At 72.5% G+C, this 56376-nt stretch carries 55 protein-coding genes and 1 pseudogene; 41 read left to right on the forward strand and 15 right to left on the reverse strand.

The genetic code is table 11. The annotated features are described in order from the left end of the window. Positions 1-131: 131 nt before the first annotated feature. Both ABZ671_RS15660 and ABZ671_RS15665 read right to left on the reverse strand, forming a co-directional pair. On the reverse strand, positions 132-815 hold the full coding sequence (locus tag ABZ671_RS15660) for a DUF3515 family protein (RefSeq protein WP_357857479.1): 684 nt from the start codon (positions 813-815) through the stop codon (positions 132-134). Beyond that, complete coding sequence (locus tag ABZ671_RS15665) at positions 816-1049, reverse strand: Lrp/AsnC ligand binding domain-containing protein (RefSeq protein WP_357542571.1); 234 nt, start codon at positions 1047-1049, stop codon at positions 816-818. 160 nt (positions 1050-1209) lie between these two features. On the opposite strand from ABZ671_RS15665, the gene ABZ671_RS15670 reads away from it, so the two are divergent. Both ABZ671_RS15670 and ABZ671_RS15675 read left to right on the forward strand, forming a co-directional pair. Continuing rightward, entirely contained in the window at positions 1210-2157 is a 948-nt protein-coding gene (locus ABZ671_RS15670) for a thiamine-phosphate kinase (protein ID WP_357857771.1), read from the forward strand. A gap of 49 nt (positions 2158-2206) precedes the next feature. Then, positions 2207-2674 carry a GNAT family N-acetyltransferase gene (locus ABZ671_RS15675; RefSeq protein ID WP_357857483.1) on the forward strand — a complete coding sequence of 156 codons (468 nt, stop codon included), beginning with the start codon at positions 2207-2209 and terminating at the stop codon, positions 2672-2674. 63 nt (positions 2675-2737) lie between these two features. Here the strand turns inward: ABZ671_RS15675 and ABZ671_RS15680 are convergent, their stop codons facing one another. After that, positions 2738-3994: an ATP-grasp domain-containing protein gene (locus tag ABZ671_RS15680; protein ID WP_357857486.1), complete on the reverse strand. Its 1257-nt coding sequence runs from the start codon at positions 3992-3994 to the stop codon at positions 2738-2740. 190 nt (positions 3995-4184) lie between these two features. Next, positions 4185-4376 carry a 50S ribosomal protein L28 gene (gene rpmB, locus ABZ671_RS15685; protein ID WP_013284551.1) on the reverse strand — a complete coding sequence of 64 codons (192 nt, stop codon included), beginning with the start codon at positions 4374-4376 and terminating at the stop codon, positions 4185-4187. 254 nt (positions 4377-4630) lie between these two features. On the opposite strand from rpmB, the gene ABZ671_RS15690 reads away from it, so the two are divergent. Next, positions 4631-6244, forward strand: coding sequence for a DAK2 domain-containing protein (locus tag ABZ671_RS15690; protein WP_357857489.1), 1614 nt, complete (start codon positions 4631-4633; stop codon positions 6242-6244). Continuing rightward, a complete protein-coding gene (gene recG, locus ABZ671_RS15695) occupies positions 6241-8442 on the forward strand; it encodes an ATP-dependent DNA helicase RecG (protein ID WP_357857492.1) in 2202 nt (733 codons plus the stop codon). Before ABZ671_RS15690 ends, recG begins: the two co-directional genes overlap by 4 nt. Before the next feature lie 105 nt (positions 8443-8547). On the opposite strand, the gene ABZ671_RS15700 is transcribed toward recG, so the two are convergent. Further along, positions 8548-9801, reverse strand: coding sequence for a cell wall anchor protein (locus ABZ671_RS15700; protein WP_357857494.1), 1254 nt, complete (start codon positions 9799-9801; stop codon positions 8548-8550). A gap of 250 nt (positions 9802-10051) precedes the next feature. Between ABZ671_RS15700 and rsmD the strand changes: the two are divergent. The 11 genes and pseudogenes from rsmD to ABZ671_RS15755 all read left to right on the forward strand — a co-directional run. Next, positions 10052-10618 (forward strand): annotated as a pseudogene (gene rsmD / locus ABZ671_RS15705) (16S rRNA (guanine(966)-N(2))-methyltransferase RsmD); the annotation flags it as partial. Continuing rightward, on the forward strand, positions 10615-11097 hold the full coding sequence (gene coaD / locus ABZ671_RS15710) for a pantetheine-phosphate adenylyltransferase (protein ID WP_357857497.1): 483 nt from the start codon (positions 10615-10617) through the stop codon (positions 11095-11097). The pseudogene rsmD and the gene coaD, both read left to right, overlap by 4 nt. 235 nt (positions 11098-11332) lie before the next feature. Beyond that, positions 11333-11830, forward strand: coding sequence for a hypothetical protein (locus tag ABZ671_RS15715; protein WP_357857500.1), 498 nt, complete (start codon positions 11333-11335; stop codon positions 11828-11830). Positions 11831-11957: 127 nt separating this feature from the next. Beyond that, complete coding sequence (locus tag ABZ671_RS15720) at positions 11958-12521, forward strand: YceD family protein (RefSeq protein ID WP_357857504.1); 564 nt, start codon at positions 11958-11960, stop codon at positions 12519-12521. A gap of 5 nt (positions 12522-12526) precedes the next feature. Beyond that, a complete protein-coding gene (gene rpmF / locus ABZ671_RS15725; protein ID WP_357857507.1) occupies positions 12527-12700 on the forward strand; it encodes a 50S ribosomal protein L32 in 174 nt (57 codons plus the stop codon). A 132-nt stretch (positions 12701-12832) separates the two neighbouring features. Then, positions 12833-13795, forward strand: a complete 963-nt coding sequence (locus ABZ671_RS15730; protein ID WP_357857774.1) for a phosphate acyltransferase PlsX — start codon at positions 12833-12835, stop codon at positions 13793-13795. 290 nt (positions 13796-14085) lie between these two features. Next, complete coding sequence (locus ABZ671_RS15735) at positions 14086-15006, forward strand: RRXRR domain-containing protein (RefSeq protein ID WP_357857510.1); 921 nt, start codon at positions 14086-14088, stop codon at positions 15004-15006. Continuing rightward, complete coding sequence (gene rnc / locus ABZ671_RS15740; RefSeq protein WP_357857513.1) at positions 15003-15764, forward strand: ribonuclease III; 762 nt, start codon at positions 15003-15005, stop codon at positions 15762-15764. Before ABZ671_RS15735 ends, rnc begins: the two co-directional genes overlap by 4 nt. Then, complete coding sequence (gene mutM, locus ABZ671_RS15745; RefSeq protein WP_357857516.1) at positions 15757-16614, forward strand: bifunctional DNA-formamidopyrimidine glycosylase/DNA-(apurinic or apyrimidinic site) lyase; 858 nt, start codon at positions 15757-15759, stop codon at positions 16612-16614. Before rnc ends, mutM begins: the two co-directional genes overlap by 8 nt. 150 nt (positions 16615-16764) lie before the next feature. After that, positions 16765-18984, forward strand: a complete 2220-nt coding sequence (locus ABZ671_RS15750; protein WP_357857519.1) for an MMPL family transporter — start codon at positions 16765-16767, stop codon at positions 18982-18984. A gap of 183 nt (positions 18985-19167) precedes the next feature. Then, on the forward strand, positions 19168-20721 hold the full coding sequence (locus tag ABZ671_RS15755) for an MFS transporter (protein WP_357857522.1): 1554 nt from the start codon (positions 19168-19170) through the stop codon (positions 20719-20721). Here the strand turns inward: ABZ671_RS15755 and ABZ671_RS15760 are convergent. Together ABZ671_RS15760 and ABZ671_RS15765 are read right to left on the reverse strand one after the other, a co-directional pair. After that, positions 20652-21521, reverse strand: coding sequence for an endo alpha-1,4 polygalactosaminidase (locus tag ABZ671_RS15760; protein WP_357857525.1), 870 nt, complete (start codon positions 21519-21521; stop codon positions 20652-20654). The two genes, ABZ671_RS15755 and ABZ671_RS15760, sit on opposite strands and share 70 nt — an antisense overlap. Before the next feature lie 99 nt (positions 21522-21620). Further along, positions 21621-22607 carry a CAP domain-containing protein gene (locus ABZ671_RS15765; protein ID WP_357857528.1) on the reverse strand — a complete coding sequence of 329 codons (987 nt, stop codon included), beginning with the start codon at positions 22605-22607 and terminating at the stop codon, positions 21621-21623. Between the two features lie 373 nt (positions 22608-22980). On the opposite strand from ABZ671_RS15765, the gene ABZ671_RS15770 reads away from it, so the two are divergent. The 3 genes from ABZ671_RS15770 to ABZ671_RS15780 all read left to right on the forward strand — a co-directional run bounded on the left by ABZ671_RS15770 (position 22981) and on the right by ABZ671_RS15780 (position 27716). Then, positions 22981-23175 (forward strand): hypothetical protein, encoded by a 195-nt coding sequence (locus ABZ671_RS15770; protein WP_357857531.1) that lies wholly within the window; start codon positions 22981-22983, stop codon positions 23173-23175. A 324-nt stretch (positions 23176-23499) separates the two neighbouring features. After that, positions 23500-27099, forward strand: a complete 3600-nt coding sequence (gene smc, locus ABZ671_RS15775; protein WP_357857534.1) for a chromosome segregation protein SMC — start codon at positions 23500-23502, stop codon at positions 27097-27099. Beyond that, positions 27096-27716 carry an HAD-IA family hydrolase gene (locus tag ABZ671_RS15780; protein WP_357857537.1) on the forward strand — a complete coding sequence of 207 codons (621 nt, stop codon included), beginning with the start codon at positions 27096-27098 and terminating at the stop codon, positions 27714-27716. The genes smc and ABZ671_RS15780 overlap by 4 nt, the downstream gene beginning before the upstream one ends. A gap of 94 nt (positions 27717-27810) precedes the next feature. Here ABZ671_RS15780 and ABZ671_RS15785 read toward each other — a convergent pair whose 3' ends face one another. From ABZ671_RS15785 to ABZ671_RS15800, 4 genes are all read right to left on the reverse strand, one after another. Further along, on the reverse strand, positions 27811-28338 hold the full coding sequence (locus ABZ671_RS15785) for a DinB family protein (RefSeq protein WP_357857540.1): 528 nt from the start codon (positions 28336-28338) through the stop codon (positions 27811-27813). Positions 28339-28409: 71 nt separating this feature from the next. Then, positions 28410-29960, reverse strand: coding sequence for a N,N-dimethylformamidase beta subunit family domain-containing protein (locus ABZ671_RS15790; protein ID WP_357857543.1), 1551 nt, complete (start codon positions 29958-29960; stop codon positions 28410-28412). Positions 29961-30054: 94 nt separating this feature from the next. Then, positions 30055-30492: a MarR family transcriptional regulator gene (locus tag ABZ671_RS15795; protein WP_357857546.1), complete on the reverse strand. Its 438-nt coding sequence runs from the start codon at positions 30490-30492 to the stop codon at positions 30055-30057. A 14-nt stretch (positions 30493-30506) separates the two neighbouring features. Beyond that, a complete protein-coding gene (locus ABZ671_RS15800; protein WP_357857549.1) occupies positions 30507-32270 on the reverse strand; it encodes an alkaline phosphatase D family protein in 1764 nt (587 codons plus the stop codon). 147 nt (positions 32271-32417) lie between these two features. Here ABZ671_RS15800 and ftsY point away from each other — a divergent pair, with 147 nt between their 5' ends. The 22 genes from ftsY to ABZ671_RS15910 all read left to right on the forward strand — a co-directional run bounded on the left by ftsY (position 32418) and on the right by ABZ671_RS15910 (position 51511). Beyond that, positions 32418-33599 (forward strand): signal recognition particle-docking protein FtsY, encoded by a 1182-nt coding sequence (ftsY, locus tag ABZ671_RS15805; protein WP_357857553.1) that lies wholly within the window; start codon positions 32418-32420, stop codon positions 33597-33599. 9 nt (positions 33600-33608) lie between these two features. After that, positions 33609-34469 carry an aminoglycoside phosphotransferase family protein gene (locus tag ABZ671_RS15810; RefSeq protein ID WP_357857556.1) on the forward strand — a complete coding sequence of 287 codons (861 nt, stop codon included), beginning with the start codon at positions 33609-33611 and terminating at the stop codon, positions 34467-34469. An 85-nt stretch (positions 34470-34554) separates the two neighbouring features. Beyond that, positions 34555-35907 (forward strand): ammonium transporter, encoded by a 1353-nt coding sequence (locus ABZ671_RS15815; RefSeq protein ID WP_357857559.1) that lies wholly within the window; start codon positions 34555-34557, stop codon positions 35905-35907. Between the two features lie 25 nt (positions 35908-35932). Then, positions 35933-36271, forward strand: a complete 339-nt coding sequence (locus ABZ671_RS15820; protein ID WP_357857777.1) for a P-II family nitrogen regulator — start codon at positions 35933-35935, stop codon at positions 36269-36271. Between the two features lie 138 nt (positions 36272-36409). Then, a complete protein-coding gene (locus ABZ671_RS15825) occupies positions 36410-37312 on the forward strand; it encodes an ABC transporter ATP-binding protein (protein ID WP_357857562.1) in 903 nt (300 codons plus the stop codon). Further along, entirely contained in the window at positions 37302-38123 is an 822-nt protein-coding gene (locus ABZ671_RS15830) for an ABC transporter permease subunit (RefSeq protein WP_357857565.1), read from the forward strand. The genes ABZ671_RS15825 and ABZ671_RS15830 overlap by 11 nt, the downstream gene beginning before the upstream one ends. Positions 38124-38144: 21 nt before the next feature. Beyond that, positions 38145-39272: a histidine kinase gene (locus ABZ671_RS15835; protein WP_357857568.1), complete on the forward strand. Its 1128-nt coding sequence runs from the start codon at positions 38145-38147 to the stop codon at positions 39270-39272. Beyond that, positions 39269-39925 (forward strand): response regulator transcription factor, encoded by a 657-nt coding sequence (locus ABZ671_RS15840; RefSeq protein ID WP_357857571.1) that lies wholly within the window; start codon positions 39269-39271, stop codon positions 39923-39925. The genes ABZ671_RS15835 and ABZ671_RS15840 overlap by 4 nt, the downstream gene beginning before the upstream one ends. A gap of 321 nt (positions 39926-40246) precedes the next feature. After that, positions 40247-41803 carry a signal recognition particle protein gene (ffh, locus tag ABZ671_RS15845; protein ID WP_357857574.1) on the forward strand — a complete coding sequence of 519 codons (1557 nt, stop codon included), beginning with the start codon at positions 40247-40249 and terminating at the stop codon, positions 41801-41803. A gap of 66 nt (positions 41804-41869) precedes the next feature. Continuing rightward, positions 41870-42448: a Uma2 family endonuclease gene (locus ABZ671_RS15850; protein WP_357857577.1), complete on the forward strand. Its 579-nt coding sequence runs from the start codon at positions 41870-41872 to the stop codon at positions 42446-42448. Between the two features lie 18 nt (positions 42449-42466). Continuing rightward, a complete protein-coding gene (locus ABZ671_RS15855) occupies positions 42467-43546 on the forward strand; it encodes an amidohydrolase family protein (RefSeq protein WP_357857580.1) in 1080 nt (359 codons plus the stop codon). 65 nt (positions 43547-43611) lie between these two features. Next, on the forward strand, positions 43612-45018 hold the full coding sequence (gene proS / locus ABZ671_RS15860; RefSeq protein ID WP_357857583.1) for a proline--tRNA ligase: 1407 nt from the start codon (positions 43612-43614) through the stop codon (positions 45016-45018). Positions 45019-45090: 72 nt separating this feature from the next. Next, a complete protein-coding gene (locus ABZ671_RS15865; protein WP_357857586.1) occupies positions 45091-45735 on the forward strand; it encodes a DUF402 domain-containing protein in 645 nt (214 codons plus the stop codon). 240 nt (positions 45736-45975) lie between these two features. Beyond that, positions 45976-46422, forward strand: coding sequence for a 30S ribosomal protein S16 (rpsP, locus tag ABZ671_RS15870; RefSeq protein ID WP_357857589.1), 447 nt, complete (start codon positions 45976-45978; stop codon positions 46420-46422). Beyond that, a complete protein-coding gene (locus ABZ671_RS15875) occupies positions 46397-46657 on the forward strand; it encodes an RNA-binding protein (protein ID WP_357857592.1) in 261 nt (86 codons plus the stop codon). The genes rpsP and ABZ671_RS15875 overlap by 26 nt, the downstream gene beginning before the upstream one ends. Continuing rightward, positions 46657-47199: a ribosome maturation factor RimM gene (gene rimM / locus ABZ671_RS15880; protein WP_357857595.1), complete on the forward strand. Its 543-nt coding sequence runs from the start codon at positions 46657-46659 to the stop codon at positions 47197-47199. Before ABZ671_RS15875 ends, rimM begins: the two co-directional genes overlap by 1 nt. A gap of 15 nt (positions 47200-47214) precedes the next feature. Further along, positions 47215-47994: a tRNA (guanosine(37)-N1)-methyltransferase TrmD gene (gene trmD, locus ABZ671_RS15885; RefSeq protein WP_357857598.1), complete on the forward strand. Its 780-nt coding sequence runs from the start codon at positions 47215-47217 to the stop codon at positions 47992-47994. Positions 47995-48138: 144 nt separating this feature from the next. Then, positions 48139-48498 (forward strand): 50S ribosomal protein L19, encoded by a 360-nt coding sequence (gene rplS / locus ABZ671_RS15890; protein WP_357857601.1) that lies wholly within the window; start codon positions 48139-48141, stop codon positions 48496-48498. Between the two features lie 189 nt (positions 48499-48687). Then, positions 48688-49557 (forward strand): signal peptidase I, encoded by an 870-nt coding sequence (gene lepB / locus ABZ671_RS15895; RefSeq protein ID WP_357857604.1) that lies wholly within the window; start codon positions 48688-48690, stop codon positions 49555-49557. A gap of 9 nt (positions 49558-49566) precedes the next feature. Further along, positions 49567-50190 (forward strand): signal peptidase I, encoded by a 624-nt coding sequence (gene lepB, locus ABZ671_RS15900; RefSeq protein ID WP_357857607.1) that lies wholly within the window; start codon positions 49567-49569, stop codon positions 50188-50190. A gap of 116 nt (positions 50191-50306) precedes the next feature. Next, positions 50307-51191, forward strand: a complete 885-nt coding sequence (locus ABZ671_RS15905; RefSeq protein ID WP_357857610.1) for a ribonuclease HII — start codon at positions 50307-50309, stop codon at positions 51189-51191. Further along, entirely contained in the window at positions 51188-51511 is a 324-nt protein-coding gene (locus ABZ671_RS15910) for a DUF2469 domain-containing protein (RefSeq protein WP_007075222.1), read from the forward strand. The genes ABZ671_RS15905 and ABZ671_RS15910 overlap by 4 nt, the downstream gene beginning before the upstream one ends. A 51-nt stretch (positions 51512-51562) precedes the next feature. Here ABZ671_RS15910 and ABZ671_RS15915 read toward each other — a convergent pair whose 3' ends face one another. Beyond that, positions 51563-52669 carry a sulfite oxidase gene (locus ABZ671_RS15915; RefSeq protein WP_357857613.1) on the reverse strand — a complete coding sequence of 369 codons (1107 nt, stop codon included), beginning with the start codon at positions 52667-52669 and terminating at the stop codon, positions 51563-51565. Then, positions 52666-53334 carry an SAM-dependent methyltransferase gene (locus ABZ671_RS15920; protein WP_357857616.1) on the reverse strand — a complete coding sequence of 223 codons (669 nt, stop codon included), beginning with the start codon at positions 53332-53334 and terminating at the stop codon, positions 52666-52668. The genes ABZ671_RS15915 and ABZ671_RS15920 overlap by 4 nt, the downstream gene beginning before the upstream one ends. 132 nt (positions 53335-53466) lie before the next feature. On the opposite strand from ABZ671_RS15920, the gene ABZ671_RS15925 reads away from it, so the two are divergent. Continuing rightward, entirely contained in the window at positions 53467-54069 is a 603-nt protein-coding gene (locus ABZ671_RS15925; protein ID WP_357857619.1) for a M23 family metallopeptidase, read from the forward strand. Positions 54070-54090: 21 nt separating this feature from the next. Here the strand turns inward: ABZ671_RS15925 and ABZ671_RS15930 are convergent, their stop codons facing one another. Further along, on the reverse strand, positions 54091-55272 hold the full coding sequence (locus ABZ671_RS15930) for an aminotransferase class V-fold PLP-dependent enzyme (RefSeq protein WP_357857622.1): 1182 nt from the start codon (positions 55270-55272) through the stop codon (positions 54091-54093). A gap of 52 nt (positions 55273-55324) precedes the next feature. Continuing rightward, entirely contained in the window at positions 55325-56245 is a 921-nt protein-coding gene (locus tag ABZ671_RS15935; protein ID WP_357857780.1) for a tyrosine recombinase XerC, read from the reverse strand. Positions 56246-56376: the final 131 nt, after the last annotated feature.

Consider the following 56376-nt stretch of genomic DNA (forward strand, 5'->3'; position numbering starts at 1 on the left):
GGACCGCCAGCGCAGGTCGACCGCGGGACGGGAGTCGTGGTTGTCCCGGGAGCCACCTGGCGCGACCCGCGACCCGGCCGCCGCGGCCGCGCCGGGCCGGCCGGCCGCCCCCCCCCCCCCGCCGCGGCCGGTCAGCCGGAGCAGCCGGCGGGAGCGGTCTCGGCCGACGGGACCGTGGCGACGATCGTGTCGGAGATCTGGGCGACCCACTGGAGCGGCTGCTCGTACGCCTTCGGCAGCCGGACCCGGACCGGAACCTCCCGGTCGACGGCGGTCAGCGTGGCGCCGTCCGTGCCCTCCACCGGGTACCAGCAGACCCCGTTGACCCGCCACACGTCGCCGGTCGCCGGGATGCAGCCGTCGGCCGGCTGATCGGTCGACGCGCCCGAGGCGGGCGGGGGGCACATCTCAAGCTGCGGGGTGCCTCCGCAGGAGACGGTCAGCGCCGGATCGCCGTACGCGGCGTTCTGCTCGGCGCCGGCGGTGACCGGCCGCTGCCGCAGGTCGCGGACGCTCGCCGGAAGTTGGGACACCAGGGCGAGGCAGACCGTCGCCGGCCGCTCCGCCAGGGCCGGGGCGGGCATCTCGACCGGGGCGGTCGACTGCGGCAGCACGGCGGTCGCCGACGGGCTCGGCGTGGCGGCCGGTGCCGGTGGGGCGAGCTTGGCGAAGGTGAACCCGGCCACCACCAGGGTGATCGGCGCCGCGACCAGCGTCGCCCAGAGCGCCGCGCTGCGGGTGGAACGGTCGCGGCGCGGGGCCGACTCGGCCGGGCCGGGCTCGTCGGAGACGGGGGAGGAAGGGAGCTCGTCCACTTACAGACGCACCACCGAACACGTGAGGGTGCGAGTGATGCCGGGCACCATCTGCACCTTGCTGACGATGAGCTTGCCGAGCTCGTCCACGCTGTTCGCCTCGGTGAGCACGACCACGTCGTACGGCCCGGTGACGGCGTCGACCCGTACCACGCCGGCAAGGTCCGCGATCTGACCGGCCACGTCACGCGCCCGACCGACCTCGGTCTGGATGAGGATGTACGCCTGTACCACGATCGGCCTCCGTCCGTCGGTGCCTGGGGCGACCCGAGGGGTGAAACTACCCTACCGGGCAGGGGTGATCCCTATCGGTGGCCGACTGGACGCGGTGAGCGAGGACACGCCGGGCGTGGTGCGGGAACGCGAAGACGGAAGAGCGCGACGAGAGGACAAGATGACAGTCGCGGGTGTGGGGGAGTTCGGGCTGATCGACCGGGTGACCGCCCGGCTGACGTACGGGGAGAGTTGCTTGCTCGGCCCCGGTGACGACGCGGCGGTGGTGGCGGCGCCGGACCGGCGGGTGGTGGCCTCCACCGACGTGCTGGTCGAGGGGCGGCACTTCCGCCGGGACTGGTCCGGGGCGCGAGACGTCGGACACCGGGCGGCGGCGGCCAACCTCGCCGACATCGCAGCCATGGGGGCCACCCCGACCGCGCTGCTCGTCGCCCTCTGCATCCCGGCCGAGCTGGACCCGAGCTGGGCGGAGGAGCTGGCCGACGGGCTCGCGGCCGAGGCGGCCCTGGTCGGCGCGGGCGTGGTCGGCGGTGACATGTCGTCCAGCCCCATCATCACGATCGCGGTGACCGCCCTGGGTGACCTGGGCGGCCGGCCGCCGGTGGTCCGCTCCGGGGCTCGCCCCGGCGACGTGCTGGCGCTCGCCGGGCGCACCGGCTGGGCGGCGGCCGGCTACTCCGTCCTCTCCCGGGGCTTCCGGACACCCCGGCTGCTGGTCGAGGCGTACCGCCGCCCCGAGGTGCCCTACCCCGCCGGTGCGGAGGCGGCCCGGCACGGCGCCACCGCCATGATCGACGTCTCGGACGGGCTGCTGGCCGACCTGGGGCACGTGGCGAAGGCCAGCGGGGTGGCGATCGACGTGACCCGGGACGCGTTCGAGGTGCCCCGGCAGATGCGCGACGCGGCCCAGGCGCTGGGGGTCGACCCGTACTCGTGGCTGCTGGCCGGGGGCGAGGACCACGCGCTGGCGGCGACCTTCCCGGCGACGGCGACGCTGCCGCCCGGGTGGCGGCCGATCGGGCAGGTGGCCGAGGGCGCCGGGGTGACCGTGGACGGCGCGGCGTACGCGGGGCCGACCGGCTGGGACCACTTCCGTCGGACGGAGTGATCGGTGACCGAGTGCACCGGCCGGCCGCTTGGCCGTAGCCTTACCTGACGTGAGTGAGATCGAGATCCGGGTGCGGCACTTCGACGCCCCCGAGTCGCAGGCGTTGATCCGGGCCGCCCTGGCCGACCTCGGCGAGCGCTACGGCGGCAACGGCGACGACACGCCGGTCGACGCGGCGGAGTTCGAGCCCCCGGCCGGCACCTTCCTGGTCGCCTACGTCGACGGCCGGCCGGTGGGCTGCGGCGGCTGGCGCAGCCACGGCGACGACGGCGACACGGCCGAACTGAAACGGATGTACACCGCGCCGACGGCCCGGGGGCGGGGCGTCGCCCGGTCGGTGCTCAAGGCCGTGGAGCGGTCGGCGCGGGAGCAGGGTCGTAAGCGGATCATCCTGGAGTGCGGCGACAGGCAGCCCGAGGCGATCGCGATGTACACCTCGGCCGGCTACGAGCGGATCCCGAACTTCGGCTTCTACCAGGACGAGCCGGGCTGCCTCTCCTTCGGCCGTACGCTCTGACCGCGCCACCGGGGCCGGGCCGGACCTGTCGGCCCGGCCCGGGTGGGCCGGGTTGACGCCGGTTCAGGCGACGGTGATGCGGATCTGGTCGGCGGCCTTGCGGGCGGCGCTCTCCGCGCCGGCCGGGTCGGCGCCCCAGGCCATCACACGTCCGCTGCGCTGGGCCGAGGAGACCACCTCGTGCACGGTGTCCCCGACCGCGACATCGAGCTGCACGTCCAGCACGCCCGGCACCCGCAGCGCATCTCGGACCCCCTCCACCGCGGTGACCCGGCCGGGCGGGGCGGTCAGGAACTCCACCGCCGCGGCACCGGTCGGCCGGGCCGACACCTCGGGCCGCTCGCCGCACAACACCCGCAGGTACCAATCGATGAAGCCGCACTCGTAGGCAACCGAGATCATCGCGGTGATCATGTCGCCGGGCATCCGGGCGGCGCACTCCACCAGCGTCGGCACGCCGTTGGCGAGGATCCACTCGCTGTGCAGCATGCCGGTGCGGAAGCCGGCCGCCCGCGCGAGCCGCCCGGCCGCCTCCCGCAGCGCCTGGTGCGCCGCCTTGGGCAGCGTGGACGGGACGGTGTGCCCGCTCTCCACCGGGCGTCGGCCGCCGATGATCCGCTTGTCGGTGACGTTGCCGAAGACGACCTCGCCCTCGACGACCAGCAGCTCGACGCTGTGCTCCGAGCCGACCAGCAGCTCTTCGACCAGCACCTCGGTGGGCCGGCCGTCGATGGCGTCGGCCGGCGTCCGTGGCGCCGCGCTGGCCGCCCACGCCGCGGCGATCTCCGCCGGGTCGGCGATGAGCTGCACCCCGAGGCTGCCCGACTGGCGGGTGGGCTTGAGCACGCACCGGCCGCCGTGGCGTCGGGCGAACTCCGTCGCCTGCGCCGGGTCGTCGACCAGCTCGTACGCCGGGTTGGCCAGGCCGACCTCGTCGGCGAGCAGTCGCATCCGGTGTTTGTCGGTGAAGACATCGGCGGCGGCCACCCCGGCGCCGGGTAGGCCGAGCCGCTCGGCCAGCTGGGCGCTGGCGCCCACCGCGAACTCGTGGCAGGGCATGACCAGCCGGGCGGTGGCCAGACCGGGCTCCCGGGCGAGCAGCGCATCGACGTCGAGGCCGGTCTGGTATTCGGCCGGCACCACCCGGGAGACCATCGGCAGCCTGGTGTTGACGATCCGCTCGACGTCCCGGCGGCGAATCAACTCAGGCTCCTCGACGAGGACGACGCTGCCTGGCGGCAGATCCTCGTTGAACCAGCGCAGCGAGCCGAACGATGTACCGACTATCACCATCTCGTCGCGGCCCAGCTCGAGTCCCACCGGTGGTGCCTCCCCACATGCCCTGTCGACGCCGAACCGGACAGCCGGCGCAGCAGGACACTAACCGGGTGACGCGCTCTGGTCGCCACCCGGTCGGCCAGCTATGGGCTCCAGCTTTCGGACACGACAGAAGCCGGCGGACCCAAAAGGGGCCGCCGGCTGCCGACGATTTCCGGGTGACGCTGACGCGTCAGGCGCGGGTCACCTTGCCGGCCTTGATGCACGAGGTGCAGACCTGCAGCTTCTTGGTGGTGCCGCCACCGGCCGGGGTACGCACCGACTGGATGTTCGGGTTCCAGCGGCGGTTGGTCCGCCGGTGCGAGTGGGACACGTTGTGGCCGAAGCCCGGCCCCTTGCCACAGACGTCGCACACGCTAGCCACGGGATACTCCTGGGTTTGAAACGTTCATGAGGTCGCCGCCAGGCGCTGCCCGGGCAACCTGGTCAGGTTACCCGATGACCAGCGGCGAGCCCAACCGGCCCGTCCAGCGTACCGGTGGTCCGGCGGCTCCGGCGCGCGGCCCTCGCAGGGAGCGCCGAGCGTGCCCTCGCCGGAGGCCGGAACACCCGCCGGACACGCCGCCGTGGGCCGGGCGACCCCGGCGGGTGTCGGCGCACGCCAGTAGGCTTCCGGTCGTGTTGGACACCCTCGACGCTGCCGCGGTGCGCCGCTGGTGCGCGAGCGGGCTCGCCGTCCTTCAACAGCACCAGGGCGAGATCGACGACCTCAACGTCTTCCCCGTGCCGGACGGGGACACCGGCACCAACCTGGTGCTCACCCTCACCTCCGCGCAGCAGGCCCTCGCCCTCGACCCGGGCACCCTCCCCGACGACGGGCACACCCCGCACGGGCACGCGCTGCGCCTGATGGCCCGGGGTGCGCTGCTCGGCGCGCGGGGCAACTCCGGGGTGATCCTGTCGCAGATCCTGCGCGGCTTCGCCGACGCGCTCGCCGCGGTCCCGGCCGTCCGTGGCCGGCAGCTCGCCGGGGCGCTGACCGGCGCCGCCGGCGCCGCGTACGCCGCGGTCGCCCACCCGGTCGAGGGCACCCTGCTCACCGTGGTCGCCGCCGCGGCCCGCGCCGCCGAGCAGGCGGACAGCGACGACCTGAGCACGGTGGTCCGGGTCGCCTCGGGCGCGGCGGCACAGGCGCTCGCGCGTACCCCGGAACAGTTGCCCGCGCTGGCCCGCGCCGGCGTGGTGGACGCCGGCGGGCGCGGTCTCTGCCTGTTGCTGGACGCGCTGGTCGAGGTGGTCACCGGGCAGAGCCCGGAGCAGCCGCTGCCCGCGCCGCGCGCGGCGCGCCCGCCGGCCACCGCCATGAGGGAGACCGGCTCCCCGGCGTACGCCTACGAGGTGCAATACCTTCTCGACGCCACCGACGAGGCGGTGGCCCGGCTGCGCGCCGAATTGGACGCGCTCGGCGACTCGCTCCTCATCGTCGGTGACGGTGGCCCCGGCGTCGAGACCTGGAACGTGCACGTGCACGTCAACGACGTCGGCGCGGCGATCGAGGCGGGGGTCGTCGCCGGCCGTCCGCACCGGATCACGGTGACCCGGTTCGCCGACCGGGCGGCGCCGCCGCCGGCCCCGCTGCCCGACGGCCGGGCGGCCGTGGTGGTGGCCACCGGCAGCGGCATCGCCGAGCTGTTCGCCGCCGAGGGAGCCGTCGTGGTGCCGGCCAACCCGTCCACCGGTGAGCTGCTCGACGCGATCCGCGCCACCGGGGCGGCCCGGGTGGTGGTGCTGCCCAACGACCCCGACACGCAGTCGGTGGCGAGCGCCGCCGCGCAGGAGGCCCACCGGCTCGGGGTGAAGGTGAGCGTGGTGCCCACCCGCTCCCCGGTGCAGGCCCTCGCCGCTCTCGCCGTCCGCGACCCGTCCCGCCGCTTCGAAGACGACGTCATCGCCATGGCCGAGGCGGCCGGCGCCTGCCGGTACGCGGAGGTCTGCCACGCCGGCAAGGAGGCGCTCACCGTGGCCGGGCCGTGCCGGCCGGGCGACGTGCTGGCGCTGGTCGAGGGAGAGGTGCACCTGATCGGCGCCGACCTGCTCGACACCTGCACCGCCGTGGTCGACCGGATGCTCGGCGGCGGCGGTGAGCTGGTCACCCTGCTCTGCGGGGCGGGCGCCCCGGCCGGGCTGGCCGACCAGGTACGCGAGCACGTCGAGCGGTCCTGGCCGTTCGTGGAGGTCCAGTCGTACGAGGGCGGCCAGCCGCACTATCCGCTCCTGGTGGGGGTCGAATGACGAGCGAACCGGCCACGGTGGACACGCCGCTGAAGAAGCTGGTCGGGGAGAAGACGGCCAAGGCCCTGGCCAGCCACCTCGACCTGCACACCGCCGGTGACCTGGTCTATCACTTCCCCCGCCGCTACGACGAGCGCGGCGAGCACACCGACATCCGCTCGCTGGACGTGGGGGAGCAGGTCACCGTGCTGGCCCAGGTGCAGCGCACCGCCGTGCGGCCGATGCGCCAGCGCCGGGGCAACCTGCTGGAGGTCACCGTCGGCGACGGCTCCGGCGGGGTGCTCACCCTCACCTTCTTCGGCAACCAGGCGTGGCGGGAGCGGGAGCTGCGCCCCGGCCGGTGGGGGCTGTTCGCCGGCAAGGTCACCGAGTTCCGGGGCAAACGACAGCTCAACGGCCCGGAATACGTGCTGCTCGGTGAGGGCGGTGACGGCGAGGCGGCGGCCAGCGAGGAGGTCGAGGAGTTCGCCGGGGCGTTGATCCCGGTCTACCCGGCCGCCGCGGCGGTGCCGACCTGGGTGATCGCCCGCTGCGTCCGGGTGGTGCTGGACACGTTCACCCCGCCGGAGGACCCGCTGCCGGCCACCGTGCGGGCCAGCCGCAACCTGGTCGGCATCGGCCCCGCGCTGCGCGAGATCCACCGGCCGTCCACCAAGGAGGAGCTGTACCGGGCCCGGCGGCGGCTCAAGTGGGACGAGGCGTTCGCCGTGCAGCTGACCCTGGTGCAGCGCAAGCATCGGGCGGCGGCCCGGCCCGCGCAGGCCCGGCCGCCGCGCGCCGGTGGCCTGTTGGACGCGTTCGACGCCCGGCTGCCGTACGAGCTGACCCCCGGCCAGCAGACCGTCGGCCGGGAGGTCGCCGCCGACCTGGCCACCGCGCACCCGATGCACCGGCTGCTGCAGGGCGAGGTCGGCTCCGGCAAGACGGTGGTGGCGTTGCGGGCCATGCTTCAGGTGGTCGACGCCGGCGGGCAGGCGGCGCTGCTCGCCCCGACCGAGGTGCTCGCCGCCCAGCACTACCGGGGCATGCTCGACCTGCTCGGCCCGCTCGCGCGAGCCGGCGAGCTGGGCGCGGCCGAGCACGCGACCCGGGTGGAGCTGGTCACCGGCTCGCTCGGCGCGGCGGCCCGGCGGCGGGCGCTCACCGAGGTGGCCGAGGGGCGGGCCGGCATCGTGCTCGGCACGCACGCCTTGCTCTACGAGGGGGTCGATTTCCACGATCTGGGCCTGGTGGTGGTCGACGAGCAGCACCGGTTCGGTGTGGAGCAGCGGGACGCGTTGCGGGCCAAGGCCGATCAGCCGCCGCACGTGCTGGTGATGACCGCCACCCCGATTCCGCGCACGGTGGCCATGACCGTCTACGGCGACCTGGAGGTCTCCACCCTCTCCCAGCTGCCGCAGGGGCGCTCGCCGATCGCCTCGCACGTGGTGCCGGCCGCCGAGAAGCCGGCCTTCCTCGACCGGGCCTGGCGTCGGCTGCGCGAGGAGGTCGTCGCCGGCCATCAGGCGTACGTGGTCTGCCCCCGGATCGGGGACGGTCCCGCGTCCGAGGAGGAGGCCCCACGCGAGGACGACAACGGCCGCCGACCGCCCCTCGCCGTGACGGAGGTCGCGCCGCTGCTCGCCGAGGGGCCGCTGCACGGCCTGCGGATCGGGGTGCTGCACGGGCGGTTGCCGGCCGACGAGAAGGACGCGGTGATGCGCTCCTTCGCCGACGGTGACCTGGACGTGCTGGTGGCGACCACAGTGGTCGAGGTGGGCGTGAACGTGCCCAACGCCACCGTGATGATCGTGCTGGACGCCGACCGGTTCGGCGTCTCCCAGCTGCACCAGCTGCGCGGCCGGGTCGGTCGTGGCTCGGCCGCCGGCCTCTGCCTGCTGGTCACCGAGGCGGTGGAGGGCTCGTCCGCGCGGGAACGCCTCGACGCGGTCGCCTCCACCACGGACGGCTTCAAGCTCGCCGAGCTGGACCTGGAGCAGCGCCGCGAGGGCGACGTGCTGGGGGCCACCCAGTCCGGCCGCCGGTCTCACCTGCGGCTGCTGTCGCTGCTGCGGGACACCGACCTGATCCGGGACGCCCGGGCCGAGGCGATCGCCCTGGTCGAGGAGGACCCGGAGCTGGTACGGCACCCGGCCCTGGCCGCCTCGGTCGCCGCGCTCGTCGACGAGGAACGCGCGGAGTACCTGGAAAAGGGCTGACGCGGCCTGGTCCGATCCCGCCGTTCCGATCGGACAGCGGGCCCGGATGCGCCGAGGGCGCGCCGACCGGATGGTCGACGCGCCCTCGGGTCAGTTCAGCTCAGGTCAGGCGGTGAAGCGCACCCGACGACGACGAGCCATGACGAACAGGACCGCACCCGCGCCCAGCAGCACTGCGGCACCGCCGACGATGCCGCCGATCGCGGCACCGGTGACCGGCAGACCGCCACCCTGGCCGTCGCAGTCGGCCGGCTTCTCCCAGGCGATCGGGGAGGTGTCGTCCAGGCCTTCCGCCGACGGCGTGACGGTCAGACCCTCGAACGCCTCGAACTCGACGAACACGGTCTGGCCCGGCTCGACGGTCCGCGTCTGCGCCTCGCCCTTGTTCGGGGTCAGGGTAACCTCGAAGGCCTTGCCATCCTCGGGGTTGGCGAAGCCGAACACCAGCTTGTCGCAGGTGGACTCGTAGCCGGCCTGCGGCTCGCCCGGCAGGACGCAGTTCTCGGGGCTCTCCCAGGTGTACGGCTCGCCGAGCTGCTTGTCGCCCTCGGTGACCGTGATCTTGCCGGCGCCGGCCGGCACCACGATGTCGTTCCGGCTGTCATCCGGCTTGATGGTGTAGGTCTCGTTGAAGCCCTTGGCCTGCACGGTCAGCTTGACGTCCGCGGTCGCGTCGGCGCCGTTGGCGAGCGTCACCGTGACCTTGCCATCGCAGTCGGAGGAGAAGCTCGCCGTGGGAGCGGTGACCGGCGCGTTCGGCTCGGGGTTCCCCGGGGTCTCCGGCTCGGGCGAGGACGGGGTCTCCGGCTCCGGGGAGGACGGCGTCTCCGGCTCGGGGGACGACGGGGTCTCGGGCTCCGGGGAGGACGGCGTCTCCGGCTCGGGGGACGACGGGGTCTCCGGCTCGGGCGACGGGCTGCCCTTCGGGTTCTCCTTGCACTTCCCCTTGAAGGTCACCTTGCCCTGGTTCGGCTTCTCGGTGTAGGTGTCGTTCCACTTCATCTGCACCGTGAGGGTGGCCTCGGTGGCCGACCCGGGCACCACCTGCACGCCGGTGAGCGGGGTGTTGACGTCGTGGGGGTACTTGTTCTTTTCCTTCGTCGCGGCGATGCCGCTGATGAGGGTGCCCTTGGGGGTGAGCGCCACGCTTTCCAGCCGGAAGCTCTTGGCCGCCATGTGCATCACACTCTTGACGGTCCAGGTCACCTGCCACTGGCCCGTCGTGGTGTCGCAGACGGCGCTGCCGGTGACATTGCTGTAGTGGGCGCTGGCCGGGCTGGCGACGGTGGCGACGCCGGCGAGGCCGATCAGCGCGCCGGCGGCAACCGCCGCGACGCGCCGGAGGTTCAGACGGTTCACGTCTACTCCTGATTGGGAGAAAGCAGATGCTGTGAAAGGCGGGCGGAAGGTTTGCACACCACGCCTGACACCCGGCCGACCTTATCGATTGGGTCGAGCGCGTCACAGTCCTCAGCGGCCACTAAGGATGATGTTATAAATCTGTGATCTTGCATATGCGAAACGTTATTGCATGACTCCGGAGAGGTGGGGTGCCGCCCGTCGGGCGCTGGCTGGGCGTCACGTAGCGTGAAGGCATGCGCAGGAGCAGACGATGACCCGGATCGTGGCCGGGACGCTCGGCGGGCGGCGGATCGCCGCGCCGCCCGGCGCCGGCACCCGGCCGACCTCCGACCGCGTCCGGGAGGCGCTGTTCAGTGCGGTGCAGGCCGAGATCGACCTGGACGGCGCGCGCTTCGCCGACCTCTATGCCGGTTCCGGGGCGGTCGGGCTGGAGGCGCTGTCCCGAGGCGCGGCGCACGTGCTGCTGGTCGAGTCCGATCCCCGGGCGGCCCGGGTGATCCGGGAGAACATCGCCGCGTTGCGGGCCGCCCCGGCCGCCCGCCTGGTCGCCGGCAAGGTGTCCACCGTGCTCGCGGCCGGGCCCGACGGCGGGCCGTACGACGTGGTCTTCGCCGACCCGCCGTACGCCGTGTCCGACCAGGAGGTCACCGCGCTGCTGGCCGCGCTGGTCGACGGCGGCTGGCTGGCCCGCGACGCCCTGGTGGTCGTGGAGCGCTCCAGCCGGACCGGGCCGGTCACCTGGGTGGAGGGCGTCACTGGTGAGCGCAGTCGCCGCTACGGCGAGACCACCCTTTGGTACGGTCGCCGATCATGAGACGTGCGGTTTGCCCGGGGTCCTTCGACCCGGTCACCAACGGTCACCTCGACATCATCGGCCGGGCCAGCCGGCTCTTTGACGAGGTGATCGTCGGCGTGCTGGTCAACCAGTCCAAGCAGGGGCTGTTCAGCGTCGAGGAGCGCATCGACATGCTCCGCGAGGTGACCGCGTCGTACGACAACGTGCGGGTCGAGTCGTTCCGCGGGCTGCTGGTGGACTTCTGCCGGGATCAGCAGGCGAGCGTGCTGATCAAGGGCCTGCGCGCGGTCAGCGACTTCGACTACGAGCTTCAGATGGCCCAGATGAACATCGGCCTGGCCGGCGTGGAGACCCTTTTCATGCCGACCAACCCGCTCTATTCCTTCCTCTCCTCCAGCCTGATCAAGGACGTGGCCAAGTGGGGCGGCGACATCTCCGCCCACGTTCCCGACCCCGTCCGCGACCAGCTCCTCGCCCGCCTCGCACCCCGCCCCTGACCCCCGTTACGCGATCTTGCACGTGTGGTCGCCGATCGGTCCGAGAAAGGCGATTCGTCGGGGCGGAAAGTGCAAGATCGACGAGCGTCGGCGGCGGCGGCGTGGCGGCGCGGCGTGGCGGGTCGGGGTGTGGCGGTGTGGGGTGGTGGGGGCGCGACATGATGTGTGCAGCGCCGAATCAGGGCGCAGGCCGCATCATGTAGGTCGGCCGACGAACGACAGGAGTGAGGTACCGGTGGACCCGCTCGATCGCATCGACGAACTGATCGCCATGGTGGAGCAGGCCCGCTCCGTCCCGATGTCGCGCAACAACTGCATGGTCGACCGGGGTGAGATGATCGCGGCTCTCGACGAGGTGCGCGCGGAACTCCCCGCTGACCTGCGCCGCGCCGCCGCCCTGCTCGAGGAGCGGGACAAGATCATGGAGGCCGGCCGGCGCGAGGCGGACCGGATCATCAGTGAGGGTGAGGCGGAACACGCCCGCCTGGTCTCGGTGAACGAGATCACGGTCTCGGCCGAACACGAGGGGGCCCGGATCATCGCCGAGGCCCGTGCCGAGGCGCAGCGCCTCCGCGACGAGGTGGACGACTACGTCGACACCGCGCTGGCCAACTTCGAGCAGTTCCTCACCCGGGCGCTCGCCTCGATCGAGCGCGGTCGGGACAAGATGCACGCGCTGCGTGAGATTGGCACCTTCGCCGGTGACGAGGCCGATCGCCCGCTACCCTTCTGAGCGCCCCCTGGCCGGCCGCCGACAGCCGGCACCCGACGGACCGGGGCGGGCCATCCCCCCGGTTCGACGGTCGGGCGGTCGCCCAGGTAACCTTTTTTGTCGGCCTCTCACCGGCCGGAGTCTGACTATGCCCAAACACTCGCCATCTTCACTCAACCCCAGGTCGCCGCTGGTCCTCGACACGAGGGACCTGCCGCGTCGGCCTGGCGCGTTGCGTACGGTCAAGCGGGTCGCGCCGGCACCGGAGGACCTCGGCGTGGAGTTGATCGGCGTGCCGCAAGGTGCGGACCTCGACCTCGACCTGAGGTTGGAGTCGGTGTCCGAGGGCGTGCTCGTCTCCGGGACCGTCACCGGCCCCGTCAAGGGCGAGTGCGGCCGCTGCCTGCGCGAGATCGACGACTCGGTAGCCGTGAAGATCCAGGAGCTGTACGCGTACGAGAACAGCACCACGGACGACACGACCGACGAGGATGAGGTGGGCCGGATGCAGGACGATCTGATCGACCTGGAGCCGGTGTTGCGGGACGCGGTGGTGCTCACACTGCCGACCAACCCGCTCTGCCGGGAGGACTGCCCAGGCTTGTGCCCCGAATGCGGGGTGCACTGGGACGATCTGCCGGCCGACCACAGCCATCAGCAGATCGACCCGCGTTGGGCGGGCCTGTCGCAACTGACCCGTACAGAGGAGTAAGAACCGTGGCCGTCCCCAAGCGCAAGATGTCGCGCAGCAACACCCGGGCCCGCCGGGCGAACTGGAAGGCCGCGGCGGTCGCGACCGTGGCCTGCCCGCAGTGCAAGTCGCCCAAGCTGCCGCACGCCGCCTGCTCCGTCTGCGGCACCTACAACGGCCGTCAGGTCCTCGAAGTCTGACCTGGACGCCGAGTGACGTCCCCGACCACCGGTCGGGTGGCAACCGCACCCTGGCTCGCGCCCGGTGCCCCGGCTCCCTCCACCGTCGGCCGATCCCCGGCCAGTGTCCCGAAGGAGCCGGGCACCGCGCGGATCGCCGTCGACCTCCTCGGCGGGGACGATGCTCCCGCCGTCGTGGTTGACGGCGCTCTGCGAGCGGTGCGTACCGACCCTGACCTGCACCTGCTGCTCGTCGGACCGACCGAGGTCGCCGGCGAGCTGATCGGTGCCCTCGACCCGGAGCAACGAGCCCGGGTCACGGTCCGCCCGGCGCGGACCGCCATCGGCATGGCCGACCATCCCACCGCAGCCCGTGCCGACAGCAGTGTCCGCGCGGCGGTCGTCGCCGTTCGCGATGGGCTCGCCGACGCGATCGTCTCCGCCGGTTCAACCGGGGCCACCGTCACCGCCGCGGCGCTCGGCCTCGGCCGCTGGGCCGGCGTACGCCGCCCGGCCCTGGTGGCCACCCTGCCCGCCGTCGCCGGCCCGGTGGTGCTGCTGGACGTCGGCGGCACCTTGGAGTCCGGCCCCGCCACCCTCGCCCGGCACGCCGTCCTCGGCGCCGCGTACGCCGCCGTGGCGCACGCCGTCGCCGCGCCCCGGGTCGGGCTGCTCTCCGTGGGCGCCGAGGCCGGCAAGGGCGACCGACTGCGCCGCGCCACCGACCCCGCTCTCGCCGCCGTGCCATTGCCGTGCGGTGCCCGCTACGTGGGCCCCGTCGAGGGGTTCGACATCTCCCTCGGCGCGCGCGCCGACGTCGTGGTCACCGACGGGTTCACCGGCAACGTGCTGCTCAAGGCGATCGAGGGCGCGTACGCGATGGCCGGCGGGCCGCCGGCGAACGGCGGTGCCCCACGTGCCGCGGCCCTGCTCGGGGTGGCCGGCACGGTGGTCGTCTGCCATGGCGCGGCCCGGCCCGACGACGTCGCCTCCGGCATCGCCCTCGCCGCCCACCTGTGGCGGCGCGGCGCCACCGACACTGTTTCCACCCTGCTACACGATCTCGTACCTGACCAAACCGACACCGAGGTAGCACCGTCAACTTCTCGGCCTTGAATGACCGGGCTTGCTCGGTTCGTCAGGGTGGTTGACCAGCCTCAGGAACCTCTGAAAGGGAGGTGACTACGTTGTACACAGGTGTGAAGACCCACTCCGGGGTGCTTCCTCAGCCCTGGACCCTGGAATCCGTGTCAGCAGACACGGCCCCGAGATGCCACGAAACGGGACACGGACGCCGTAAGGCAGCCGGTGTGCGACATGGGCGAGGGGAGACCGGCGTGAGCCGGCGTCACCCAGTACCCGCCTCGGCGGGAACCGGCGATGGCCGTGAGGCCCACACTCATCCGGTGGTGTTCGTGGTGGACCGGCACCACCGTCCGCTCCAACCGTGCACCCCGGCCCGTGCCCGGAAGCTGCTCGCCTCCGGCCGTGCCGTGGTGCACCGGCACACCCCGTTCGTGATCCGGCTCAAAGACCGCGAGGTCGTCGACTCGGAGGTGGACGGGGTTGAGCTCGGCATCGACCCGGGTTCGAAGTTCACCGGCATCGCCGTCTTCCGCGCCGACAATGTGGGCGACAACACGGTGCGGACCGGCCTGTTCGCGGTCGAGGTCCGCCACAGGGGCGGGCAGATCCGCGACAAGCTGACCGTCCGCGCCGCCTTCCGCCGTGTCCGCCGGTCACGGAACCTGCGCTACCGGGCACCCCGGTTCAACAATCGGCGCCGGTGGGCACCTGTAACCGGCCTGCATGTGGAGCGGGTCGCGTTCGACACGCAACTGTTGCAGAACCCGAACATCGCCGGGGTCGAGTACCAGCACGGCACCCTGCACGGCTACGAGGTACGTGAGTACCTGCTGGCTAAGTGGGCGCGTAAGTGTGCCTACTGCGGCGTCAAGGGGGTGCCGCTGAACATGCTGGTCGCCGCCGCGACCGGCCGCGGCTGCTACGCCCGCACCCGCTGCAACCGGTACGGCTTTCCTCGACTGCGGTTGCCGAGGAGTAGATCGGTGTACGGGTTCCAAACCGGCGACCTGGTGCACGCTGTCGTGCGCGCCGGCAAGAACAAGGGCCGGCACGTGGGTCGGGTCGCTGTGCGAACCACCGGGAAGTTCAACATCCGCACCAGCCACGCCCTTGTGCAGGGCATCCATCACCGGCACGTCCGGCTGCTGCAACGCGCCGACGGATGGGCCTACACCCGAGAGGAGGAGCGGCGTTTCCCCCCGGCCCTGAGCTGCCGGGTTTCCACGCCGCAACGCCGATGACCAACGACAAGCGGCGGCGTGCTCCCGTCGGCCACCTGGAGGCGGCCTTCGGGGTGTCGCTCGACCCGGAACTGCTGGAACGAGCGCTGACCCACCGTTCCTACGCGTACGAGAACGGTGGCCTGCCCACCAATGAGCGGCTGGAGTTCCTGGGCGACTCGGTGCTCGGCGTGGTGATCACCACGGCGCTGTTCCACAACCACCCGGACCTGCCCGAGGGGCAGCTCGCCAAGCTACGGGCCAGCGTGGTGAACATGCGCGCGCTCGCCGACGTGGCGCGGGGCCTCGGCCCTGCCGGGCTCGGCGCGTACCTGCTGCTGGGCAAGGGGGAGGAGACCACCGGCGGCCGGAACAAGGCCAGCATCCTGGCCGACACCCTGGAGGCGCTGCTCGGCGCGATCTATCTGCAGTACGGCCTGGACACCGTGGCCGACGTGATCCACCGGCTGTTCGACCCGCTGATGGCCGAGTCGGCCGGCCGGGGCGCCGCCCTGGACTGGAAGACCAGCCTTCAGGAGCTGACCGCCGCGCTGGGGCTGGGCGTGCCGGAATACCGGATCGAAGGTACCGGCCCGGACCACCTGAAGACCTTCACCGCCTGGGTGGTGGTGGCCGGCAACCGGTACGGCGGCGCCGAGGGGCGCAGCAAGAAGGAGGCCGAGCAGCGGGCCGCCGAGTCGGCCTGGCGGATGCTGACCGAGCAGGCCGAACAGGAGCAGGGCACGTTGCCTGCGACGGAGGGTGTCGGCCTTGCCTGAGCTGCCGGAGGTCGAGACGGTCCGGCAGGGCCTGGCCCAGTGGGTCACCGGACGAACCATCGCCTCGGTCGAGGTGCGCCACCCCCGGGCGGTACGCCGGCACCAGCCGGGCGCGGCGCACTTCGCCGACGTGCTGGCCGGTCGGACGATCACCGACGTCCGACGCCGGGGCAAATACCTGTGGCTGCCGTTGGACAGCGTGGACGCCCTCATCGGGCACCTCGGCATGTCCGGCCAGCTGCTGCTCCAGCCGGCCGGGGCGGCCGACGAGCTGCACCTGCGGGTCCGGTTCCGGTTCGCCGACGACGGTCCGGAGCTGCGCTTCGTCGACCAGCGCACCTTCGGCGGGCTGTCGGTCTCCGCCGGCGGGGCGGAGCTGCCGGCCGAGATCGCGCACATCGCCCGGGACCCGATGGACGCGGAGTTCTCCGACGCCGACTTCGTGGCCGCGCTGCGCCGGCGGCGTACCGAGGTGAAGCGGGCGCTGCTCGACCAGACCCTGGTCTCCGGGGTCGGCAACATCTACGCCGACGAGGCGCTGTGGCGGGCGAAGCTGCACGGCGCGCGCCCGACCGACGCGCTCACCGGCCCGGCGGTCACCCGGCTGCTCGGGCACGTCCGCGACGTGCTCGGTGAGGCGATCAAGCAGGGCGGCACCAGCTTCGACGAGCTGTACGTCGACGTCAACGGCGAGAGCGGCTACTTCGACCGGTCGCTCAACGCGTACGGCCGGGAGGGGGAACCCTGCCCGCGGTGCGGTGCGCTGATCCGCCGCGAGGCGTTCATGAACCGCTCGTCGTACAGTTGCCCGCGCTGTCAGCCGCGCCCCCGGGCCGGCCTTCGGGGATGACCCCGAGCCGGTTCAGGGTTGCGCCGGTGTGCTGTGCCCGGCCGCGGGTGGGGGACGAGCCGGGGACGTTCCCGGATGTCCGGGCGTCGCCCGCTGCCTAGCGTCAAACACCGTCGGTACGGGACCGACGTGTGGAGGGGGAACCCAGGTATGGGCAGGCGACCGGTGACGGTGCGGTTGGCGCGGTGGAGTGCGGAGCACCCGTGGCGGGCCATCGCGTTGTGGGTGGTGTTCGTCGCGGTGTGCTTCGTCGGCGGCAACGCCGCAGGCATGACCGAGGCGACCAACGCCGACCAGGCGACCGGTGAGTTCGGACGGGCCGAGCTGATCGTCGACAGCGGCGGCTTCCACGAGCCGGCGACGGAGAACGTGCTGATCACGTCCCGCTCCGGGACGCTCGACCAGGCTGCGGCGAGAGCCGCCGCCGACGACGCGGCGGCCCGGCTGCGGCAGGTCGACGGGGTGGCCTCGGTGGGTTCGCCGCTGCCGTCCCAGGACGGCAGCGCGTTGCTGCTGCCGATCACCATGTCCGGCGACCCGCAGACCGCGTCCGAGCGGGTGCAGCCGCTGCGGGACGCCACCGCGAAGGTGCAGGAGGCGCACCCGGCGCTGCGGATCGAGGAGGTCGGTGGACCCTCGATCAACAAGGCGCTCGACGACACCCTGGGCCGGGACTTCCTGCGGGCCGAGCTGCTCAGCCTGCCGGTCACCCTGGCCATCCTGATCGTCGCGTTCGGCGCGCTGATCGCGGCCGGGGTGCCGGTGCTGCTCGCGCTCTCCTCGGTGGCCGCGGCGATGGGGCTGTCCACCCTGGCCTCGCATCTGGTGCCGGCCAACGACACCACGGGCAGCGTGATCCTGCTGATCGGCATGGCGGTCGGCGTCGACTACTCGCTCTTCTACGTTCGTCGGGAGCGGGAGGAACGGGCGAAGGGACGGTCCGGGCTCGACGCGGTGGAGATCGCGGCGGAGACCTCCGGGCACGCCGTGGTGGTCTCCGGCACCGCTGTGATCATCTCGATGGCCGGGCTGCTACTCGCCCAGGACGCCATCTTCTCGTCCCTCGCGGTCGGCTCGATCCTGGTGGTCGCGGTCGCGGTGATCGGCTCGCTGACCGTGCTGCCGGCGCTGCTGGCCAAGCTCGGCCGCTGGGTGGACCGGCCCCGGGTGCCGCTGCTGTGGCGGCTCACCGCGCCGCGTACCGGCCGGGACGGTCAGCCGGCCCGGCCCCGGTTCTGGCCGGCCGTGCTGAAGCCCGCGCTGCGGGCGCCGCGAACCACCCTGTTCGTCTCGGTCGGGCTGCTGCTCGCCCTGGCCGCCCCGGCGCTGGGCATGAAGATGAAGTTCCCCGGCATGGAGGACGTGCCGCGCACCACGCCGGCCATGCAGGCGTACGACCGGCTCACCGCCGCGTTCCCGAGCAACGGCACCAGCCACACGCTGGCGGTGCGGGCGCCGGCCCAGCAGGCCGACCGGGTGCGCGCGGCGTTGACCGACCTGGCCGGTCGGGCCGCCGCCGACCCGCTCTTCGCGCCGGCCGAGGGGGACGGCCCGAAGATCAAGGTGTCGGCCGACCATCGGGTGTCGGTGCTGGAGGTGGCCACGCCGTACGCCAGCCGCACGGAGGAGGCCACCCGGTCGCTGCACAAGCTGCGCGAGGACCTGGTGCCGGCGGCGCTGCGCGGCATCCCCGGAATCGAGTACGCGGTCGGCGGTGGCGTGGCCGCCAACGAGGACTACGCGCAGCACATCCGGGAGAAGCTGCCCATCGTGGCCGCCTTCGTGCTGGCGCTGACCTTCCTGGTGATGGCCTGGACGTTCCGGTCGGTGGTCGTCGCGCTCACCGCGATCCTGTTGAACCTGCTCTCCGCCGGCGCCGCGTACGGCCTGCTGGTGCTGGTCTTCCAGGGCGACTGGGCGGAGGGTTTGCTCGGTTTCACCTCGATGGACGCCATCGTCACCTGGCTGCCGCTGTTCCTGTTCGTGGTGCTCTTCGGGCTCTCCATGGACTACCACGTCTTCGTGGTCAGCCGGATCCGTGAGGGAGTTCGGGACGGCCTGCCCAACCGGGACGCGGTGGCGTACGGAATCACCTCGTCGGCGGGCGTGGTGACCAGCGCGGCGATCGTGATGGTCGGGGTCTTCTCGATCTTCGCGACGCTCAGCACCATCGACATGAAGCAACTCGGCGTCGGGCTGGCCGCGGCGATCCTGCTGGACGCCACGATCATCCGGGCTGTGGTGCTGCCGTCCCTGATGACCCTGCTGGGCGACGCGAACTGGTGGGCCCCGCGCTTCCTGCGCGCCCGGGCGGAGGCCCCGCCCGCCGACCCGCCCGCCTCCACCCCGGAACTGGTCGGCGCGCACTGATCCGGGGCACCCGCCCAGCCTGATAGGCCTGCAAAGGACACACAAGTCGGAAGCGATATGCCTCTGAGTCATGAAAATGACTCAAAGGCATATCGCTCGCGGGAGGTTTTCGCTCCGGCGGCCGTACCGCCAGGGTGGTCGCGAAAGGATTAGCGCGAGCGACGGCGGGGCATGTGGGCCGCCATGGACGAACAGCTCACCTCGGCGGCCGGGACGCTGCGACCGGCCGGCACCGTGCGGACCAACGTCCCGGCCCGCCTGGACCGGCTGCCCTGGTCACGCTGGCACTGGATGATCGTGATCGGTCTCGGCACGGTGTGGATCCTCGACGGCCTCGAGGTGACCATCGTCGGCAACCTCTCCGGCAAGCTCGCCGAGCCGGGCAGCGGCCTGAGCATCACGCAGAGCCAGGTCACCGGCCTGGCCGCCGCGCTCTACGTGGCCGGCGCCTGCACCGGGGCGCTCTTCTTCGGCTGGCTGACCGACCGGTTCGGGCGTAAGAAGCTGTTCCTGCTGACCCTCGGGCTCTATCTGCTCGCCACCGCGATGACCGCGCTCTCGTTCCACACCTGGTGGTTCTTCCTGTTCCGGTTCCTGACCGGCATGGGCATCGGTGGCGAGTACGCGGCGATCAACTCCGCGATCGACGAGCTGATCCCGGCGCGGCACCGCGGTCGGATCGACATCATCATCAACGGCACTTTCTGGCTCGGTGCCGCGCTCGGGGCGCTGCTGACCGTACCGCTGCTCAACGGCCTGCCGACCAACCTCGGCTGGCGGGTGGCCTTCGGCCTGGGCGCGGTGCTCGGCGTGGTGATCCTCCTGGTCCGCCGGCACGTCCCGGAGAGTCCGCGCTGGTTGTTCATTCACGGCCGGGCCGACGAGGCGAATCGGCTGATCGACTCGGTCGAGGCGGAGGTGCGTCGGGAGACCGGCGCGGACCTGACCGAGGCCGACAGCTTCATCGAGATCCGGCAGCGCCGGAGCACGAACTTCGTGGAGATCGCGAAGACCTTGTTCACCCGCTACCCGAAACGCGCCGCGCTGGGCTTCGCGCTCTTCATCGGGCAGGCGTTCCTCTACAACGCGATCACCTTCGGCTTCGCCCAGATCCTGCAGACCTTCTTCGCGGTCCCGCCGGGCAACAGCGGCTACTACTTCGCGGTGATCGCGGTCGGCAACCTGCTCGGCCCGCTGCTGCTGGGGCGGCTCTTCGACTCCGTCGGCCGGGTGCCGATGATCGCCGGCTCGTACCTCGGTTCCGGGGTGCTGCTGCTCGGCACCGCCTGGCTGTTCCACTCGGGTGTGCTCGACGCGGTGACCATGACCGCCTGCTGGTGCGTGGTGCTCTTCTTCGCGTCGGCCGGCGCCAGCGCGGCGTACCTGACGGTCAGCGAGATCTTCCCGATGGAGACCCGTGCCATGGCGATCGCGTTCTTCTACGCGCTCGGCACCGCCGCCGGCGGCATCACCGGCCCGCTGCTCTTCGCCAAGCTGGTCGGCACCGGCCGGGTCGGCGACACCGTACTCGCCTTCGTCGTCGGCGCGTCCGTGATGATCATCGGTGGCCTGGTCGAATTGGTCCTCGGCATCAAGGCGGAGGGGAGGTCACTGGAGGACCTGGCCACTCCCCTCAGTGCCGAAGCGGCCGGTGCCGCCGGGGCGGATCAGGAAACGGGGCACGGCTCGCGCCAGGCGTCCAGCTTCCGATCCTTGAGCATGGAGGCGAAGCCGTAGCCGACGGTGGTGACGCAGAAGGCCTCCGGGTCGCCGGAGTATTCGACGTGGAAGACCGGCTTGTGCGCGTCGGCGAAGGGCAGCAGCTTGGCGCACTCCCGCCGGCGTACGCACTCCTGGTTGACGGCGAAGTCGAAGTCGGGCGCGAGCGCGGCCACCTGCGGCACGTCGTCGACCAGCCCGGGCGAGAGGGCGAGCCGACGGGCCAGGGCGGCCACCCGACGGTTGAACAGCAGTTGGTCGTCGAAGTCGAACGGAAAGCCGGGGCGGTGTCGGTAGCCGTCGGCGTCGTCGATCGCGACCGCGCCGAAGCCCTTGCCTCGGCACAGTCGGAACCGGTCGGCGAGGACCGGCTCTAGCGTGTTCCACCGGCGTACATCCAGCCACCGGCTGGCGGGCCGGCCAGAAACCGCGTCACCGCGTACGTCCGCCGGGAAGCGGCTGGCGTCCGGGTCGGTCGGCGTCCACGTGCCGACGCGTACCTGACAGACCAACCGGCGGCCCCGGGCCCGCAGCGCGGCGGTCTCGGCGGTCGTGGTGTGGACCGGGTCGAGGAGGAAGACGTCGACGTCGACCGTGGCATCCACCGGGCCGGTGAGCTGCCACTGCCACTGCCATCGGCTGGCCAGCGCTGACGGCCACCGGGTGGGCGCACCGGGCGGGGCGACCGGATGGCGGCAGCCGGGCACCGGGGCGAGCAGCAGCGCCGCCACCAGCGCCGCCACGCCCCGGCGCAGCCCGCGTGGCAGGACGCGGACCGGCCGGACGCGCGGCACGGGCCACGCCGGCCGCATCCGCATCGACAGCTCCCGGGTCGCGGGCGACGCACCGCCGCCCCCCGGTCAAACGAGCACGGACCCGGTGACGACGCGGCGGCAGTCCGCCGCGGGAGTGTCCGCTCAGCGTGGGGTGCCGAAGTCCTGCGTCCAGTACGGCCCGTTGCTGCGCGCCACACCCACGCCGATCTGGGTGAACGAGCAGTTCAGGATGTTGGCCCGGTGGCCCGAGCTGTTCATCCAGGCGGCCATGACCGCGGCCGGGCTCTGCTGGTTCCAGGCCACGTTCTCGCCGTACGCCCGCCAGGCGTAGCCGACCCGGTCGAGCCGCTCGCCGACGTCGCTGCCGTCGCTGCCGTCGTGCGTCATGTTCTTGTGATCGGCCTGGTCCTGGCTGTGCCGCTGGGCGGCCAGCGTCAGCTTGTCGCTGACGGTCAGCGCCTGGCAGCCGGCCTTGGCCCGTTCCTGGTTGACCAGATCGACGACCTGCTGAAGTTCCGCGCTGAGCCCGGTTGCCGAGGTGACCTGGGTGTTTTTGCTGCTGCTCGGCGCGGCGGTGCGCTGGAGCTGACGGGAGGGGGCGGTGGTCCGGCTGGGCAGTGACGTGACCGTCCGGGTCGGGCTCGGCAGGGCGACGCTGGGCAGGGCGCTCGGCGTGCTGGTGGGCGAGGCCGGGGCGAGGGCGCCGCCGGGGGCGGCATCGGTGGTGTCCGGCGCGGCCGGGGCGGCGGCCACCGCGTCGTCGGCCGCGATCGGCTCGGTCGGCCGGTCCTCCGGCGGCAGCAGCAGGGCGGCCACGCCCAGGCTCACCGCCAGGGTCGCCGCGGCGGCGGCGCCGCCGACCACGAGGGGGTGCGCGGAACGGCCTCGCCGTCGGTGTCGCCCTGGCTTCTCGGGCGCGGCGTCGGTGGCCGGCTGCCAGGTGCCGGTCGGCAGAACCTCGGTCGGGGCGTCGGCCCGGTCCGTGGCCGACTGCTCCAGCTCGTCCCCGAAGAGGTACGCCGACCGTGGCTCGGGCCGGTCGGTGAGCCAGGCCGGCCCGTTGCCGGCCGGTGGCTCCCGGCGCCGGGCAACGCCATCCGGTTCGATCGGGTCGGTCGAGCGGTACACGCCTGCCCCCTCCACGGGATCGGTTGCGGGCCGGGCCGAGGTTACGGTCGCGCCGCGAGCTGCGGCAACGCCACTAAGAAAGAGTTAAGGGGAACCCGACACCGAGGGTGAGTCGTTCACGCATTTCCGGGCGTACAGTTATGTGGTCCGGACAGAGCGTGTCCATGCCTTCCGGCAGCCCCCGACAAGTGGACCGGCCGACCTAAAGATGATCTACGGCCTGCGAGAACTTGACGAAGGAGGGGGTTGCGGCTCAATATGTAGGTGTCGCCAGTCGCGCCCAGTCATGCCCGGATTTAGCTGGGATGGCAGCCGCGAACATGATGGGCGCGCGTTGGCCGGCCTTTCCGGCAGCGCATATCAAGGAGTCAGCATGGCGAAGGCCCTCTACGGCCACGTTGGTGCAGCGCCCGACCGGCGTCTGCTCGACGAGGTCACCCGACTGCGTGCCATGGTTCAGGCACTCGAGTTCGAGATCACACGTCTGCGTGCCGACAATGATCGGCTGGCGGCGGCAGCGGCGGAGGCTGATGACCTCCTGCGGCTGGCCGAGCCGGCGCTGACCTGATCTCCAGTTGTCGAAAAACTGAATCGCAGCACCCGGAAAACGCGCGCCGACACCACAGTGCCGGCGCGCAGCTTTGTCCGTACATCTTTCCTTTACGTGCCGCATCCCTCTCCGGCCAGGTGAGCCCGGAATTACGTGGCCGCGACCGTGCCGTGAATAAGATCTTGTGGTTTTCCGCACTGCGTCGGTGCACGCCGGAACCGGACACGACGGACCCGCGGTGGGTCGCTTACGGCGGCCTCCCCGGCCCCGGGTTAGTCTGCGGGTTGACCAGGTCCGCGCAGCCGGCGACGGTACGGCGGCCACCGGACGAGGATCGAGAAGGTGCATCTCAAGAGCCTGACGGTGAAGGGCTTCAAGTCCTTCGCCTCCGCGACGACGCTGAAGCTGGAGCCCGGGATCACCTGCGTGGTCGGCCCGAACGGCTCCGGCAAGTCCAACGTCGTCGACGCCATCGCCTGGGTGCTCGGCGAGCAGGGCGCCAAGGCGCTGCGCGGCGGCAAGATGGAGGATGTGATCTTCGCCGGCACCGCCGGGCGGGCGCCGTTGGGCCGGGCCGAGGTCACCCTCACCATCGACAACACCGACGGCGCGCTGCCGATCGAGTACACCGAGGTCTCCATCACCCGACGGATGTTCCGCTCCGGTGAGAGCGAGTACGAGATCAACGGCGACTCCTGCCGGCTGCTCGACATCCAGGAGCTGCTGTCAGACTCCGGCATCGGCCGGGAGATGCACATCATCGTCGGGCAGGGCCGGCTCGACGGCATGCTGCACGCCAAGCCGGAGGACCGGCGGGCGTTCATCGAGGAGGCGGCCGGCGTCCTCAAGCATCGCAAGCGCAAGGAGAAGGCGCTGCGGAAGCTCGACGCGATGCAGGTAAATCTCAACCGCGTGACCGACCTCACCGTCGAGCTGCGCCGTCAGCTCAAGCCGCTGGGCCGGCAGGCCGAGGTGGCCCGACGCGCCGCCGCCATCCAGGCCAACCTGCGCGACGCCCGGCTGCGGCTGCTCGCCGACGACCTGCACACCCTGCGCACCACCCTGGACAGGGAGATCGCCGACGAGACCGCGCTGCGTGAGCGGCGGGAGCAGATCGAGGCGGAACACACCGAGGTGCAGGCCCGCCTCGGTGAGCTGGAGGCCGACCTCGCCGAGGACGCCCCGCTGCTCGCCGCCGCCCAGGACACCTGGTACAAGCTTTCCGCGCTCCAGGAGCGGTTCCGCTCCATCGAGCAGCTCGCCCAGGAACGGCTGCGCCACCTCAGCGCCGCACCCGACGACGAGCGCCCCGGCCGCGACCCCGACCAGCTGGAGGCCGAGTCCCAGCGGGTCCGCGAGCAGGAGGAGGAACTGCGCGCGGCGCTCACCGACGACCAGATCCGGCTGGCCGAGGCGGTCGAGCACCGGCAGGAGCTGGAACGGCAGCTCGCCGCCGCCGAGCGGGAACTGGTCGCTGCCGCCAAGGCCATCGCCGACCGGCGGGAAGGGCTGGCCCGGCTGACCGGCCAGGTCAACTCGGCCCGGGCGCGGACCACCAGCGCCGGCGAGGAGATCGAACGGCTCGCCGCGGCGCACGCCGACGCGATGGCCCGCGCCGAGAAGGCCCAGGCGGAGCTCGACGCGGTCGCCGAGCAGTCCACCGAGGCCGACCGGGACAACGCCGACCTGGACGCGCGGCACGCCGAGGCGGTGGCCGTCCACGAGCGGGCGCAGTCGGCCGTCCGCGGCCTCGCCGACGCCGAGCGCGCCGCCGAGAAGGACGCGGCCACCTGGAAGGCCCGCGAGGAGGCGCTCGCCCTCGGCCTGCGCCGCAAGGACGGCACCGGGGCCCTGCTGGCCCGCGCCGGCCAGGTGCCGGGCCTGCTCGGCAGCCTCTCCGGGCTGCTCACCGTCGCGCCCGGCCACGAGGCGGCGCTCGCCGCCGCGCTCGGCGGGCTCGCCGACGCGGTCGCGGTCACCGGCGTGGACGAGGCCGTCGAGGCGATGCGGCTGCTCAAGATCTCTGATGCCGGGCGGGCCGGGCTGCTAGTCGGCAGCCCGGCCGGGCCGGGCATGGACGGCCCCGCCGACGCGCTGCGCCCGAAGCTGCCCGACGGCGCCCGCTGGGCCCCCGACCTGGTGGAGTGCGCGCCCGAGATCCGGCCCGCGGTATACCGGGCGCTGCGCGACGTGGCGCTGGTCGACGACCTCGCCGCCGCGGCCGAACTGGCCGCCGGCAACCCGGAGCTGCGGGCGGTCACGGCCGACGGCGACGTCGTCGGGGCGTACGCGGCGGCCGGTGGGTCGGCCAAGGCGCCCAGCTTCATCGAGGTGCAGGCAGCCGTCGAGGAGGCCCGGACCAACCGGCTCGCCGCCGAGCGGGCCAGCGCCGAGCTGCGCGAGCAACTGGTCGACGCGCGCGCCGAGGTGGCCGCCGCGAAGGAGGCCGTGCAGCACGCCGCCGCCGCCAAGCGCGAGGCGGAGAGCCACCGCAACGCCGCCGCCCGCCGCCTCGCCGAGCTGGGCGCGGCAGCCAGGTCGGCCAGGGCGGAGACCGACCGGCTCGGCGAGTCCCGGGCGCGCGCCGAGGCGGCCCGGGAACGCGACCTGCAGGCGCTCGCCGAGCTGGCGGAACGGCTGCGGCTGGCCGAGGTCACCCCGGTCGACGCGGAACCGTCCACCGAGGAGCGCGACCAGCTCGCCGCGATGGTGCCGCAGGCCCGGCAGAACGAGATGGAGGTCCGGCTCGCCGTGCGTACCGCCGAGGAGCGGGTTTCCTCGATCGCCGGCCGGGCCGACTCCCTCGCCCGCCAGGCGAACGCCGAACGGGCCGCGCGGGAGCGCGCGGCGGCCCGCCGGGCGGCCCGTACCCGCGGCGCGGCGATCGCCCGGGCCGTGGTCGGTGGGGCCCGCGAGGCGCTGACCCGGCTCACCGTCTCCATCGCCCGCGCCGAGGAGCATCGCGATGCCGTGGCGCGCGAGCGCGCCGCCCGCGAGGCCGAGCTGTCCGAGGTACGCGGCGCGGCCAAGCGGCTCGGCGCCGAGCTGGAGCGGCTGACCAGCCAGGTGCACCGGGACGAGGTGGCCCGCGCCGAGCAGCGGCTGCGTATCGAGCAGTTGGAGGCCAAGGCTGCCGAGGACTTCGGCCTCGACGTACCGACGCTGATCGCCGAGTACGGCCCGGAGCAGCTCGTTCCGCCCACCCAGGCGGACGTCGCGACCGCCGAGAAGGAGGGGCAGCCGGTGCCCGAGCCGGTCCGCTACGAGCGGCCGGTGCAGGAGAAGCGGGCCGCCAAGGCGGAACGGGAGCTGGCCCTGCTCGGCAAGGTCAATCCTCTCGCGCTGGAGGAGTTCGCCGCGCTGGAGGAGCGCTACAAGTTCCTCTCCGAGCAGCTGGAAGACCTCAAAGCCACCCGCCGGGACCTGCTCACCGTGGTCAAGGACGTCGACGACCGGATCCTGGAGGTCTTCGCCAGCGCGTTCGAGGACACCGCGCGCGAGTTCGAGCAGGTTTTCACCGTGCTCTTTCCCGGTGGCGAGGGTCGCCTGGTGCTCACCGACCCGGAGGACCTGCTCACCACCGGAGTCGAGGTGGAGGCCCGGCCGCCGGGCAAGAAGATCAAGCGGTTGTCGCTGCTCTCCGGCGGTGAACGGTCGCTGACCGCGGTGGCCATGCTGGTGGCGATCTTCCGCGCCCGGCCCAGCCCGTTCTACATCATGGACGAGGTGGAGGCGGCCCTCGACGACGTGAACCTGGGCCGCCTGATCACGCTGCTGGCGCAGCTGCGGGAGAAGAGCCAGCTCATCGTGATCACGCACCAGAAGCGGACCATGGAAATCGCCGACGCGTTGTACGGCGTGACCATGCGCAGCGGGGTCACCCAGGTGATCAGCCAACGGCTCAACCGGGCCGACGACAACGGGCAGGAGAAGGACGAGTGAGTCGGGAACGGGCGACGGCGCTGCTGGTGGACTTCGACGGCGTGCTGCGCCGCTGGGATCCGGCGGTGGCCGCCGCCGTCGAGCGGGAATACGGGCTCACCGAGGGCGTACTGGGCGAGATCGCCATGTCGTGGGGCCTGCTCCAGCCGGTGCTCACCGGCCAGGTCAGCCACGCCCAGTGGATGAGCAGCGTGGCCGACGCGCTAGCCCCCTCGGTGGGCGACCCGGCCCGGGCCCGCGCCGCTGTCGACGAGTGGCAGCGCTACCGGGGCGAGGTCGACCCCGATGTGCTCGCCTTCATCCGCGAGGCGCGGGCGGCTGGCGTACGGGTCGGGCTGGGCACCAACGCCACCGACCTGCTCGACGCCGACCTGGCCGCGCTGGGCCTGACCGACGAGCTGGACGTGGTGGTCAACTCCGCGGTCGTCGGGGTGCACAAGCCGGCGAAGGAGTACTTCCAGGCGGCCTGTGCCGCGCTGGAGACGTCGCCGGCGCGGGTGCTCTTCGTCGACGACGAGGACCGGGCCGTCGCGGGCGCCCGGGTGGCCGGGTTGTCGGCGTACCGCTGGAGCGGCCCGGGCGACCTGCGCTACCTGCGCGCCGCGCTGGCGTTCTGACGCCACGCCCACCGCCTCCGGCACGGGAGCCCGCCCGATTTCGCCGATACGGCGAGTCCCAGCTCGCCGGGACCCGCTGTATCGGGTGCCGCCGTCAGGCGCCGGTCACGCCGTCGATCCGCTCCCGGATCAGGTCGGCGTGGCCGTTGTGCCGGGCGTACTCCTCGATCATGTGGACGTACACCCAGCGGACGTTGATCTCGTCGGTGCCGCCGTCGCGGCGGCGGGCGAAGGTCTGGTCCAGCGAGAGGCCGGCGGCGGCCTGTCGGGCCGCTTCGACCTCGGCGGCGTAGGTGGCGAAGTCGGTCGCCGCGTCGGCGTCGGCCACGTCGTCGAGATCGCCGTCGGGGCTGGCCTCGGTGCAATAGAGGTCGTCGAGCTGCTGGCCGGCGGCCCGGATGCGGAACCACCAGCGTTCCACCTCGGCCATGTGCCGGACGAGGCCGAGCAGGGTCAGGTTGGACGGCTCGACGCTCGGGGTCTTGAGTTGCTCGGCGGTCAGGCCGGCGCATTTGAGCAGCAGGGTGTCGCGGTGGTAGTCGAGCCAGCCTTCGAGCATGGTGCGCTCGTCGCCGACGTAGGGCTCGTGCTTCCGGCTGATCTCCGGTGCTTTCCAGGTCATCCGGCGATGTTAGGAGGGCGCCCCTGTACAACGCGAGGCGTTAACAGGGGCCCCTCCTTGCGCTCCGGGCACTACGACGACGGGTCAGCGGCCGGTGCGGTGGTCGGGCCGGCTCCGACGAACAGCCGGTCCAGCAGATTGCGGGTGGCCTGCTGGATCCGCGGGTCTCCGGGCGACGTGCCCGGGCCCGCCGGGTCGCGGAGCGCCCTGGTCCAGCCGAAGGTGCCGGCGGCGAAGACCCAGGCCCCGGAGTGCGCCTGGTAGAGGTGGGTGTGCTGCCGGTACGCCCTACCGGCGTGCGTGAACGGGGAGTCGGCCAGCAGACTCCGCTCGACGGCGGCGGGTTCCGGCACGCCGGGCATGAGCTGATCGGCCTCGCCCCAGACCAGCCCGCGGATCTCGTCGCCGTCGGCCACCCCGGCGTCCGCCCAGAACCAGTGCCCGCTGGTTCGCACCACCAGCGGCGCGACGCCGTCCACCACGCTGACGTACTGGACGCCGATCAGCTTTTGCTCGGGGCTGTCGGCGATGCGCCACCGGCAGGTCGGCGGCGCGGGGTGACCCTTGCGGCGGTGGCTCTTGGCGCACTCGACGGTCCGGTCGCCGGCCTCGTACCGGATCCGCCAGTAGCAGTTGTTGGGGGCGAGGAAGACCAGGCTGGTGCCGCGGTCCCGGGCGGTGGTGACGGCGGCCCGCATCTCGGCCGACCAGTACTCGTCGTGGCCGGCGAAGACGACCACCCGGTGCTGGTGCGGAACCACCCGGCCGGTGTGCAGGTCTTCGCTGGTGGCGTAGGTGAGGTCGTAGCCCTGCTCCTCGGCCCACCGGACGAAGGCGACATCTCCGACGGCCTGGCCCGGCAGGCCGCCGCCGCCGTACGGCCGGTCGTGGCTCACCGCCCGAGCCCGCGCCGCGTTCACCCAGCGGCCGGTGGCGTCGTACCCGTAGTACAGGCTCGCTCCGGTGCGGCCGTCCGCGGGCCAACGGTTGTACGCCTGGTACGTGCTGGTCGGTATCACCACCAATCCGGCCGAGCAGGGGGCCGGATTCCGGACCACGAACGGGATCCACCAGTGCACCCCGGCGGCGGAGCGGAGCAGGGCCAGGTGGTAGCCACTGACCTGGTCGCGGGGGATCCGTAGCCGCCAGCCGGGCGACCAGGCGCAGCGGACCAGCCGGGTGGTGGGATCCACCGCGGGCGGGGCCTGGGTCTGCCCGGCGAGCCACGGGCTGGACGCCACCAGCCGGGCACCCGCCCCGCCGTAATGCCCCAGCCGATAGACCGAGATCTGATAGTCCTGTGCCGGGGCGACCGACACATGGAAGGTGATCTCCTCGCCGACCGCGACGCTGGTACGGTCGGCGTACCCGGCGAGTTGGCCGGTCGCCTCGTTGGCCCGCCGTGGGCCGCGGAGCCTGAAGGCGGCGGCACCCGCCCGAGCGTTCTCCCGGACTACGGGCGACACGGCGCTGCGGCTCACCGGCTCAGAAGGGGAGAGGTCGTCGCCGACTGGCGGGCTGGTTTCGAGCCCTCCGGCGACGGCCGTCAGCGCGCCGGCTGCCCCCAGCCCGCCGATGATCCTCAGCGCCCGGCGCCGGGAAGCGCCCGCCAACTCCCGCATGCCCGGTTCCTCCCCGTCGCCCGATGGCCATCCATAGCAGACTGTTCACGATGGTTGCGCCACCGCGGTCACCGGGGCGACTGTTCGGGAAGAATCAGAAGGTCTCGTTGAAGCGGTGCAGCAGTCGAGCGAAGTCCTCGACGTCCCGCTTCGGCCAGTTCCTCATCGTCCGGCGGATCTGTTCGAGTCGGGCCGTCCGCGCCGCGTCGAACCGGCGGCTGCCCTCCTCGGTGAGGCTGAGCTGGGCCGCCCGCCGGTCGGTCGGGTCCGGGTCGCGGCGGACCAGGCCCAGCCCTTCCAGGCCGGCGATCTGCCGGCTGAGCGTGCCCTTGCCGACACCCAGCCGGGCGGCCAGGTCGGTCAGCCGGATCGAGCCGGACCGGCGCAGCCAGAGCAGCAGACCGTAGGTGTTCGGCTCCAGGTTGGGGTGGACCTCCCGAGCTACCTCCCAGGACAGCGCGCGACCGCGGCGCAGCAGCGCGGTCAGCTCGTCCTCCACCGCGCGCAGGGCTTCCGGCAGGTGATCGTCCACGGGGCAGAGCGTACTCAAACCGGGTGACTGAGGAGCTGCCGTGCCACCACGCGCAGATCGCCGTCGCCGGTGGTGCCCTCGATCGTCACCTCGGCCGAGCGGCCCCGGTGGGTCAGGGTGGCCACCGCGTTTCCGAAGTAGGGTCCGGCCAGCTTCCACCACCGTACGCTCGGCCGACGCACCCCGGCGGAGCGCGCGAGAGCCCGGGCGGCGGCGACCGGCGCCCGACCCCAGCCCAGCCGCATCAGCGGGCGCATCGCCGCCGGCACCTGGTTGTGGATCGGGGAGCAGGTGAGTTGGTGCACCGCGGTGCGGACGGCCCGGTCGGCGAAGCGTACCCGGGCCACGTACGAATGGTGCACGTCGCCGGAGAGCACGCTGATCGAGGCCGGTGGCGGGTACGCCGCCCCGGCGCCGACCCGCGCCCCGGCCTCGGCAGGGGTGCCGCTGCCCAGCCGGGCGAAGAGTTCGCCGAGGGCGTCGAACGAACGCCCGAACGCCGCCCAGTGCTCCAGATCCAGGGCGCGGCGCAGCTGCTCGGAGAGCTTCGCCACCCAGGGCCGGCGGGAGTCGGCCAGCCGCTCGTTCCACGCCTCCACGTGGTGGATGCCGGGCGGCAGCAGCCAGGGCAGTGAGGCGCCGACCACCAGGTGCTCGTAGTCGCCGTGCGCGCGGTCGAGGAACCAGGACCACTCGTCCGGCGGCAGCATCGCCCGGTTGCCGGGCCGTAGCACCCGGCTGGCCCGGTTGTCCAGCATGACGAGGCGGGTACGCCCCAGGTCAAGCGCGTAGCTCCACTGGTACTGCACCGCTCGCCGGCGCTCCGCGTCGTGCGACGGCTCCAGGTCGCGGCGCGGCGTCAGACGCGCCGAGCTGGAGTCGTCGTAGAGGTCGGCCGCCCTGTCGACGCGCTCGCCGAACTCGTGCAGCACACCGGTGGCGTCCTCGGCGGCGGTGACCTTCGCGTACAACGCGTCGGCGGCGATCTCGTCCGGGGCGAGGTTGCCCAGGTGCTGATAGACCCAGTAGGAGGCGAGCCCGCTGCGGATCCGTTCCGCCCACCACGGCTGTTCGCGCATGTCCGCCCGCCACGAGGCCGAGGTGTTCCAGTCGTCGATCACCTCGTGGTCGTCGAAGATCATCACGCTGGGCACGGTGGAGAGCAGCCACCGGATCTCCGGGTCCCGCCAGGACTCCAGGTAGAGCTTGGTGTATTCGTCGAAGCTGACCACCTGGGTGGCCGGGGCGCCCGCCGGCCGGCGCCGGCGTCGCTTGAGCAGCTTGCGCACCGTCCGCGAGGTGACGTCCGCGTAGACCTGGTCGCCGAGGAGCACCAGCAGGTCGGGCAGGGCGGCCGGGTCCGGGCCGGCGAGCAGCCGCCGGGCGTACGCGTCCAGCGCGTCCGGGGGCAGCCGGCGCCCGGTGGCGTGCTGGGTGGCCTCCCGGCACGAGCCGAAGAGCAGCGTCACCGGCTGGTCCCGGTCGTCGACCGCCCGGGTACGGATCACGCTGGGCGGGAAGCCGCTCTCCGGCACAGGCCAGGCGACCTCGTCGTCGATCAGCACCTGGTAGGTCGTGACGCTGTCGGGGGTGAGCCCCGTCACCACCACGATCGCGTAATGGTGGTCGTACGCCGAGAAGGTCTTCGCGGTGCCGGTGGCGCCGTCGGCCGTGCGGACGGTGACCACGGCGGGCGCACTGGTCTCCACCCAGACGGTCGCCCGCGTGCCGACGACCCGGCGCAGCAGCGGGCCGATGAGCAGACGGGGGCTGGGCACGGGGCACCTCCGGGGGAAGAAGCCTCCCTCTTTCCTACCCGAACGACGCGCTCGGCACGCCTGGCAGCGGCGAGCCCACCCGCAGCTTGCTCGCCGACGGAGGCGGTGAGTGGGACGCCGCCGTCGCCATCTGACAGGATTTCGGGCATGAAGGAATACCTCCTCATCATCATCGCCCTGCTTGGCGTGCTGATCCTCGGTGGCCTCAGCCTCGTGGTGCCCCGGCTGCGCCGGCGTCCCGCGCCGCCGCCGGAGACGGAGGTCGAGACCCGGGCCGAGGAGGAGCTGGCCGCTCCACCGGTCGAAGCGCCGGAGGTCTCCACCGGGGTGCTGGTCGAGCCGCCGCCGGTGGTCGAGGTCCCGGCGATCACCATCGAGGTTCCCGAGCCCACCGCCGGCCGGCTGGTCCGGCTGCGCTCCCGGCTGTCCCGTTCGCAGAACGTCTTCGGCAAGGGCCTGCTCGGCCTGCTCAGCCGCGACCACCTGGACGAGGACGCCTGGGAGGAGATCGAGGACAGCCTGATCACCGCCGACGTCGGCATCGACGCCACCCGGGAGATCGTCGACCGGCTCCGCGAGCGGACCCGGGTCCTTGGCACCCGCTCCGCCACCGAGCTGCGCGCCCTGCTCGCCGCCGAGCTGGTCAACGCTCTCGACCCGGCCCTGGACCGGTCGCTGAAGACCGCGCCCAAGGTCGACGTGCCGGCCGTGGTGCTGGTCGTCGGGGTCAACGGCGCCGGCAAGACGACCACCTGCGGCAAGATCGCCCGGGTGCTGATCGCCGACGGGCGCACCGTGCTGCTCGGCGCGGCCGACACCTTCCGGGCCGCTGCCGCCGACCAGCTGGAGACCTGGGGCAGCCGGGTCGGCGCGGAGACGGTCCGCGGGCCGGAGGCCGCCGACCCGGCCAGCGTCGCCTTCGACGCGGTCAAACGGGGCATCGACACCCGGGTCGACACGGTCCTGGTGGACACCGCCGGCCGCCTGCAGAACAAGGTCGGCCTGATGGACGAGCTGGGCAAGGTCAAGCGGGTGGTGGAGAAGCACGGCCCGATCGACGAGACCCTGCTGGTGCTCGACGCCACCACCGGCCAGAACGGCCTGGAGCAGGCCCGGGTCTTCACCGAGGTGGTCAACGTGACCGGCGTGGTGCTGACCAAGCTCGACGGGACCGCCAAGGGCGGCATCGTGATCGCCGTGCAGCGTAAGCTCGGCATCCCGGTCAAACTGGTCGGCCTCGGCGAGGGCCCGGACGACCTGGCCCCGTTCGACCCGACGCAGTTCGTCGACGCGTTGCTCGGCACCGAGCCGCTCACCCGGGACGCGTAGCGCCGAGTGATGACTGACGATCGCGCCTACTCCGGGTGGCGCGACCCCAGCCACCCGGAGCCCCGCCTCGGGAGACCGTACGTGACCTCCCAGGAGATCCCGCTGCACGGCGGCAACGTGAGCACCGTGGTCCGGGTGGGCGACACGGTACGGCGCAACGCCGGCCCGTGGACCCCCGCGGTGCACGCGCTGCTGCGGCACCTGGAGTACGTCGGGTTCACCGGCTCTCCCCGCGCGCTCGGCATGGACGAGCGCAACCGGGAGGTCCTGTCGTACCTGGAGGGGGAGTGCGGGGAATATCCGCTGGCCCCGCACTGGGCCACCGACGAGGCGCTGGTGACCGTGGCCACCATGCTGCGGATGTTCCACGACGCCCAGTACGGCTTCCACCCGCCGCCGGGGGCGGTCTGGCGCTCCTTCGGCCCGCCCCCGCCGGACACCGAGGTGATCTGCCACCACGACGCCGCCCCGCACAACGTGATCTGGCGGCCGGACGGCACGCTCGGCCTGATCGACTTCGACCTGGCCTCACCGGGCGCGCGGATCTACGACGTGGCGTACGCGGCCTGGACCTGGGTGCCGATCTTCTCCGACCGGGACTCGATCACCCTCGGCTGGAAGCGCCCGGACCGGCCACGCCGGCTGCGGCTGTTCGCCGATGCGTACGGGCTGATCCCGCGCGACCGGCATCGGCTGATCCGGACCATCCGCAAGCGGATCGTGGACCACGTCGAGGGCATCCGCCGGATGGCCGCCGCCGGGGAGCCGGCCTTCGTCCGAATCGTGCACAAGGGCCACCTTCGCCGCCCGATGCGCGACCTCCGCCTGCTCGACTACGAGCGCCACGCCCTGGAGTACGCCCTGCGCTGATTTCACCAGCCGGAAACAAGCCGTCACGCCCCGGAAATTGACCGGTGTCGGTGAACGAAACAGTCGGCGAGCAGGCTTCCGGAGCATGGAGATCGATTCTGGTAACACCGCCTGGTTGCTCCTGTCGTCTGCGCTCGTGCTGCTCATGACGCCGGGCCTCGCCCTGTTCTACGGCGGGCTGAACCGGTCCAAGGGCGTACTCAACATGATGATGATGAGCTTCTCGTCCATCGGGCTCATCAGCATCCTGTGGCTTTTCTACGGGTTCACCGTCGCCTTCGGCGAGGGCGGCAGGTTCGTCGGCGACCTGGGGCAGTACCCGGGCACCAGGACGTTCGCCGGGGAGAGCGACCGGTGGGGCGAGACCGGAATCCCGCTCTACGTCTTCGTCGCCTTCCAGATGATGTTCGCCGTCATCACCGTCGCCCTGATCAGTGGTGCCCTCTCCGACCGGACCAGGTTCGCCGGCTGGCTGGTGTTCGCCTTCGGCTGGGCCACCCTGGTCTACTTCCCGGTCGCGCACATGGTCTGGGGCGGTGGCCTGATCGGCGGCGACATCGGTGCCCTGGACTTCGCCGGCGGCACGGCGGTGCACATCAACGCCGGCGCCGCGGCGCTCGCCCTGGTGCTGGTCCTCGGCCGGCGGGCCGGCTGGCCGGGAGAGAGCACCAAGCCGCACAACGTCCCACTGGTCGCGCTCGGCGCCGGGCTGCTCTGGTTCGGCTGGTTCGGTTTCAACGCCGGCTCCGAGCTGACCGCCGACCGGGTCACCGCGCTGGCCTTCATCAACACCCAGGTGGCCACCGCCGCCGCGCTGCTCGGCTGGATCGCCGTGGAGTGGGTACGCGACGGCCGGCCGACCCTGGTCGGCGCCTCCTCCGGCGCGGTGGCCGGACTGGTCGCGATCACCCCGGCCTGCGCGTTCATCACCCCGGCCGCGGCGGTGCTGCTGGGCCTCGTCGCCGGTGCGGTCTGCGCCCTCGCGGTGGCCCTGAAGTACCGGCTCGGCTACGACGACTCGCTGGACGTGGTCGGCGTGCATTTCGTGGGCGGGTGGATCGGCTGCCTGTGGATCGGCCTGTTCGGCACGGGCTCGGTCAGCCTCCTGGTGACCGGCGACGGTCTGCTGGTCGGCGGCGACGCCACCCTGCTGGGCCGGCAGGCGCTGGGCGCGGCGATCGTGACCGGCTACTCCTTCGCGGTCGCCTACGCCCTCGGCTTCGTGATCGACAAGACGATCGGGTTCCGGGTCTCCGGCGCGGCGGAGGTCGAGGGCATCGACGTGGCCGAGCACGCGGAGAGCGCGTACGACCTGTCGCCGACCACGGGCGGTGGCACCTTCGCGATGGCGGGGATCGGCGCCGCGAAGCTGGCCCCGACGGTCACCGACGAGGTGGACGAGCCCGCTGAGCCGGTCAGCGAGAAGGTCGCCGGTTAACGTTCCTGGGATGGAGAGGATGGACATGAAGCTGGTGACCGCGGTCATCAAGCCGTACCAGCTGGACGCGGTGAAGGAGGCGCTGCACGCCCTCGGCGTGGCCGGCCTGACCATCAGCGAGGTTCAGGGCTACGGCCGGCAGAAGGGGCACACCGAGGTCTACCGGGGCGCCGAGTACACCGTCGAGTTCCTGCCCAAGATCCGCGTCGAGGTGCTCACCGACGAGCTGGAGGTCGACAAGATCGTCGACGCCGTCGTGGGTGCCGCCCGGACCGGCAACATCGGCGACGGCAAGGTCTGGGTGACCACCGTCGAGCAGGTCGTCCGGGTCCGCACCGGCGAACGCGGCCTGGACGCCCTGTAAGCAGGGGCCCCTTGTTAACGCCTCCGGTAGAGGAGGGGCCCCTTATTAACATCGGCCCCGGGATACGTCCCGGAGCGTAGGCGAGGTGCCGCTCTCGGGGCGACGACGCGCGCCCCGGCGAGCGGCATGTTCGACACCATGAACCTGCCAGTACAGACCGAAGGGCTCACCAAACGGTACGGCGGCCTGACCGCCGTGCGGAACCTCGACCTGACCGTCCAAGCCGGCGAGGTGTACGGCTTTCTCGGCCCGAACGGCGCCGGCAAGACCACGACCCTGCGCATGCTGCTCGGGCTGGTCCGACCCACCGCCGGCACGGTACGGCTGCTCGGCCGGCCGCCCGGCGCCGGCCGGCTTGCCGGGGTCGGGGCGCTGATCGAGGGGCCGGCCTTCTACCCGTACTTGTCCGGACGGGACAACCTGCGGGTACTCGCCCGCTACGCCGGGGTCGGCACCGACCGGGTGGGCTCGGTGCTCGACCTGGTCGGCCTCACCGACCGGGCCGGCGACCGGTACGCCGGTTACTCGTTGGGCATGAAGCAACGGCTCGGCGTGGCCGCCGCCCTGCTCAAGGACCCGCGCCTGCTGATTCTCGACGAGCCGACCAACGGCCTCGACCCGGCGGGCATGGCGGACATGCGCGCGCTGATCCGCCGGCTCGGCGCGATCGGGTGCACCGTGCTGGTCTCCAGCCACCTGCTCGGCGAGGTCGAGCAGGTCTGCGACCGGGTCGGGGTGATCTCCGGGGGCCGGTTGATCGCCGAGGGGCGCGTCGCCGACCTGCGCGGCGCGGCCGTGCTGCGGGTGCTCGCCGACCCGCTCGAGCAGGCGGCGGCGCGGGCCCGGGAGCTGGTCGGCGCCGAGCGGGTGCGGGTGGTGAACGGCGGGCTGGAGCTTTCGGTCGGGCCGGATCGGGCCGCCTGGGTCAACGCCGAGCTGGTCGGCGTCGGGGTGGCGGTGCGGGAGCTGCGCCCCAGGGAGCGGGATCTGGAACAGGTCTTCTTCGACCTCATCGAGAAGGGAACGGCCGATGTCGCGTAGCTTCCGCGCAGAGATGATCAAGATGGTCCGCCGACCGGCGTCCTGGCTGCTGCTCGTCATCACGCTGGTGCTCGCGATGATCTTCACCTACGTCTTCCCGTACGCGAGCATCGCCGGCGGGACGACCGGCCCGAACAGCGACCGGACCCTGCCGATGCTGCTGCCCGACCGGCTGGTCGGGAACTCGCTCGGTGGGCTGCCGGTCTTCCTGGGCGCGATCGTGCTGATCCTCGGCGTGCTCACCGTCGGCGGCGAGTACGCCTGGGGCACCTGGAAGACCGTGCTCACCCAGGGCCCCACCCGACTGGAGGTGTACGCGGGCAAGCTGCTCGTCCTGGCGGCCGCCGCCTTCGTCGTGGTGCTCTCGATCTTCGCCGTCGGCGCGGTGGCGAGCGCCCTGATCGCGGTCGCCGAGTCGCAGCCGGTCCACTGGCCGTCGGTCGGCGACCTGCTGACCGGGATCGGCGCGGGGTGGCTCGTCGCCACGATGTGGGCCATGCTCGGTGCCGTGCTCGCCGTCGCGCTGCGGGCGGTGGCGCTGCCCGTCGGGCTGGGGCTGGTGTGGATGCTCGCGGTGCAGAACCTGCTCGCCGCGCTCGCCGCGCCCCTGCTCGACTGGGTGGCCCAGCTGCAGAAGGGTCTGCCCGGCCCGAACGCCGGGTCGCTGGCGGCGGCGCTGGGTGCCGCCGGGGACACGCCCGGGGTCGCGTCGACCGTCGGCGGCGGGCAGGCTGCAGTGGTGGTGGCGGCCTATCTCGTCGCGTTCGCGGCGATCGGCGGGGCGCTGCTGCGCCGACGGGACATCGGCTGAGCCGGGCGGGAAAGGGACGGCATGCATCGGATTCGGACCGGGTGGGGCGACAGCGTCTTCGACGCCCTGATCGCCCTGGCCATGGTCGTCTTCGGGCTGCTCGGCACCGAGCCGGCCGGCCTCAACCAGGGGGTGGGCATCGGCTCGGCCACGTATCCGCTGGTCGTGGTGGCGGCGCTCGCCCTCGCCGGTCGACGGCGGTGGCCGCTGCCCACCCTGGCCGTGGTCACCGCCGCGACCACGGTGTACCTGGTGCTCGGCTACCCGTACGGGCCGATCCTGATCTCGTTCTTCGTCGCGGTCTACACGGTGGCCGCGTACCGGCCGATGCGGATCGCGGCGCTGGCCGGCGCGGCCGCGCTGGTGGCGCTGCTCGCCCACGTCTTCGTCGGGGCGCGCCCGACCGGCCTGAGCGGGCTGATGGGGGTCGCCACCTGGGTGGTGGTGCCGTTCGCGGTGGGGACCACGGTCCGCCTGAGCCGGGAGAGCATCGCCCGGAACCGGGTCGACGAGGCCCGCCGGTTGGCCGACGCCGAGCGGCTGCGGGTCGCCCGGGAGGTGCACGACGTGGTCGGGCACGGCCTGGCCGCCATCCACATGCAGGCGGAGATCGCCCTGCATCTGCTGGCGAAGCGGCCGGAGCACGCCGAGGCGGCGCTGACCGCGATCAGCCGGACCAGCAAGGAGGCCCTGGACGAGCTGCGGGTGACGCTCACCGTGGTCCGGCGGGACGAGGCGGCCGACGAGCGGGCTCCCGTCCCCGGGCTGGGCCAGCTGCCGCAGCTGCGCGAGCGGCTGGCCGGTGCCGGGGTGCCGGTCAACGTCGAGGTCACCGGGGAGCCCCGCCCGCTCCCGGTCGCCGTGGACCTGGCCGCCTACCGGGTGGTGCAGGAGTCGCTGACCAACGTACTGCGGCACGCCGGTCCGGCCACCGCCGCCGTCCGGCTGCGCTACGCCCCCACCGAGGTCAGCGTCGAGGTCATCGACACCGGCCGCGGCGCGGCCGCCGCGCCGGCCGGGTCCGCCGGGTACGGCCTCGCCGGCATGCGGGAGCGGGTCACCGCGCTGGGCGGGTCGTTCGCCGCCGGCCCCGCCGCCACCGGCGGTTACCGGGTGTACGCGACGCTTCCGTGGGAGGAGATCGGATGATCAAGGTGCTGCTCGCGGACGACCAGGACCTGGTCCGGATCGGGCTGCGCGCCCTGGTGGAGAGCGAGGACGACCTCGCGGTGGTGGGCGAGGCGGCCGACGGGCTCGGCGCGGTCGAGCTGGCCCGCCGGGAACGCCCCGACGTGGTGCTGATGGACGTCCGGATGCCCGGCGTCGACGGCATCGAGGCGACCCGGCGGATCGTCGCCGACCCCGCGCTCGCCGGTACCCGGGTGATCGTGTTGACCACCTTCGAGCTGGACGAGTACGTCTTCGACGCGCTCCGCCACGGAGCCAGCGGCTTCCTGACCAAGGACACCCGTCCGGCCGACCTGCTGCGGGCGATCCGCCTGGTCGCCGAGGGGGAGGCGCTGCTGTCGCCGTCGGTGACCCGGCGGGTGGTCCGGGAGTTCGCCACCCGTCCGGCCCGGGTGCCCCGACCGCACCCGCAGCTCGGCACCCTCACCGACCGGGAGCGGGAGGTGATGGGGCTGGTCGGCGAGGGCCTGAGCAACGCCGAGATCGCCGAGCGGCTGGTGGTCAGCCCGGCCACCGCGCGTACCCACGTCAGCCGGGCCATGGGCAAGCTGGGTGCCCGGGACCGGGCGCAGCTGGTGGTTTTCGCGTACCAGTCGGGGCTGGTCGTGTCGTGATCGTCTGGCTCAACGGCGCGTTCGGTGCCGGCAAGACCACCGTTGCTTCAGATGGCGGCGGACGGCGGCGGTAGCGGTGTGGCACGCGTTCCTGCGATCGCCGTGCCCATTCCGGACGTGAGTCACATACGTCATCAGGTTCACAGGCGGCCACCGAGCTACCCAGCCGCGAGCCGGACTGCGGCCTTGCCCGCCGTGATCTCGGGCCGGGGTCGGCCGGCGGGAAGCAGCGGTCGGGCGGGACCGTTACCCTTGCGGGTAGCCGGCCGTGTGCGCGCCGGCCGACTTGTGCCCGCCGAAAACGACAAACGGGATGTTCGCGTGTTTGACACCTTGAGTGACCGCCTGTCCGGGATCTTCACCAAGCTCCGCGGCAAGGGCCGGCTCACCGACGCCGACATCGACGCCACCGCGCGCGAGATCCGGATGGCGCTGCTGGAGGCCGACGTCGCCCTGCCGGTGGTCAAGGGCTTCATCGCGAACGTCAAGGAGCGGGCCCGCAGTGCCGAGGTCTCCCAGGCGCTCAACCCGGCCCAGCAGATCGTCAAGATCGTTAACGAGGAGCTGGTAGCCGTCCTCGGCGGCGAGGGGCGGCGGCTCCAGTTCGCCAAGCACCCGCCGACCGTGATCATGCTGGCCGGTCTCCAGGGTTCCGGTAAGACCACCCTCGCCGGCAAGCTGGCCCGCTGGCTCAAGTCTCAGGGACACCAGCCGTTGCTGGTCGCCGCCGACCTGCAGCGCCCCAACGCCGTCGGGCAGCTCCAGGTGCTCGGTGGTCGGGCCGGTGTCGAGGTGTACGCCCCGGAGCCCGGCAACGGTGTCGGTGACCCCGTCCAGGTGGCGCGCGCCTCGATCGAGCACGCCAAGCGGGCCGCCCGGGACATCGTGATCGTCGACACCGCCGGTCGGCTCGGTATCGACGCCGAGATGATGCAGCAGGCCGCCGACATCCGCGACGCGGTCCAGCCCGACGAGGTCATCTTCGTCATCGACGCGATGGTCGGTCAGGACGCGGTGCGCACCGCCGAGGCGTTCCGCGACGGCGTCGGCATCACCGGTGTGGTCCTCTCCAAGCTTGACGGCGACGCCCGCGGTGGCGCCGCGCTGTCGGTCCGGGAGGTCACCGGGCAGCCGATCCTCTTCGCCTCCACGGGCGAGAAGCTGGAGGACTTCGACGTCTTCCACCCCGACCGGATGGCCAGCCGGATCCTCGGCATGGGCGACGTCCTCACTCTGATCGAGCAGGCCGAGGCGGCCTTCGACACAGATCAGAAGGAGAAGATGACCGCCAAGCTGATGGGCGGCGAGCAGTTCACCCTGGAGGATTTCCTCGATCAGCTCATCGCGGTGCGGCGGATGGGCCCGATCGCCAACGTGCTGGCCATGATGCCCGGCATGGGGCAGATGAAGGACCAGCTCGCCGAGCTGGACGACAAGCACTTCGACCGGGTCACCGCGATCATCCGGTCGATGACCCCGGGCGAGCGCACCAACCCGAAGATCATCAACGGCTCCCGGCGGGCCCGGATCGCCAACGGCTCCGGCGTCACCGTGATGGACGTCAACCAGCTGCTCAACCGCTTCGCCGACGCGCAGAAGATGATGAAGCAGATGGGCGGCATGATGGGCCTGCCCGGTGCTGGCCGGCGCAAGGCGACCAAGAGCCCCAAGAACAAGCGCAAGGGCACCAAGGGTGGCCGGCCCCGCACCGGCGCGGGCGCGGGGCTGCCGGGTGGCTTTCCCGGCGGCATGCCGCAGCTCCCGCCGGGCCTGGACCCGGGCGACCTGGCCGGCGGCCAGGGCCTGCCGCCGGGCTTCAAGCTCCCGAAGATCGACTTCAACAAGCTCGGCAAGGGCGGCGACAAGCACCCCCGCTAGCGTGTCGGTGACGGTGGGCGACATGATGAGCGCTTAGGGTCATGTCGCCCCCTGGAAGGAGATGTCATGACCGCGGCGCCAATCCTGCCCGAACGGCACGAGTGGACGGTCGACGACCTGGGTGACCTGCCCAAGGACCTTCCGTACGAACTGATCAACGGAAGGTTGATCGTGCCGTCGCCGACTGCCGTGCACCAAGAGCTTTGTGTAGAACTGCTGCTCGCGCTCCGAGTCAACTGCCCGCCGGAGTATCTGGTCAGCATCGACCTGTCGATGCGGGTCGACCGCCGCAACGAGCCGCGGCCCGACGTGGTCGTCATCCGCCGCAAGCACGCCGGCCGGTCGCCCGTCCCGGTCGAGGACGCGCTGCTCGCCGTCGAGGTGGTCTCGCCTACCTCCACCTTCCGCGACATGTACGACAAGGCGAAGGTCTACGCGCACGCCACAGTGCGCTCCTACTGGGTGGTCGACCCACTGCAGGAACGGATCACGCTGACCGAGTACACCCTCGGCACGGGCCGTGAGTACGAGCAGGTCACCCACACCGAGGACCTGTTCGTCACCGAGCGGCCGTGGAAGGTCTCCGTCGACCTGCCCGCCCTCACCGCACGGCGGAACGACCTGCTCGCCACCGAGGAGGAGTGATCCGGTAGGACTGTGCACATGGCTCTGCATGTGCGCGGTGTGCTCCTGCCGGACGACGAGGTCCGGGATCTCTGGCTGGTCGGCGACCGGATCACCTTCGAACCGGTGCCGGACGCGGAGACGGTCGCCGACGGCGGCTTCGTGCTCCCCGGCCTGACCGACGCCCACTGTCACCTCGGCATCGCCCGGGGCGGCGCCCCGATCACCTCCCTCGACCAGGCCCGCGAGCTGGGCCGGATCGACCGGGACGCCGGGGTGCTCGCCATCCGGGACGCCGGCTCGCCGTACCCGTACCCGGAGCTTGACGACGACCCGGATCTGCCGCGACTGGCCCGCGCCGGCCGGCACGTGGCACCGCCGAAGCGCTACCTGCGCGACATCGGGGTGGAGGTCGGCGCGGCCGAGGTGGCCGCGACGGTGGCCGAGCAGGCCGCCGCCGGCAACGGCTGGGTCAAGCTGGTCGGCGACTGGATCGACCGCGGCGTGGGCGACCTCGCGCCGGCCTGGGACGCCGACACTATGGCCGCTGCCGTCGCCGCCGCGCACGCCGCCGGGGTACGCGCGGCCGTGCACACCTTCAGCGAGTCGGCCGTGGAGATCATGGTGCGGGCCGGGGTGGACTCGGTGGAGCACGGCACCGGGCTCAGCCTCGACCTGGTCGACCTGATGGCCCGCCAGGGCACCGCGCTGGTCCCCACGATGATCAACATTCAGACCTTCGGGCACATCGCCGACCAGGCCCGCTCGAAGTTCCCCGGGTACGCCGACCACATGCTCGCCCTGCGCGACCGCTTCCCCGACGTGGTCCGGGCCGCCTACGAGGCAGGCGTGCCGATCTACGTCGGCACCGACGCCGGCGGTGGCATCGACCACGGGCTGGCCGCCGAGGAGATGCTGCTGCTGCACGAGCGGGCCGGCATGTCCCCCGAGGACGTCCTCGCCGCCGCCTCCTGGCGCGCCCGGGAGTGGCTCGGCTTCCCCGGCCTGGTCGAGGGCGGCCTCGCCGATCTGGTCGTCTACCCCGAGGACCCGCGTCGCGACCTCCGGGTGGTCCGCACCCCGTCCCGCATCGTCCTGCGCGGTCGCGTCATCCGCTGACCCGGCGCGACACGGCGGACTCCCGGGCGTACCGGCGGCGCGGGCGGAGCATAGGATGTGCCCTCATGGCACGCGTGCTCACTCCCCGTGCGGAGGACTTTCCCCGCTGGTACCAGGACCTGATCGCCAAGGCGAAGCTGGCCGACAACGGCCCGGTGCGGGGCACCATGGTCATCCGACCGGCCGGCTACGCCATCTGGGAACGGATGCAGGCCGAGATGGACGCCCGGATCAAGGCGGCCGGCGCGGAGAACGCGTACTTCCCGCTGTTCATCCCGGAGAGCTACCTCAAGCGCGAGGCCGAGCACGTCGAGGGCTTCTCGCCGGAGCTGGCCGTGGTCACCCACGGCGGCGGCAAGCAGCTCGCCGAGCCGGTGGTGGTCCGCCCCACCAGCGAGACGGTGATCGGCGAGTTCATGGCCAAGTGGATCGACTCGTACCGTGATCTCCCGCTGCTGCTCAACCAGTGGGCGAACGTGGTCCGCTGGGAGCTGCGCCCCCGGATCTTCCTGCGCACCAGCGAGTTCCTGTGGCAGGAGGGGCACACCGCCCATGCCACCCGTGAGGACGCCCGCGCCTACGCCCGCAAGATCCTGCACGAGGCGTACGAGGACCTGATGGTCAACGTGCTCGGCATCCCGGTGGTGGTCGGCCTGAAGACCGCCCGCGAGCGCTTCGCCGGGGCCACCGCCACCTACACCTGCGAAGGCATGATGGGCGACGGTAAGGCGCTGCAGCTGGGCACCAGCCACGAGCTGGGCCAGAACTTCGCCAAGGCGTTCGACATCAGCTTCTCCTCCGCCGAGGGGGGCCGGGAGCACGCCTGGACCACCTCCTGGGGCACCTCGACCCGGATGCTCGGCGGTCTGATCATGTGCCACGGCGACGACAACGGCCTGCGGGTGCCGCCGAAGCTGGCCCCGGTCCAGGCGTACGTGATGGTGGTCAAGGACGGCGAGGGCGTCGGTGCGGCGGCGACCAAGATCCGCGACGCGCTGCGCGACGCCGGCGTACGGGTCGCGCTGGACGACCGGACCGACACCGCGTTCGGCCGCCGGGCCGTCGACGCCGAGCTGCGCGGCTACCCGCTCCGCGTCGAGGTCGGCCCCCGCGACCTGGCCGCCGGCAACGCGGTGGTGGTCCGGCGTACGGACGGCTCGAAGGCCCCGACGCCGGTTGCCGACGTGGTCGGCGCGGTCCTCGCCGCGCTGGACGCCGATCAGCGGGCGCTGCACGACCAGGCCCTCGCACACCGGCAGTCCCGCACCATCGAGGTCGCCACCCTCGCCGAGGCGATCGAGGCGGCGGCCACCGGCTGGGCCCGGGTGCCGTGGTCGGCGGTCGGTGTCGAGGGTGAGGCCGAGGCGAACGGCCAGGGCGTCACCGTCCGGTGCCTGCTGCGTGCCGACGGCTCGGTGCCGGACTCCGAGGACGAGCCGGACCTGGTCGCCATCCTGGCCCGCGCCTACTGACGTAAGGAAGGGCCCCTTCTTAACGCCTCCGGTAGAGGAGGGGCCCCCTGTTAACAGTCTGGGAGCGGTGACGTGCGGTTCGAGCCGGGCCGAGTGGTCCTGCACCGGAATGTCCGGCGTGGCCGGATCGGCTGGGTCCGCCCGGCGCGGGTGGTCCTCGACGACGACCGGGGGCTGCTGCTCTGGATCGCCCGGGACACGCCGGTGGCCAACGAGGTGACCGAGGCGGGGCGGGGCATGCGGGCCATGCCGTTCGCGGAGTGGATCATCTCTCGCTACCGGCTCGCCGAGGCGCGTTGGAACGGGCCGCCGCTGCTGAAGTTCCTGCCCACCGGCGCGGCGCATTCCGTCTGGTGGTTCCACGACGACCGGGGCCGGTTCAAGAACTGGTACGTCAACCTGGAGGAGCCCGGCGTGCGTTGGGACGACGGCGCGGTGGCCGGGGTCGACGTGGTGGATCAGGACCTCGACGTGGTGGTCTATCCCGACCTGAGCTGGGAGTGGAAGGACGAGGAGGAATTCGTCGAGCGACTCGCCTTCCCCGACCACTACTGGGTGGCCGACGAGCAGGCGGTCCGCGCGGAGGGGGAGCGGGTGAGCCGGCTCGCCGAGGCGGGGGCATTCCCGTTCGACGGCACCTGGTGCGATTTCAATCCGCCCGCCGAATGGGACGTGCCGGGGCTGCCGCCCGGGTGGGACCGGCCGCCCGTGCGCTGAGGCGTGTCGTATGTCACCCCGATGGTCGACCCGGGTGACCTGTCCGGGTCCGGTGTGAGAGATCGGGGCCGGATCTGGCAGAATGGTTCGCTGGTATCCGGCGCGCGTCCGGCGCCCTCTAACCCGGGCGCGTCGCCAGTTGACCGAGCAGTCTCCGGCCCAACCCCACTGTGCCGGTCGGCGCTCACCCGCACACCGCCCTTACCGGGCCGGTGAGATCGCAACAGGAGCGAAACAACTGTGGCCGTAAAGATCCGGCTCCTGCGGATGGGCAAGATCCGCAACCCGCAGTACCGCATCGTCGTCGCCGACTCGCGCACCAAGCGTGACGGCCGCGCGATCGAGTTCGTCGGTGTGTACCAGCCGAAGGAAGACCCTTCGGTGATCGAGGTCAAGTCGGAGCGGGTCCAGTACTGGCTGTCCGTCGGCGCGCAGCCGAGCGAGGCGGTGCAGCGTCTGCTGGAGCTGACCGGCGACTGGCAGAAGTACAAGGGCCTGCCGGCCCCGCCGCCGCTGAAGGTCGCCGCGGAGCGGGCCGACCGTCAGGCGGCGTACGAGGCCGAGGCGAAGGCCGCCGCCGGCCTGGCCGAGGCCCCGGCCAAGCCGGCCAAGAAGGCCGCCAAGCCGGAGGCCGAGGCGCCGAAGGCCGAGGAGCAGACCGGTGCCGAGTCCGGCGAGCAGGCCTGACATGGCGCTGCGTCCCGCCCTGGAGCACCTGGTCAAGGGGATCGTTGACAACCCGGACGACGTCCGGGTGCGAATGGTCGACTCTCGCCGGGGCAAGCGGCTCGAGGTCCGCGTGCACCCGGAGGACCTCGGCACGGTGATCGGGCGGTCCGGCCGGACCGCCAAGGCGCTGCGCCAGGTGATCGGCTCCATCGGCGGGCGCGGGGTACGCGTCGACATCGTCGACTCGTACTGATGCTTCTCATCGTCGGCAGGATCGGCAAGCCGCACGGCATCCGCGGTGAGGTCACCGTGGAGGTGCGGACCGATGAGCCTGAAGCACGGTTCGCCCCCGGCATGGTGCTGCGCACCATGCCGGGGGCGGTCGCGCCCGCGACGCCTGGTGCCTACCAGGTGCCGGCGGAGTTGACCGTCGAGTTCGCCCGGATGCACCAGGGGCGGATGCTGGTCGCGTTCGAGGGCGTGCTGGACCGCGACGTCGCCGAGGCGCTGCGCGGCACCCTGCTCGGGGTAAGCAGCGACGAGATCGCCCCGCCGGAGGACCCGGAGGAGTTCCACGACCACCAGTTGGTCGGCCTCGCCGTGGTCACCCTGGCCGGCGAGCGGCTGGGCGAGGTGGCCCGGATCGACCACGCCCCTGCCTCTGACCTGCTGGTGCTGCGGCGTCCCGAGGGGCGTACCGCGCTGATCCCGTTCGTCAAGGCGATCGTGCCCGAGGTGGATCTCGCTGGCGGTCGGGTCGTCGTCGACCCGCCCGGCGGTCTGCTCGACCTGTAGCTGGAGCCACCGTTCATGCGCGTCGACATCGTGTCGATCTTTCCCGAATACTTCGCCCCGCTGGACCTGTCGCTGATCGGCAAGGCCCGGGTGAACGGCTCGCTGCGGCTCGCCGTACACGATCTGCGGACCTGGACCCACGACGTGCACCGCACGGTCGACGACACGCCCTACGGCGGCGGGCCCGGCATGGTGATGCGGCCGGAGCCCTGGGGTGAGGCGCTGGACGCCCTTGTGCCCGGCGCGGACGGCGACCCGGAGCCCCGGCTGCTGGTGCCCTCCCCGGTGGGGGTCCGGTTCACCCAGGCGATGGCGCACGAGCTGGCCGCCGAGCCGCACCTGATCTTCGCCTGCGGCCGGTACGAGGGCATCGACCAGCGGGTGCTCGACCACGCGGCAACCCGGATGCGGGTGACCGAGGTCTCCCTCGGCGACTACGTGCTCTTCGGCGGCGAGGTGGCGGTGCTGGTGATCCTGGAGGCGGTCACCCGGCTCCTGCCCGGCGTGCTCGGCAACGCCGGCTCGCTGGACGAGGAGTCGCACGCCCACGGGCTGCTGGAGGCGCCGATGTACACCAAGCCGGCGGCCTGGCGCGGGCACGAGGTGCCGGAGGTGCTCCGCTCCGGCGATCACGGGAAGATCGCCCGCTGGCGGCGCGACGAGTCGCTGCTGCGTACCGCCGCCCGCCGCCCCGACATGATCGCCGCACTGCCACCGGAGAGCCTGGACAAGCGGGACCGGGCGGCGTTGGACCGGGGTGGGTTTCAGCTGCCGCCGGGGGATGTGGCAAAGTAGTGGGGTTGCCGCATCCGTCCACGCCGTGGGCGGCTGCGAGGACCCTCGACCGGGGTCGGCGTCGTCGGCCATCCACCCGAGGGTCAGAATCACCCATCCGCGCATCGACTGCCGGTGCGCCGTGAGCCTCACGAGGACACAGCGATGAACATCCTGGACGCCCTTGACGCCCAGTCGAAGCGTGCCGACCTCCCCGACTTCCGTGCCGGTGACACCGTCAAGGTGCACGCGCGGGTCGTCGAAGGTAACCGGTCCCGGGTCCAGATCTTCCAGGGCGTCGTCATCCGCCGCCAGGGTGACGGTCTGCGCGAGACCTTCTCGGTCCGCAAGGTCAGCTTCGGTGTGGGTGTGGAGCGGACCTACCCGGTGAACAGCCCGGCGATCGACCGGATCGAGGTCGTGACCCGCGGTGACGTGCGGCGCGCCAAGCTCTACTACCTGCGCGAGCTGCGCGGCAAGAAGGCCAAGATCAAGGAGCTGCGCGAGAAGCAGCCGGCGAGCTGAATTTCCGTTCGCCACCCGGCCTGACCTGCGCGTATGGCGTATCGACCCGAGCGCATTACCCTGGTCGTACGGGCGCACGGTGACGGCGCGCCGCGCTTGCTCGCGGCGGCACAGCGATCCACTACCGCCCGTGGGGTCTCTGGCGAGACTCCCGGGCGGTAGTGTCGTTTCCGCGGACCGGAGAGTGGCATGGTGCAGATGCTTGACGAGGACGGCGCCGTCGATCCGTGGCACCGGCGGGTCCGGCGCCACCGCCGGCATTTGCCCCTGTGGCAGGAGCTGCCGCTGCTGCTGGTCGTCGCGTTCTGCCTGGCGGTGCTGATCCGCACCTTCCTGCTCCAGGCGTTTTTCATCCCCTCCGGGTCGATGGAGGACACCCTCCTCATCGGTGACCGGGTGCTGGTCAACAAGGTCGTCTACGACGTCCGCGAACCGGCCCGCGGCGAGGTGGTGGTCTTCCGGGGCACCGACAGGTGGGTGGCTCAGGAGGCCCCGGTGCCGACGACCAACTTCCTCGGCCGGGTCGGGCGGACCCTCGGCGACCTGGTCGGGATCAGCCGTCCCGGCGAGAAGGACTTCATCAAGCGGGTCATCGGCGTACCCGGCGACCGGGTCTGGTGCTGTGACGAGGGCCGGGTCGTGGTCAACGGCGTGCCGCTGGACGAGCGGTCGTACGTGTCGGAGGATTCGCCGATCGAGCTGCCGCCGAACGCGAGGGAGTGCCGCTCCCGGCAGTTCACCGAGGTGGTCGTACCGCCGGGCCAGATCTTCGTGATGGGCGACCACCGGCTGGTCTCCCAGGACGCCCGGTGCCAGGGGCCGGTGCCGATCGACAACGTGGTCGGCCGGGCCTTCATGATCGTGTGGCCGTCGCAGCGGTGGGCCACCCTGCCCGTCCCGCAGTCCTTCGCCGACCTGCCGCAGCCCGAGGCGGCACCGGCCCGGCCGGTCCCGGTGGATCCCGACCCGGTGGGCGGTGTGGTCCTGCTCCTCCCGGTCACGGCCGCGCTCCGGCGTTCTCGCGCGTTCGGGGCGACCGCGCCGCACCGGGCAACGTAGGCTCCTCCCGTGATCGACGAGCAGACCGAAAAGCCACGCAGTTCCTTCTGGAAGGAGCTGCCCATTCTCCTGGGCGTGGCGATCCTGGTCGCAGTGCTGGTACGTGCCTTCGTGCTGCAGACCTTCTGGATCCCGTCCCCGTCCATGGAGAACACCCTCAAGATCGACGATCGGGTGCTGGTCAACAAGCTGGTTTACGATTTCCGCTCGCCGCACCGGGGCGAGGTGATCGTCTTCAAGGCGCCCACCTCGTGGAGCGGCAACCCGCAGGGCGAGGACTTCATCAAGCGGGTGATCGGCGTCGGCGGCGACCATGTGGTCTGCTGCGACCCGCAGGGGCGGCTCATCATCAACGGCAAGCCGATCGACGAGCCGTTCATCTACCCGGGCAACAAGCCGGCCGACCAGGATTTCGACATCACCGTGCCGCAGGGGCGGCTCTGGGTGATGGGCGACCACCGACAGGCCTCCGGCGACTCCCTCGAGCACTGGCAGCAGTCCGGCGCGGACATCACCGAGGCCACCATCCCCGAGGACCAGGTGGTCGGCCGGGCCTTCACGATCTTCTGGCCGCCCAGCCGGGCGACCTGGCTCACGGTGCCGAAGCAGTTCGACGGGATCCCCAATCCCTGACCCGAGTGGGCGTGGGCGTTCGTCGGACGCGTCTGGCAGGCTGGGGAGGTGACTGTCCACGCCCCTCGCCGCGCGGCCCGCGTGCCGCTCGTCGACGCGCCTTCCGGGGGTGCCCCGTGCTGACGCCCCCGCGCACCGTGGTGCGCCGCGACGGTGGCCTCTACGCCCTGGAACGGGCTCTGCAACGGCGGGGCTTCCGGCACGTGGCCGGCGCCGACGAGGCCGGCCGGGGCGCCTGCGCCGGCCCGCTGGTGGCCGCCGCTGCGGTGCTGCCCGAGGGGCGGCGCGGTGAGATCGACGGGCTGGCCGACTCCAAGCTGCTCACCCCGGCCAGCCGGGAGCGGATCCACGACGAGGTGGTGGCCCGGGCCCTGGCGTACGCGGTGGTGGTCATACCCGCCGCGGAGGTCGACGCGCGCGGGCTGCACGTGTGCAATCTGGCGGCGATGCGCCGGGCGCTGGCGTCGCTGACCACCCGCCCGGAATACGTGCTGACCGACGGCTTCGGCGTCGACGGGCTGGACGTGCCGGGGCTGGCGGTGTGGAAGGGCGATCGGGTGGCCGCCTGTGTGGCGGCGGCCAGCGTGCTGGCCAAGGTCACCCGGGACCGGATCATGGTCGAGTTGGACGAGCGACACCCGGGCTACGGCTTCGCCGAGCACAAGGGCTACATCACGCCCGAGCACACCGCCGCGCTGCGGGAGCTCGGGCCGTGCCGGGAACACCGCTTCTCGTACGCGAACGTGGCCACCGTCTCCGGGCGCGACGGCCGGCCGCCGCGCTCCCGACGCCCCGCCGGCAGCGGCCCGGGTGAGCCGCTTTTCGGCGGCGCGGGTGAGCAGCTCGCCGACGGCCCAGGTGCGATGCTCTTCGGCGGCCCGGACGAGCCGATGGAGCGGTCCGGGGCGGCAGGGGGTACCGTCGGCGTGGCGTGGGGCGAGCAGCGGCGACCTCCGGCGCCGGTGGGGGAAGATGTGGTCATGGAAGGCGGAGAGCGATGAGCGCCGAAGATCTCGAAAAGTACGAGACCGAGATGGAGCTGCAGCTCTACCGGGAGTACCGCGACATTGTCCGCCAGTTCTCCTACGTGGTGGAGACCGAGCGCCGCTTCTACCTGGCCAACCAGGTCGACCTGCACGTGCGTAACTCCGACGGCGAGGTCTACTTCGAGGTCGAGATGCACGACGCCTGGGTGTGGGACATGTACCGTCCCGCCCGATTCGTCAAGAACGTCCGGGTAATGACGTTCAAGGACGTCAACGTCGAGGAGTTGGAGAAGCCCGACATCTCGCTGCCTGCGGATTCCGGATTCGGCGGCTGACCCGGCCGGGCGGCGGGCCGGCCCGACCGGCTGCCCGCCCCCGGCGGCGGATCACTCCGCCAGCACCACCACCTCGACCCGCTGCACCAAGTTGTTCGCGAAACCGCCCCGGTTCCACGGCTGCTCGACCGGCTGGGTCCGCCCCGAGGCGTCCGTCGCCCGCGCACCCAGCACGTGACGCCCCGGCGTCGGGTGCCACTCGACGTGCCAGCGCCGCCACGCCCACGCGCCCCCGGCCGGTTCGTCGAGGGTCGCCGGCACCCAGGTCGTACCGTCGTCGAAGGTCACCTCGACGGCCGTGACCGGCGCGTGCCCCGACCAGGCCCGACCGTCCACCGTGCACGGCCCCGGGCGCAGCACCCGGGTACGCGACATGAAGTCCGGAAAGCCCGGTGGGCGTACCAGGGCGCGCGGCTCGATCCGGGTCACCGGCACACCCGGGTCGCCCGCCTCCTGCCGCAGCCGGTACGCCACCGCGTTCTGATAGCCCTCGAAGGGCTCGGTCAGCACCCGGATGTTCCGCAGCCACTTCACGTGTGCCATGCCGTACCAGCCGGGCACGATCAGCCGCAGCGGTGCGCCGTGCTGCGGCAGCAGGGGAGCGCCGTTCATCTCGTACGCGAGCAGCACCTCCTCGCGCAACGCGTCCGCGACCGGCAGCGCCCGCTGGTAGTCCTGCTCCACACCGCGCTCGATCCCGTGGTCGGCGCCGGTGAAGACCACGTCCACGGCGTCTTTGGCGAGCCCGGCCTCGCGCAGCAGCGGTGCCAGCGGGGTACCGGTCCACTCGGCATTGCCCACCGCCTCCACCAGCCACGGTTGGCTGACCGGGCGCGGATGCAGCAGCGCCCGGCCGTTGCCGGCGCATTCGAGCGTCACCCGGTGGGTGACCCGGGGCAGCTCCCGTAGCGTGGCCAGGTCGAGGCTGAGCGGTCGCTCCACCGCGCCGTCCACGGTCAGCGTGTGCGCCGCCGGGTCGACGTGCGGGATGTCGTAGTGGATGAGCAGGTAGTGCAGGCCGGCCGGGGTCACGTCGTAGCGGAGCGCCTCCAGTGGAATCCCGTGGTTACGCGCGGCCAGTTGGAGTTCCTCGGCGCTGATCGCCTCGTCCGGCCCGGCGATCCGGGAGGGGTGGCTGATGTCATCCACAGTGGTCATGTCTGCTCCTCGGTGCGGGGTGATGCCAGCCGGTCGTAGCCGACGAACTCGAACATCGTCACGCCGGGCGGCAGCGGGCGGGGCGGCCCGGTGAACCGGTGCACACCGACTCCCACCCCGTCGGCCGGGCTGCTCACCTCGACCGGGGTGAAACCCTCCTCCACGAACCAGTCGCAGATGGTGGGCACCAGGTCCGGCTCACGCCGGTGCCGAGTCCACAGCACGGTGCCGCCGGTGGCGCAGAGCGCGGCGCAGTGCCCGACGGTCGTCCGGATGTCCGCCTCGACGATGTTGCCGAAGACCCCGCAGACCAGGACCAGATCCGCCGGCACGAGATCGGCGTACCGGTCGGTGAGCGCCGCGTCGCCCACCACCACCTCGACCCCGGTGAGGCCGGCCTCGGCGGCGGCCGCGCGGGCGATCTCGGCGTTACGCGGGTCCAGTTCGACCAGCCGGGCGGTGACGTCGTCCCGCCGGGGATGGGTGGCGAGCACCGGGATCAGGTCCTGCCCCTGCCCGGCGCAGAGACTGATCGCCCGCAACGGGCCCGTTGGTGCCCGGTCCAACGCCTGCCGGAGCTGCTCCCGTACCTCCGCCAGGCGGCGGGACAGGGCGGAATCGGGTTGGTCGTAGTCGGCGTGCCAGGCGTACCAGTCCCTCGTCACGCGGCCAGCATAGGCGTCGCGCCCGTAACAGATCAGTTCCGGCTTTGGGGGCTGTCCACAGCCGGGCCCTCGTCCACAGTCGCCGGTGTCGGCGATGGTGGGTTGCCGGGTCTCGGCGGCAGGGTGTGCGTCATGTCGTTCCTGGTGCGCCGGGCTGTCCCGGCCCTCGCTCTCCTGTTGGTGGTCGCCCCGGCCGCAGTCCGACCCGGGTCGGCCATGGCCGCCGCCCACGCCGTGGATCCCCGGCCGCAGGCAGAGCCCGTGGCGAACCGGCCGGCTTCCCATTCGCCCGACGCCGCGCGGTTCGACTGGCCGCTGGCCGGCACGCCCCGACCGGTACGCCGGTTCGATCCACCGCCCCAGCCGTGGCTGCCCGGCCACCGGGGCGTCGACCTGGCCGCCGACCCGGGAGTCGAGGTCCGTGCCGCCGGAGCCGGGATGATCCTCTTCGCGGGCCCGGTGGCCGGGCGCCCGGTGGTGACCGTCGGGCATGCCGACGGGCTACGCACCACCTACGAACCGGTACGCCCCGGGCTGCCGGTCGGCGCGCAGGTCGCGACCGGAACGCCCATCGGTGATCTCCTCGCCGGCCACCTCGGCTGCCCCGCCGAGGCGTGCCTGCACTGGGGGCTGCGCCGGGGCGAGGAATACCTGGACCCGCTCGCCCTGCTCGGCCTCGGCGCGGTCCGGCTGCTCCCGGTCGACGCCCCGGCCGCCGACGTCGCCGGCCCTTGACGGCCCGGCCGCCGGCGCCGCTCAGCCGTGGGCGAGCAGCGTGGGAAGGCGGACGGCCAGCCGGTCGTACTCGTCAGGGGTGTTGTAGACCTGGCCGCAGAGGCGCAGCCAGCCCCGGCCGTTCCAGCCCGCCACCGCCACCTCGGCGGCGAGCTGGTCCGCGATCCGGGCCTGCAGTGCCCGCGCCGCGTCCAGCGTGGTGGCGACGCCGGGCGGCAGCGGGATGAGTCGCATGGCCACCGCCGGTCCGCCGGGCTCCGGCAGGTGGGTCGGCGCCACCCCGAGCGCGTCCCCGACCACCCGCTGCCCGTACGCGGCCAGCGCGGCGTTGTGCGCGCGTACCCGGTCCAGGCCCAGGTTGCGCAGGGCGAACAGGCCCGCCGGAGCGGCGAGCCACGGCGTGTAGTCCAGCGTCGCCTGCCACTCGACCCGGGTGGGAAAGCCGCCGTCCTGTTCCCACGACACGACCAGCGGTTGGATCCGCTCCCGCCACGGCTCGGCCACCACCAGTGCGGCGGTGCCCCGCGGCGCGTACGCCCACTTGTGCAGGTTGCCGACCCAGAAATCCGCGCCGATCGAGGCGACCGTGGTCGGCAGCATGCCCGGCGCGTGCGCCCCGTCGACAAGCACGGGCACCCCCTGCTCCCGGGCCACCCCGACGATCGCAGCGGCCGGGAAGAGCCGGGCGGTGGGCGAGGTGATCTGGTCGACGATCAGCAACCGGGTACGGCCCGGGCGCAACCCGGCCCGGACGATCTCGACCACCTCTTCGTCGGTGGCGTTCAGCGGCACCGGCAGCGTCCGGGACACCGCCCCGGTCCGTCGGCACTCCCGCGCCACGGAGAAGGCGACCGCCCCGTACCCGTGGTCGGTGGTCAGGACCTCCTCGCCGGGGCGCAGGCCGAGCGACTGGAGCACCACCGCCGCGCCGGTGGTGGCGTTGCCGACCAGCGCGGTGCCGTCCGGGTCGGCGCCCAGGAACGTGGCCAGGTGCCGTCGCGTGTGGGTGATCCGGTCGATCAGGCCCTGGGTGAAGAAGCGGAGCGGGTTCGCCTCCATCTCGTCACGCAGGCGCTGCTGGGCCCGCTGTACGACGATCGGGACCGCGCCGAACGATCCGTGGTTGAGATGGCTGACCGACGGGTCGAGCGAGAAGAGCAGCCGAGCCCCGGGGATCGGCTCGGGTGGCTGCGGGACCGTCATCCGCTGATGGTAGCCCGCCGTGGATCATCACCTCGCGGTTCTTTGGCCCGGTTCAGGCCCGCGGGTGCGCCTGGCGGTACGCCGCCCGCAGCCGCTCCACCGACACGTGCGTGTAGATCTGGGTGCTGGCCAGCGAGGAGTGGCCGAGCAACTCCTGCACGGCCCGCAGGTCAGCCCCGCCCTCCAGCAGGTGGGTGGCCGCCGAGTGGCGCAGCGTGTGCGGAGTCGTGTGGGGCAGGCCGGCCGTCTCGGCGTACCGGGCGACGATCCGACGCGCCGTGGTCGGGTTGAGTCGCCCACCTCGGGCACCGAGCAGCAGCGCTGTCCCCGAGCCGGATCCGGCCAGGGCGGGTCGGCCCCGGCTCAGCCAGGCGTCGAGCGCGCGCTGCGCCGGCACCCCGTACGGCACCGCCCGTTCCCGCCCGCCCTTGCCGAGGACCCGGACCACGCGGCGGGCGTGGTCGACGTCGGTGACGTCGAGCCCGCACGCCTCGCTGATCCGCACGCCGGTGCCATAGAGAAGTTCGAGCAGCACCCGGTCGCGCAGCGGCACCGTGTCGCCGGCGCCTTCGCCGTTCGGCGCCGCCTGCCCGGTGGCCTGGTGCGGGGCGTCCATCAGGGTGGCGGCCTGGTCGGCCCGCAGGACCGTGGGCAGCTCCCGGTGCGCTCGGGGACTGGCCAGCGGGGCCGCCACATCGGTGCTGAGCAGGCCGGCCCGGTGCGCCCACGCGCTGAACGTGCGGGCCGAGGCGGCCCGGCGGGACAGCGATGTGCGCGCCGCACCCATCGTCCGCTGCTTTGCTAACCAGCTCCGCAGCACGGTCAGGTCCAGCTCCGACAGGGCGGCGCAACCCAGGCGTGCCGCATGGTCGAGCAGGGACACCAGGTCGGTCACGTACGCCCGCACCGTGTCCGCGGAGCGGTTGCGCACCCCGGCCAGGTGCTCGGCGAACGCATCCACCGTCTCCCGCATCTCCGGTGGCAGCGCCTGATGGGCAGCCCGGGTGCCGCGACGTTGGTGCGGCGTCTCGCGGCCGGCGCGGAAGGTGCTGTCGGCGGACACCCGACCAGCCTACGGGCGGGACCGGCCGGCGGCAGGTCAGC

This window comes from Micromonospora sp. NPDC006766 (genome assembly GCF_040636055.1).
Lineage (GTDB): Bacteria > Actinomycetota > Actinomycetes > Mycobacteriales > Micromonosporaceae > Micromonospora.

Excerpts from the sequence above, each read along its gene's own strand:
- ABZ671_RS15670 (WP_357857771.1), top strand. The coding sequence starts at position 1,210 with ATGACAGTCGCGGGTGTGGGGGAGTTCGGGCTGATCGACCGGGTGACC.
- recG (WP_357857492.1), top strand. The coding sequence starts at position 6,241 with ATGACGAGCGAACCGGCCACGGTGGACACGCCGCTGAAGAAGCTGGTC.
- coaD (WP_357857497.1), top strand. The coding sequence starts at position 10,615 with ATGAGACGTGCGGTTTGCCCGGGGTCCTTCGACCCGGTCACCAACGGT.
- ABZ671_RS15720 (WP_357857504.1), top strand. The coding sequence starts at position 11,958 with ATGCCCAAACACTCGCCATCTTCACTCAACCCCAGGTCGCCGCTGGTC.
- rnc (WP_357857513.1), top strand. The coding sequence starts at position 15,003 with ATGACCAACGACAAGCGGCGGCGTGCTCCCGTCGGCCACCTGGAGGCG.
- ABZ671_RS15750 (WP_357857519.1), top strand. The coding sequence starts at position 16,765 with ATGGGCAGGCGACCGGTGACGGTGCGGTTGGCGCGGTGGAGTGCGGAG.
- ABZ671_RS15755 (WP_357857522.1), top strand. The coding sequence starts at position 19,168 with ATGGACGAACAGCTCACCTCGGCGGCCGGGACGCTGCGACCGGCCGGC.
- ABZ671_RS15760 (WP_357857525.1), bottom strand. The coding sequence starts at position 21,521 with ATGCGGATGCGGCCGGCGTGGCCCGTGCCGCGCGTCCGGCCGGTCCGC.
- ABZ671_RS15770 (WP_357857531.1), top strand. The coding sequence starts at position 22,981 with ATGGCGAAGGCCCTCTACGGCCACGTTGGTGCAGCGCCCGACCGGCGT.
- ABZ671_RS15785 (WP_357857540.1), bottom strand. The coding sequence starts at position 28,338 with ATGACCTGGAAAGCACCGGAGATCAGCCGGAAGCACGAGCCCTACGTC.
- ABZ671_RS15790 (WP_357857543.1), bottom strand. The coding sequence starts at position 29,960 with ATGCGGGAGTTGGCGGGCGCTTCCCGGCGCCGGGCGCTGAGGATCATC.
- ftsY (WP_357857553.1), top strand. The coding sequence starts at position 32,418 with ATGAAGGAATACCTCCTCATCATCATCGCCCTGCTTGGCGTGCTGATC.
- ABZ671_RS15810 (WP_357857556.1), top strand. The coding sequence starts at position 33,609 with ATGACTGACGATCGCGCCTACTCCGGGTGGCGCGACCCCAGCCACCCG.
- ABZ671_RS15815 (WP_357857559.1), top strand. The coding sequence starts at position 34,555 with ATGGAGATCGATTCTGGTAACACCGCCTGGTTGCTCCTGTCGTCTGCG.
- ABZ671_RS15820 (WP_357857777.1), top strand. The coding sequence starts at position 35,933 with ATGAAGCTGGTGACCGCGGTCATCAAGCCGTACCAGCTGGACGCGGTG.
- ABZ671_RS15825 (WP_357857562.1), top strand. The coding sequence starts at position 36,410 with ATGAACCTGCCAGTACAGACCGAAGGGCTCACCAAACGGTACGGCGGC.
- ABZ671_RS15830 (WP_357857565.1), top strand. The coding sequence starts at position 37,302 with ATGTCGCGTAGCTTCCGCGCAGAGATGATCAAGATGGTCCGCCGACCG.
- ABZ671_RS15835 (WP_357857568.1), top strand. The coding sequence starts at position 38,145 with ATGCATCGGATTCGGACCGGGTGGGGCGACAGCGTCTTCGACGCCCTG.
- ABZ671_RS15840 (WP_357857571.1), top strand. The coding sequence starts at position 39,269 with ATGATCAAGGTGCTGCTCGCGGACGACCAGGACCTGGTCCGGATCGGG.
- ABZ671_RS15850 (WP_357857577.1), top strand. The coding sequence starts at position 41,870 with ATGACCGCGGCGCCAATCCTGCCCGAACGGCACGAGTGGACGGTCGAC.
- ABZ671_RS15855 (WP_357857580.1), top strand. The coding sequence starts at position 42,467 with ATGGCTCTGCATGTGCGCGGTGTGCTCCTGCCGGACGACGAGGTCCGG.
- proS (WP_357857583.1), top strand. The coding sequence starts at position 43,612 with ATGGCACGCGTGCTCACTCCCCGTGCGGAGGACTTTCCCCGCTGGTAC.
- rimM (WP_357857595.1), top strand. The coding sequence starts at position 46,657 with ATGCTTCTCATCGTCGGCAGGATCGGCAAGCCGCACGGCATCCGCGGT.
- trmD (WP_357857598.1), top strand. The coding sequence starts at position 47,215 with ATGCGCGTCGACATCGTGTCGATCTTTCCCGAATACTTCGCCCCGCTG.
- rplS (WP_357857601.1), top strand. The coding sequence starts at position 48,139 with ATGAACATCCTGGACGCCCTTGACGCCCAGTCGAAGCGTGCCGACCTC.
- lepB (WP_357857604.1), top strand. The coding sequence starts at position 48,688 with ATGGTGCAGATGCTTGACGAGGACGGCGCCGTCGATCCGTGGCACCGG.
- ABZ671_RS15910 (WP_007075222.1), top strand. The coding sequence starts at position 51,188 with ATGAGCGCCGAAGATCTCGAAAAGTACGAGACCGAGATGGAGCTGCAG.
- ABZ671_RS15915 (WP_357857613.1), bottom strand. The coding sequence starts at position 52,669 with ATGACCACTGTGGATGACATCAGCCACCCCTCCCGGATCGCCGGGCCG.
- ABZ671_RS15925 (WP_357857619.1), top strand. The coding sequence starts at position 53,467 with ATGTCGTTCCTGGTGCGCCGGGCTGTCCCGGCCCTCGCTCTCCTGTTG.
- ABZ671_RS15930 (WP_357857622.1), bottom strand. The coding sequence starts at position 55,272 with ATGACGGTCCCGCAGCCACCCGAGCCGATCCCCGGGGCTCGGCTGCTC.
- ABZ671_RS15935 (WP_357857780.1), bottom strand. The coding sequence starts at position 56,245 with ATGCGGGAGACGGTGGATGCGTTCGCCGAGCACCTGGCCGGGGTGCGC.